The 55,902-nt window shown below is 64.6% G+C and carries 53 protein-coding genes (1 of these 53 only partly in view); 25 read left to right on the forward strand and 28 right to left on the reverse strand.

Annotated features, from left to right (window positions below):
• Positions 1–9: 9 nt before the first annotated feature.
• From AO684_RS03410 to AO684_RS03420, 3 genes are all read right to left on the reverse strand, one after another.
• A complete protein-coding gene (locus AO684_RS03410) occupies positions 10–1,386 on the reverse strand; it encodes a DNA translocase FtsK 4TM domain-containing protein (RefSeq protein ID WP_054301344.1) in 1,377 nt (458 codons plus the stop codon).
• An 8-nt stretch (positions 1,387–1,394) separates the two neighbouring features.
• Positions 1,395–2,573 carry an aminotransferase class I/II-fold pyridoxal phosphate-dependent enzyme gene (locus AO684_RS03415; RefSeq protein ID WP_054301345.1) on the reverse strand — a complete coding sequence of 393 codons (1,179 nt, stop codon included), beginning with the start codon at positions 2,571–2,573 and terminating at the stop codon, positions 1,395–1,397.
• Between the two features lie 128 nt (positions 2,574–2,701).
• Positions 2,702–4,030 carry an amidase gene (locus AO684_RS03420; protein WP_054301441.1) on the reverse strand — a complete coding sequence of 443 codons (1,329 nt, stop codon included), beginning with the start codon at positions 4,028–4,030 and terminating at the stop codon, positions 2,702–2,704.
• An 84-nt stretch (positions 4,031–4,114) separates the two neighbouring features.
• Between AO684_RS03420 and AO684_RS03425 the strand changes: the two genes are divergently transcribed.
• Positions 4,115–5,341, forward strand: coding sequence for a UbiH/UbiF/VisC/COQ6 family ubiquinone biosynthesis hydroxylase (locus AO684_RS03425; protein ID WP_054301346.1), 1,227 nt, complete (start codon positions 4,115–4,117; stop codon positions 5,339–5,341).
• 3 nt (positions 5,342–5,344) lie between these two features.
• On the opposite strand, the gene AO684_RS03430 is transcribed toward AO684_RS03425, so the two are convergent.
• Genes AO684_RS03430 through AO684_RS03440 form a run of 3 tightly spaced genes read right to left on the reverse strand, consistent with a single transcriptional unit; the run spans position 5,345 to position 7,104 of the window.
• Entirely contained in the window at positions 5,345–5,527 is a 183-nt protein-coding gene (locus AO684_RS03430; RefSeq protein WP_054301347.1) for a Trm112 family protein, read from the reverse strand.
• Positions 5,524–6,168: an LON peptidase substrate-binding domain-containing protein gene (locus tag AO684_RS03435; RefSeq protein ID WP_054301442.1), complete on the reverse strand. Its 645-nt coding sequence runs from the start codon at positions 6,166–6,168 to the stop codon at positions 5,524–5,526. The genes AO684_RS03430 and AO684_RS03435 overlap by 4 nt, the downstream gene beginning before the upstream one ends.
• Positions 6,169–6,195: 27 nt before the next feature.
• Complete coding sequence (locus AO684_RS03440) at positions 6,196–7,104, reverse strand: co-chaperone YbbN (RefSeq protein WP_054301348.1); 909 nt, start codon at positions 7,102–7,104, stop codon at positions 6,196–6,198.
• Between the two features lie 113 nt (positions 7,105–7,217).
• On the opposite strand from AO684_RS03440, the gene AO684_RS03445 reads away from it, so the two are divergent.
• From AO684_RS03445 to AO684_RS03455, 3 genes are all read left to right on the forward strand, one after another.
• Positions 7,218–7,856 carry an SGNH/GDSL hydrolase family protein gene (locus AO684_RS03445; protein WP_054301349.1) on the forward strand — a complete coding sequence of 213 codons (639 nt, stop codon included), beginning with the start codon at positions 7,218–7,220 and terminating at the stop codon, positions 7,854–7,856.
• A gap of 98 nt (positions 7,857–7,954) precedes the next feature.
• A complete protein-coding gene (locus tag AO684_RS03450) occupies positions 7,955–8,281 on the forward strand; it encodes a hypothetical protein (protein ID WP_054301350.1) in 327 nt (108 codons plus the stop codon).
• Positions 8,282–8,319: 38 nt separating this feature from the next.
• Positions 8,320–9,783, forward strand: a complete 1,464-nt coding sequence (locus AO684_RS03455) for a multicopper oxidase family protein (RefSeq protein ID WP_054301351.1) — start codon at positions 8,320–8,322, stop codon at positions 9,781–9,783.
• 6 nt (positions 9,784–9,789) lie between these two features.
• Here the strand turns inward: AO684_RS03455 and AO684_RS03460 are convergent, their stop codons facing one another.
• Positions 9,790–10,782, reverse strand: coding sequence for a C45 family peptidase (locus AO684_RS03460; protein WP_200907789.1), 993 nt, complete (start codon positions 10,780–10,782; stop codon positions 9,790–9,792).
• A gap of 100 nt (positions 10,783–10,882) precedes the next feature.
• Between AO684_RS03460 and radC the strand changes: the two genes are divergently transcribed.
• Positions 10,883–11,653: a DNA repair protein RadC gene (gene radC, locus AO684_RS03465; RefSeq protein WP_054301352.1), complete on the forward strand. Its 771-nt coding sequence runs from the start codon at positions 10,883–10,885 to the stop codon at positions 11,651–11,653.
• On the opposite strand, the gene AO684_RS03470 is transcribed toward radC, so the two are convergent.
• The 3 genes from AO684_RS03470 to secA all read right to left on the reverse strand — a co-directional run bounded on the left by AO684_RS03470 (position 11,625) and on the right by secA (position 16,943).
• Positions 11,625–13,148 (reverse strand): phosphate ABC transporter substrate-binding/OmpA family protein, encoded by a 1,524-nt coding sequence (locus AO684_RS03470; RefSeq protein ID WP_054301353.1) that lies wholly within the window; start codon positions 13,146–13,148, stop codon positions 11,625–11,627. The genes radC and AO684_RS03470 overlap by 29 nt on opposite strands.
• 14 nt (positions 13,149–13,162) lie before the next feature.
• Positions 13,163–14,128: a hypothetical protein gene (locus AO684_RS03475; RefSeq protein ID WP_054301354.1), complete on the reverse strand. Its 966-nt coding sequence runs from the start codon at positions 14,126–14,128 to the stop codon at positions 13,163–13,165.
• 103 nt (positions 14,129–14,231) lie between these two features.
• The gene (secA, locus tag AO684_RS03480; protein WP_054301355.1) at positions 14,232–16,943 is read right to left on the reverse strand and encodes a preprotein translocase subunit SecA; all 2,712 of its coding nucleotides are present in this window, start codon (positions 16,941–16,943) and stop codon (positions 14,232–14,234) included.
• A gap of 189 nt (positions 16,944–17,132) precedes the next feature.
• Here secA and AO684_RS03485 point away from each other — a divergent pair, with 189 nt between their 5' ends.
• The 4 genes from AO684_RS03485 to AO684_RS21975 all read left to right on the forward strand — a co-directional run bounded on the left by AO684_RS03485 (position 17,133) and on the right by AO684_RS21975 (position 20,121).
• Entirely contained in the window at positions 17,133–17,978 is an 846-nt protein-coding gene (locus AO684_RS03485) for a peptidylprolyl isomerase (RefSeq protein WP_054301356.1), read from the forward strand.
• A 19-nt stretch (positions 17,979–17,997) separates the two neighbouring features.
• Positions 17,998–19,395: a bifunctional glutamate N-acetyltransferase/amino-acid acetyltransferase ArgJ gene (gene argJ / locus AO684_RS03490; protein ID WP_054301357.1), complete on the forward strand. Its 1,398-nt coding sequence runs from the start codon at positions 17,998–18,000 to the stop codon at positions 19,393–19,395.
• 81 nt (positions 19,396–19,476) lie between these two features.
• Positions 19,477–19,875, forward strand: a complete 399-nt coding sequence (gene mutT, locus AO684_RS03495; protein WP_054301358.1) for an 8-oxo-dGTP diphosphatase MutT — start codon at positions 19,477–19,479, stop codon at positions 19,873–19,875.
• Between the two features lie 108 nt (positions 19,876–19,983).
• On the forward strand, positions 19,984–20,121 hold the full coding sequence (locus AO684_RS21975) for a hypothetical protein (RefSeq protein WP_054301359.1): 138 nt from the start codon (positions 19,984–19,986) through the stop codon (positions 20,119–20,121).
• Positions 20,122–20,187: 66 nt separating this feature from the next.
• Here AO684_RS21975 and infB read toward each other — a convergent pair whose 3' ends face one another.
• From infB to rimP, 4 genes are read right to left on the reverse strand one after another with little or no spacing between them, the layout of a single operon-like run.
• Positions 20,188–22,806: a translation initiation factor IF-2 gene (gene infB / locus AO684_RS03505; protein WP_054301360.1), complete on the reverse strand. Its 2,619-nt coding sequence runs from the start codon at positions 22,804–22,806 to the stop codon at positions 20,188–20,190.
• A complete protein-coding gene (locus tag AO684_RS03510; RefSeq protein WP_054301361.1) occupies positions 22,803–23,450 on the reverse strand; it encodes an RNA-binding protein in 648 nt (215 codons plus the stop codon). Before AO684_RS03510 ends, infB begins: the two co-directional genes overlap by 4 nt.
• Positions 23,451–23,464: 14 nt before the next feature.
• Complete coding sequence (gene nusA / locus AO684_RS03515) at positions 23,465–25,081, reverse strand: transcription termination factor NusA (RefSeq protein WP_054301362.1); 1,617 nt, start codon at positions 25,079–25,081, stop codon at positions 23,465–23,467.
• Between the two features lie 17 nt (positions 25,082–25,098).
• Positions 25,099–25,710: a ribosome maturation factor RimP gene (gene rimP / locus AO684_RS03520; RefSeq protein WP_054301444.1), complete on the reverse strand. Its 612-nt coding sequence runs from the start codon at positions 25,708–25,710 to the stop codon at positions 25,099–25,101.
• Between the two features lie 259 nt (positions 25,711–25,969).
• Here rimP and AO684_RS21750 point away from each other — a divergent pair, with 259 nt between their 5' ends.
• On the forward strand, positions 25,970–27,841 hold the full coding sequence (locus tag AO684_RS21750; RefSeq protein ID WP_054301363.1) for a calcium-binding protein: 1,872 nt from the start codon (positions 25,970–25,972) through the stop codon (positions 27,839–27,841).
• 19 nt (positions 27,842–27,860) lie between these two features.
• Here the strand turns inward: AO684_RS21750 and AO684_RS03530 are convergent, their stop codons facing one another.
• Together AO684_RS03530 and pip are read right to left on the reverse strand one after the other, a co-directional pair.
• A complete protein-coding gene (locus AO684_RS03530) occupies positions 27,861–28,346 on the reverse strand; it encodes a TspO/MBR family protein (protein WP_054301364.1) in 486 nt (161 codons plus the stop codon).
• Positions 28,347–29,330 carry a prolyl aminopeptidase gene (gene pip / locus AO684_RS03535; protein WP_054301365.1) on the reverse strand — a complete coding sequence of 328 codons (984 nt, stop codon included), beginning with the start codon at positions 29,328–29,330 and terminating at the stop codon, positions 28,347–28,349.
• Between the two features lie 50 nt (positions 29,331–29,380).
• Here pip and ubiG point away from each other — a divergent pair, with 50 nt between their 5' ends.
• Both ubiG and AO684_RS03545 read left to right on the forward strand, forming a co-directional pair.
• Entirely contained in the window at positions 29,381–30,115 is a 735-nt protein-coding gene (ubiG, locus tag AO684_RS03540; RefSeq protein WP_054301366.1) for a bifunctional 2-polyprenyl-6-hydroxyphenol methylase/3-demethylubiquinol 3-O-methyltransferase UbiG, read from the forward strand.
• On the forward strand, positions 30,112–31,065 hold the full coding sequence (locus tag AO684_RS03545; protein WP_235451202.1) for a DUF4105 domain-containing protein: 954 nt from the start codon (positions 30,112–30,114) through the stop codon (positions 31,063–31,065). The genes ubiG and AO684_RS03545 overlap by 4 nt, the downstream gene beginning before the upstream one ends.
• A 3-nt stretch (positions 31,066–31,068) precedes the next feature.
• Here AO684_RS03545 and AO684_RS03550 read toward each other — a convergent pair whose 3' ends face one another.
• The 7 genes from AO684_RS03550 to AO684_RS03580 form a co-directional block, all read right to left on the reverse strand.
• Complete coding sequence (locus AO684_RS03550) at positions 31,069–31,911, reverse strand: calcium-binding protein (RefSeq protein WP_054301367.1); 843 nt, start codon at positions 31,909–31,911, stop codon at positions 31,069–31,071.
• A 60-nt stretch (positions 31,912–31,971) separates the two neighbouring features.
• Positions 31,972–33,003 carry an L-glyceraldehyde 3-phosphate reductase gene (mgrA, locus tag AO684_RS03555; RefSeq protein ID WP_054301368.1) on the reverse strand — a complete coding sequence of 344 codons (1,032 nt, stop codon included), beginning with the start codon at positions 33,001–33,003 and terminating at the stop codon, positions 31,972–31,974.
• A 67-nt stretch (positions 33,004–33,070) separates the two neighbouring features.
• Entirely contained in the window at positions 33,071–33,373 is a 303-nt protein-coding gene (locus tag AO684_RS03560) for a DUF4387 family protein (protein ID WP_054301369.1), read from the reverse strand.
• Positions 33,366–34,724, reverse strand: coding sequence for an acyclic terpene utilization AtuA family protein (locus AO684_RS03565; protein WP_054301370.1), 1,359 nt, complete (start codon positions 34,722–34,724; stop codon positions 33,366–33,368). The genes AO684_RS03560 and AO684_RS03565 overlap by 8 nt, the downstream gene beginning before the upstream one ends.
• Positions 34,725–34,727: 3 nt before the next feature.
• Positions 34,728–36,248: a tripartite tricarboxylate transporter permease gene (locus tag AO684_RS03570; RefSeq protein WP_054301371.1), complete on the reverse strand. Its 1,521-nt coding sequence runs from the start codon at positions 36,246–36,248 to the stop codon at positions 34,728–34,730.
• 10 nt (positions 36,249–36,258) lie between these two features.
• The gene (locus tag AO684_RS03575) at positions 36,259–36,699 is read right to left on the reverse strand and encodes a tripartite tricarboxylate transporter TctB family protein (protein WP_054301372.1); all 441 of its coding nucleotides are present in this window, start codon (positions 36,697–36,699) and stop codon (positions 36,259–36,261) included.
• Positions 36,699–37,664 (reverse strand): tripartite tricarboxylate transporter substrate binding protein, encoded by a 966-nt coding sequence (locus AO684_RS03580; protein ID WP_054301373.1) that lies wholly within the window; start codon positions 37,662–37,664, stop codon positions 36,699–36,701. The genes AO684_RS03575 and AO684_RS03580 overlap by 1 nt, the downstream gene beginning before the upstream one ends.
• 117 nt (positions 37,665–37,781) lie before the next feature.
• On the opposite strand from AO684_RS03580, the gene AO684_RS03585 reads away from it, so the two are divergent.
• The 11 genes from AO684_RS03585 (at position 37,782) to AO684_RS03635 (ending at position 48,675) form a co-directional block, all read left to right on the forward strand.
• Entirely contained in the window at positions 37,782–38,447 is a 666-nt protein-coding gene (locus AO684_RS03585; protein WP_054301446.1) for a response regulator transcription factor, read from the forward strand.
• Positions 38,444–39,844, forward strand: a complete 1,401-nt coding sequence (locus tag AO684_RS03590; protein ID WP_054301374.1) for a sensor histidine kinase — start codon at positions 38,444–38,446, stop codon at positions 39,842–39,844. Before AO684_RS03585 ends, AO684_RS03590 begins: the two co-directional genes overlap by 4 nt.
• Positions 39,814–40,836 (forward strand): ABC transporter substrate-binding protein, encoded by a 1,023-nt coding sequence (locus tag AO684_RS03595; protein WP_054301375.1) that lies wholly within the window; start codon positions 39,814–39,816, stop codon positions 40,834–40,836. Before AO684_RS03590 ends, AO684_RS03595 begins: the two co-directional genes overlap by 31 nt.
• A 136-nt stretch (positions 40,837–40,972) precedes the next feature.
• Positions 40,973–41,566, forward strand: a complete 594-nt coding sequence (locus tag AO684_RS03600; protein ID WP_054301376.1) for a hypothetical protein — start codon at positions 40,973–40,975, stop codon at positions 41,564–41,566.
• An 11-nt stretch (positions 41,567–41,577) separates the two neighbouring features.
• The gene (locus AO684_RS03605) at positions 41,578–42,756 is read left to right on the forward strand and encodes an acetate/propionate family kinase (RefSeq protein WP_054301377.1); all 1,179 of its coding nucleotides are present in this window, start codon (positions 41,578–41,580) and stop codon (positions 42,754–42,756) included.
• A gap of 127 nt (positions 42,757–42,883) precedes the next feature.
• Positions 42,884–43,669, forward strand: a complete 786-nt coding sequence (locus AO684_RS03610; RefSeq protein WP_082400704.1) for a glycosyltransferase family 2 protein — start codon at positions 42,884–42,886, stop codon at positions 43,667–43,669.
• Entirely contained in the window at positions 43,666–43,989 is a 324-nt protein-coding gene (locus AO684_RS03615) for a lipid-A-disaccharide synthase N-terminal domain-containing protein (RefSeq protein WP_054301378.1), read from the forward strand. Before AO684_RS03610 ends, AO684_RS03615 begins: the two co-directional genes overlap by 4 nt.
• The gene (locus tag AO684_RS03620) at positions 43,952–45,397 is read left to right on the forward strand and encodes a glycosyltransferase family 39 protein (RefSeq protein WP_082400706.1); all 1,446 of its coding nucleotides are present in this window, start codon (positions 43,952–43,954) and stop codon (positions 45,395–45,397) included. Before AO684_RS03615 ends, AO684_RS03620 begins: the two co-directional genes overlap by 38 nt.
• Positions 45,390–46,205, forward strand: coding sequence for a phosphatase PAP2 family protein (locus tag AO684_RS03625; RefSeq protein ID WP_054301380.1), 816 nt, complete (start codon positions 45,390–45,392; stop codon positions 46,203–46,205). Before AO684_RS03620 ends, AO684_RS03625 begins: the two co-directional genes overlap by 8 nt.
• A gap of 99 nt (positions 46,206–46,304) precedes the next feature.
• The gene (gene nspC, locus AO684_RS03630) at positions 46,305–47,399 is read left to right on the forward strand and encodes a carboxynorspermidine decarboxylase (protein ID WP_054301381.1); all 1,095 of its coding nucleotides are present in this window, start codon (positions 46,305–46,307) and stop codon (positions 47,397–47,399) included.
• A 40-nt stretch (positions 47,400–47,439) separates the two neighbouring features.
• Positions 47,440–48,675 (forward strand): saccharopine dehydrogenase family protein, encoded by a 1,236-nt coding sequence (locus tag AO684_RS03635; RefSeq protein ID WP_054301382.1) that lies wholly within the window; start codon positions 47,440–47,442, stop codon positions 48,673–48,675.
• A 37-nt stretch (positions 48,676–48,712) separates the two neighbouring features.
• On the opposite strand, the gene holA is transcribed toward AO684_RS03635, so the two are convergent.
• The 4 genes from holA to AO684_RS03655 all read right to left on the reverse strand — a co-directional run bounded on the left by holA (position 48,713) and on the right by AO684_RS03655 (position 53,439).
• Positions 48,713–49,714 (reverse strand): DNA polymerase III subunit delta, encoded by a 1,002-nt coding sequence (gene holA, locus AO684_RS03640; protein ID WP_054301383.1) that lies wholly within the window; start codon positions 49,712–49,714, stop codon positions 48,713–48,715.
• Positions 49,711–50,196, reverse strand: coding sequence for an LPS assembly lipoprotein LptE (gene lptE / locus AO684_RS03645; RefSeq protein ID WP_054301384.1), 486 nt, complete (start codon positions 50,194–50,196; stop codon positions 49,711–49,713). The genes holA and lptE overlap by 4 nt, the downstream gene beginning before the upstream one ends.
• Positions 50,183–52,741, reverse strand: a complete 2,559-nt coding sequence (leuS, locus tag AO684_RS03650) for a leucine--tRNA ligase (RefSeq protein WP_054301385.1) — start codon at positions 52,739–52,741, stop codon at positions 50,183–50,185. Before leuS ends, lptE begins: the two co-directional genes overlap by 14 nt.
• 146 nt (positions 52,742–52,887) lie before the next feature.
• Positions 52,888–53,439 carry a DUF3576 domain-containing protein gene (locus AO684_RS03655; protein ID WP_054301386.1) on the reverse strand — a complete coding sequence of 184 codons (552 nt, stop codon included), beginning with the start codon at positions 53,437–53,439 and terminating at the stop codon, positions 52,888–52,890.
• 279 nt (positions 53,440–53,718) lie between these two features.
• Between AO684_RS03655 and AO684_RS03660 the strand changes: the two genes are divergently transcribed.
• Both AO684_RS03660 and AO684_RS03665 read left to right on the forward strand, forming a co-directional pair.
• Positions 53,719–54,615: a porin gene (locus AO684_RS03660; protein WP_054301387.1), complete on the forward strand. Its 897-nt coding sequence runs from the start codon at positions 53,719–53,721 to the stop codon at positions 54,613–54,615.
• Between the two features lie 127 nt (positions 54,616–54,742).
• Positions 54,743–55,396: a YggS family pyridoxal phosphate-dependent enzyme gene (locus tag AO684_RS03665; RefSeq protein ID WP_054301388.1), complete on the forward strand. Its 654-nt coding sequence runs from the start codon at positions 54,743–54,745 to the stop codon at positions 55,394–55,396.
• Positions 55,397–55,399: 3 nt separating this feature from the next.
• Here AO684_RS03665 and ribA read toward each other — a convergent pair whose 3' ends face one another.
• Positions 55,400–55,902, reverse strand: the 3' end of a protein-coding gene (gene ribA / locus AO684_RS03670; protein ID WP_054301389.1) for a GTP cyclohydrolase II. Its footprint extends 601 nt past the window's final position; 503 of the gene's 1,104 nt are visible here — the last part of the coding sequence; its start codon lies beyond the right edge, outside the window — the gene reads right to left on this strand; the stop codon is at positions 55,400–55,402.

Below are 55,902 nucleotides of genomic sequence, written 5' to 3' on the forward strand. Positions count from 1 at the left end.
CACATCGGCTCACACAAGACCGGGACAACCACCCTGCAAAGCGCCCTGAAGGCTGCGGGGTGCGGAAATCGCATTCGCGGGCTCTGCCATCGCCGGTTCGGGTGCGGCCATTGCTGGGGCCATGACCGGCGGCTCGATCCGCAGGCCACGACGGTTCAGCGCCGGTTCACGGCGGGCAATCGCGGCTTGCAGCGGCGTCATATGCGGCTGCGGCGCAGCCACACCCTTGCCATGCCGCACGCGGCTGCGGATCACGTCAGAGATGCGGGCCTTGATCCGGTCTTCCGGGGCCAGATCGGCCTCGGGCATTGCGGCCTGCATCACCGGCAGTTCGGGCATCGGATCAGGCTCTACCACCCGGCGCAGACGGCCCAGCAGCCCTTCCTTCCGGCGCGGCGCGGGCGCCTCCATCTGAGGTGCTGCAAGACGAGCCGGCGCACGGCCTACCCCGCCGCCCAGCTTGGCCGGAGCGCCGAAGTCCGGCACGAAACCATCATCCTCATCGGCTTCCAGCAGATCATTCTCGACCGGCAGATGCATCGGCAGCGTCGGCTGGAGATCGGCGCGGATGACACGATTGCGGCGGGCGGCTCCGCCCGGCATCGACAGGGCCGCAGGGGCCATCATCGCGGGCTGCATCTGCGGCGGAGGTTCGGCAAGCCGTGCCGATTGGGCCTCTGCCCGACGCTGGCGTTGCCGCGCCTGGGCCGCCTGTGCCGCGCGCGCCGCACCAGCGGTTCCGCGGCCCGCCCAGACCATGATCTGCGAATAGGCCATCACGCTGCCCAGGGCGAGGAAATGCCGCAGCACGCGCAGCTCTTCTGCGTCAAAGCCGGTGACGAACAGCAGCATACCCAGCAGCGCCAGCCCGGAGATGAGCGACATGACCTTCAGCCCGAACGTCGCTTTCACCGGCGCGACGCCCAGCATCGCCCCGAGCACGGTATCTCCGAACAGCCCGCCGATGCCAAAGGCATGCGGCCAGTCGGCACCCGGCACATGGGTCGCGGCAAAGACCGAGGCCATGGCCACAGCAATCAGGGCGAAGACCACGCGGCCCACAGCACGTTCGGCACCGCGATGCAGCACGAAGCGCATACCCCAGGCGAACAGGATCAGCGGGATGGCCCAGGCCCCCTTGCCAGTAATGATCATCAGGGTCGAGGCGATAGCCGCGCCGATCCCACCCAGCCAGTTGCGCACAGGCTGATCGGTGGCGACCATCCAGCCCGGATCCTCGGGCGAGTAGCTCAGCAGCATGACGGTGAACAGCAGCGCGGCGGCGATCAGGCCCAGCCCGATCAACTCGCGCGCGCGGCGCTCCAGCGCGGCCTGGGTGTTCGGGTCCACCAGCGGATCACGTTGACGCATCTGATACAAAGCCATCTGCCACCTCAGCCGTAAATGCAGTCGCGCAGCTTCGTCAGGCCGCGTTCCGTTTCGTCTTTTGGCGCCACCAAAGCGACGCGGATATAGGGCTTGCCCGGATTCTGCCCGCCGACATCGCGCGACAGATAGGCGCCCGGCAACACCCGCACGCCCGTCTCGGTCCAGAGCTTCAGCGCCGCCGCCTCGCCATCCTCGACCGGCAGCCAGAGGAAGAACCCGCCTTCGGGCGATTGATAGCCCTGCATGCCGCCGAAGATCCGGTCGGCCAGCGCGAATTTCTCCTGATACAGCGCGCGCGAAGCGGCCACATGCGCCTCGTCACTCCAGGCGGCTTCCGCCACGCGCTGCAAGGGCAGCGGCAGTGGCGCACCGGCAAAGGCCCGCAGCTTGCGCAGACGCTCCATGCTTTGCGGCCCGGCGGCCACGAAACCCGACCGCAGACCGGGCAGGTTTGACCGTTTTGACAGCGAATGAAAGGCCAGCACCCGTTCGGGATCGGCACCCACCTCGGCCGCGACCTCAAGGATGCCGGGCGGCGGGCTGTTGCGCCAGATCTCGGAATAGCATTCATCCGCGAAAATCTGGAAATCATGCTTCTCAGCCAGCGCGAGCAGGGTTTTCCAGTAGTCGCGGCTGGCCACCGCGCCCTGCGGATTGGCGGGCGAGCAGATATAGGCGACTGTCACCCGGTCCAGCAGATCGGCAGAAAGCCCTGCGAAATCCGGCAGATGGCCAGTCGCAGCGGTGGCTGGCACATAGACCGGCTCCGCCCCCACAGTCAGCGCCGCCACGGCATAGACCTGATAGAACGGGTTCGGCATCAGCACCACGGGCTGCTTGCCGTTCTTGGTTTCCGGGCACAGCGCGATACAGGCGTTGAACAGCCCCTCGCGCGTGCCGTTCAGCACCATGAAACGATCCGCCCCCAGCGCCACACCATAGCGCCGCTGCACCCAGCCAGAAATAGCGGCCAGCAGTTCGGGCGTGCCGTCATTCGGCGGATAGACCGAGAAGCCGTCCAGATTCGCCGCCAGAATCGGCCCGACGAAATCGGGCATCGCATGTTTCGGCTCGCCGATCGTCATGGCGACCGGCGCCCCGCCGGGGGGCAAATGATCCAGCAATTTCCGCAGACGCGGAAACGCATAATCCGGCAGGTTCGAGAACCGCTCAGGAAACGCCATTGGTATACTGCCTCATCTCGGGGTCATATCGCCCCGTTTGCGATGAGGATAGCGGGCAAGCCCTGCCCGGTCCAGTAGATCGTGACACAATCGGTTGTATGTGCCGGGCGAATGTGACTTTTGCGCCCTCAGCCCAGCGCGCGTTCCACCGCGGCGCCCAGCCGCAGCAGGCGTTCCTCCTGCATCGCGGGGCCCATCAGCGAAATCCCGCAGGACGGCTGGCCAGTCGGAAGGGTCAGCACGCACAGGCCCAGCACGTTACCGATGCGGGTATTGCGCAGCGCCAGCAGGTTTTCAGAGGTGAAATAGGCGTGATCTTCCATCAGCCGCTTCGCATCTGGCGGCAGGATGGGCGAGGTCGGGATCAGCACGGCATCGAAACCGCCAACCCGGCGCTCCCAGATCTTGCGCAGATCCTCCAGCCGCCGCCAGGCCGCGATATAGGCTGTCGCCGTGACCGCAGCACCGGCCCGGAAACGCTCCAGCACCGGAGGAAACATCTTGTCCGGCGCCGCCTCGATGGTCTTGCCCCAGATTGCATAGGCTTCGGGCGTGAAGAGGTCGGCAGCCAGCCGCATCGCCTCGGCCACTTCCGGGGCATCGAACTCGTCGATGGTGGCGCCTGCATTGGCCATGCGGCGCAATGCCCCGTCAAACCCCTGAGCCGGCGCGTCGCGCAGATCATCCAGCGCCACGGTTTTCAGCACGCCGAAACGGGCGTTGGTGAGACTCGCTCCGTTCAGATCCGCCGCACGACGGGCTGACAGGACAGAAAGGATCAGCGCGCAATCCTCCACCGTCGTCGCCAGCGGGCCGACCGTATCGAAACGGTCGCACAGCGGCACCACCCCCTTGGTCGACAGCCGGCCATGCGTGGTTTTCAGCCCGACCAGATCGTTCCAGGCCGCTGGCACCCGCACCGACCCGCCGGTATCCGAGCCGATGGCAGCAGGCGCCAGCCCGAAGGCCACCGAAGCCGCCGCGCCCGAGGATGACCCGCCCGGCACCGCATCGGGGAAGTTGATGCAGGGCGGCGTTGCCGTCACCGGGTTCAGCCCGAGGCCGGAAAACGCCAGTTCCGTCATATGTGTCTTGCCCAGACAGACCAGACCCTGCGTCGTCGCTCCATGCAGAAGCTCGGCATCCGTATCCGGCACCCGGCCCTTCAGCAGCGCCGATCCGGCCTCGCAAGGCACGCCCGCCGCATCGAAATTGTCTTTCCAGCTCAGCGGCACGCCATCCAGCGGGCCGATGCGGGTTCCGGCGCGCGCACGACCGACTGCGGAAACTGCGGTGGAGCGCGCCCGGTCCGCCGTCGTGCGGGCATAGATGCGCTTCGCATCAGGGTGGCGGGCGATGGCGTCGAGGAAAGCCTCGGTCAGGTCAACCGGGTTGATTTTTCCCGCGTCGATTGCCCGTCCCAGATCCGCCGCACTGCGCCCGAGCCATTTGTCCATCATCGCCGCAAACTCCGCTGTTTGGCGCAGGCTAGCGACGCAACGGCGCATGGACAATCCCGCTTGGCGCGCCATATTGGGCGCATGATGCCGGATACCGATATTCTGATCGCGGGCGGCGGGCTGAACGGCCCCGCGCTGGCCCTTGCACTGGCCCGCGGCGGGCTGCGTGTCACCGTGGTGGACAGTCGCCCCGCCCCCGCGCGGGCCGAAGCCGGGTTCGACGGCCGCGCCTATGCGCTGGCGCTGGCGTCGAAACGCCTGCTGATGGCAACCGGCGTCTGGCCGCGCATCGCGCAAAGCCAGCCGATCCTCAAGATCAGGGCCAGTGATGGCGAGGCGGGGCAAGGCGCCGCGCCCTGGGTGCTGGGATTCGATTCGGCCGAGCTTGAGGAAGGCCCGATGGGCTTCATGGTCGAGGACCGGCATCTTTATGCGGCCTTCCTGGAAGCCATGCGGGACGAACCCCGCATCACGTTGCTGTCGGGTGAAACCGTCACCGCACAGGAGGCGTGGGCACAGGGCATTACTGTCACACTCGCCTCGGGTCAGCGGCTGAGCGCACGGCTGCTGGCAGGTTGCGACGGGCGGCAATCAGGCACCTGCGCCCGCGCCGGTATCCGACGCACAGGCTGGGGCTATGGGCAGACCGCGCTTGTCACCGCGATCCGGCATGAAAAGCCGCATGAAGGGGTGGCGCATCAGTTCTTCATGCCCTCCGGCCCGCTGGCCATCCTGCCCTTGGCGGGCGGCCACCATTCCAGCATCGTCTGGAGCGAGGCCGACGCGACCGCACGCGCCATACAGGCACTGGACGATGAAGGCTATCTGACCGCGCTGCGTCCGCGCTTCGGCGATTTTCTGGGCGAGATCGCACTGGCGGGCGCCCGCTTCACCTATCCGCTGAACCTGACGCTGGCCACCAGCTTCATCGCGCCGCGCGTGGCACTGGTGGGCGATGCCGCGCATGGCGTGCATCCGATTGCCGGTCAGGGGCTGAACCTCGGCCTGCGCGATGTGGCCGCGCTGGCGCAGGTGGTCATCGAGGCGCATCGGCGGGGCGAGGATTTTGGCAGCCTGACGACGCTCGACGCCTATCAACGCTGGCGGCGGTTCGATTCCACGACGCTGGCGCTTGGCATGGATACGGTCAACCGGCTGTTTTCCAACAGCAATCCACTTCTGCGGCTGGGGCGCGATCTGGGGCTTGGCGCGGTGAACGCCCTGCCCGGCCTGCGGCGCGGTTTCATGCGGCAGGCGGCGGGGCTGACAGGCGATCTGCCAAAACTCCTGGACGGGAAGCCGATCTGAGGATCAGTCCAGCGCGCGGGCTTCCGAGACCAGCATGATCGGGATGCCGTCGCGCACAGGAAACGCCAGCCGCGCGGCCTTGGATATCAGTTCCTGCCGCTCGGCATCCCAGGTCAGTTGCGCCTGCGACATCGGGCAGACCAGCGCCTCCAGCATCCGCCGTTCGGGGGTGTTCTGATCGGTCATTGCAGACGCTCTCCTTCCGTGCCGCCGCGCAGGGCGATTTCCATCAACGTCACCAGCGTTTCGCGTCGCGTGGGCAGCGAGGGGGCCTCCAGCAGCGCCTGCTTGTCCGCCGGCTCGAACGGACACAGCATCGACAGCGAATTGACCAGCAATTCGGCCTCGGCCTCCTTCAGGCTGCCCCAGTCGGAAGACAGGCCCTGACTTTGGAAATACCGCGCCAGCAGATCCAGAAAGCCGTCGCGGTCAAAACCCGGATCGGTTTCCGCCGCACCAAGATCGCGGGCGAAGGGCGCCCAGTCCACCGCCCAGCGGCGATAAGGCTGAAAACCCTGCACCTCTTCCCGCAGGCGGAAGCGCGACACCCCCGAAAGGGTGATCATATAGCGTCCGTCCTCGGTTTCGGAAAACCCGGTCAGGCGACCAGCGCAGCCGATGGCATGCAGACGCGGTACCCCGGCCCGCGGCACCTCGCGGGGCTGGACCATCCCGATCAACCGCTGTTCGGTCTTCATGCAATCGGTCAGCATCGCCAGATAACGCGGCTCGAAGATATGCAGCGGCAAACGGGCCCGCGGCAGAAGCAGCGCGCCCGGCAGCGGAAAGACCGGGATCAGGTCGGGCAGGTCGGCAGCTTTGATCATGGCCATCAAACTAGGCCGCGCGGCAGGTCAGGCAAATATCATCGACGAAAGTTTGCGCCGCCCCTTCAGCACGATGGGGTCTTGCGGCTTCAGCGCGTCGAAGATGGTGAAAAGCTGGGCACGCGCGGCACCGTCATTCCATTCGCGGTCCCGGCGGAACAGGTCCAGCAACTCGTCCACCGCCTCGTCCACCTTGCCCGAGGCATTCAGCGCCACCGCCAGATCAAAGCGCGCCTGATGATTGTCGGGATTGGCCTCGACCGCCGCGCGCAGCTCCGCCTCCGGGCCCGCATTGGCAGCCTGCTTGGCAAGCTCGATCTGCGCCCGAGCCGCCTCGACCTCCTTGGCGTGGGCGATCTTCGCGGGCACACCGGCAAGGAATGCCTCGGCCTGTTCGATATTGCCCGCCGCCATATGCGCACGGATCAACCCGCCATAGGCGGCCGCATTCTCCGGCTCCTCGCCCAGAATCGCGGCAAAGATTTCGGCCGCACCGACGGCATCGCCATCGGTCAGCGATTGTTCCGCCATCTCCAGCGCCTCGCCCAGACCGCCGTCACCTGCCATGGCGGCAACGCGCTCGATAAACTTGGTCAGCTCCGACCCCGGCAGCGCGCCCTGAAAGCCATCGACCGGCTGGCCCTGCCAGAAGGCATAGACCGTGGGGATCGACTGGATACGCAATTGCCCCGCGATCATCTGGTTTTCATCAACGTTGATCTTGACCATCCTGACCCGGCCCTTGGCCGCGGTCACAGCCGCCTCAAGCGCGGGGCCAAGCTGTTTGCATGGGCCGCACCACGGCGCCCAGAAATCGACGATCACCGGCACTTCGCGGCTTGTGTCGATCACATCGGCCATGAAGGTGGCTTCCGACGAATCCTTGATCAGATCGGCCCCGGCGGGGGCGGTCTTTTGGGAATCCAGTCCGAACATCGCGTCCTCGTGTCTTGCAGCTTTGCCCCTATATGGGCGCAGTGCCGCAAAAGGCCAAGGGGAATTGCATTTCCTGCGTCCGGCACTAGCCTGCCGGAAAAGCGGAGAGTGCGATGCCCGTTCTGATGACCTTCGGCGACAGCAATACCCACGGTTCGCCCCCGATGACCGACCGCGTGAGCTATCATCGCTTCGGCCCGGATGTCCGCTGGCCGCGCCGGGCGCTGGCGGCACTGGGGCCGGAGTGGGAACTGGTGGAGGAAGGTCTGCCAGGCCGCACCGCGCAATTCGACGACCCATGCATGGACGGGCTGATGAACGGTCATCCGGCGCTGCGGCAGGCGCTGCAAAGCCACGGGCCGCTGGATGTGCTGACCATCATGCTGGGCACCAATGATGTGAAAACCCGCTTCGGCGCCAGCCCCGAAACGGTAATGGGCGGCATCGCCGGGCTGCTGGACCTTGCGCTCGGGGTCGAGATGCAGGCCCGGCATGGTGGCTTCCGCGTGCTGCTGATCTGCCCGCCGCCGGTGCTGGAAACCGGCGTCCTCGCGCCGGATTTCTGGGGTGCCCGCACCAAATCTCTGGCCCTGCCCCCACTCTACCGCGCGCTCGCCACCTCTCGCGGGGCAGCCTTTCTGGACGCAGGGGAGGTGATCAGCGTCAGCCCGGTCGATGGCGTGCATTTCGAGGCAGAGGCCCATGCGGCTCTGGGCGAAGCCGTGGCCGAAAGAGTGGCGGCGCTGGTGTGAGAACTTGCCCGATGCGACGGGCAGGCTCGCGAACGACGCCTTGTCCGGTGCCGGAAATTTCATCTGACAGGCTCGTTCCCCCGCAGTAAGCTGCAATCATGGGTTTCAGGGCTGCCTTGTTTCGACTGTTGGCTGTCACCGTCTTTATGGCGGCTGTCGGCCTGTCGCCCGGCGCGGTGTCCATCGCCAATGCGATGCCACAGCCGCAGAGGGCGCAGGCCATGACCACCCCCGATTGCCACAGCATGACCGCTGACAGGATGAATGAAACCTGTCGCCAGCATTGTCTGGGCCAGACGGTGATGACCGAAGCCTTCGCGCCGCCTGGCCTGGTGCAGCGTGTCGTGCCGTTCGAACCGGCGCCGGTTCTTGCCCTTGCAGCCTCCACCGGCCCCGAACCGGAAGGCAAGCCACCACGCCTTTGACTCCTGTCCCAAAGTCCCACTTTTGACCGGAGATCAAGATGACCCGATTTTCCCGCCGCGGCTTCATGGCCGCCTCTGCGGCTATGGCCGCTTCGCTTGCAGTGCCCGCCCGGCTGCGTGCCGCCACCGCCCCGCTGTCGCTGACCGCCACCACGCGCGTAATCGAGGTTGGCGGTCGCGCGGCCACCGTCATGGGGCTGATGAATGCCCAGGGCGGCCTTGGCCTGACGCTCGACACTGATCAACGCTTTCGCGTCGATCTGACCAACGCGCTGCCGGTCGAGACGATCATCCACTGGCACGGCCAGATCCCCCCGAATGCGCAGGATGGCGTGCCCAACACCAACCCGATGCTGAAACCGGGCGAGACCCGTGGCTATGACTACACGCCCCGCCCCGGCACCTTCTGGATGCACAGCCATCTGCCAGAGCAGGAAATCGGTCTTCTGGCCGCACCGCTGATCCTGCGCAGCGCCGAGGATCTGCGCGCCGACCGGCAAGAGGTGGTGATGTTCCTGCACGACTTCGCTTTCCGTTCGCCGGAAGAAGTGCTGGCAGAGGTAACGGGCGGCATGGCGATGGATCATGGCAGCATGAACCACGGCGCGCCGGCTGGCATGGATCATTCCGCCATGGGGCACGGCAGCATGGGGACCATGGGCGAGATGAGCGGTATGGCTGACATGGCCATGGACCTCAACGATTTCAACTTCGACGCCTATCTGGCCAATGACCGCACGCTGGACGACCCAGAGGTCATCGCCGTCGAACCGGGCGGGCGCATCCGGCTACGGGTCATCAACGGTGCCTCGATGACCGCTTTCTGGGTGGATACCGGCACCCCGGCCCGGCTGGTCGCGGTGGATGGCGAGCCGGTGCAGCCTCTTTCCGGCGACCGCTTTTCCATCGCCCCGGCACAGCGGCTGGATATCGAGATCAACCTGCCCGCCGATGGTGCCGCACTGCCCATACTCGCCCTGCGCGAAGGCGCGCGCGAACGCACCGGCATCGTTCTGGCCCCGAAGGGCGCCGCAATCCCCCGGATGGCCACGCTTTCCGACGAGGCGCATCCGCCGGTTTCCGGCGACATGCGGCAGGAATTGGCCTTGCGTGCCGTAACCTCGCTCCCCGAGCGCCCGGTGCAGAACCGGCAGATGGTCATGCTGGGCGGCGCGATGCAGCCCTATGTCTGGACGATCAATGACCAGACATGGGACAACCGGACCCCGGTCGCCGCGAAAAACGGCGAGAGGGTGGAACTGATGTTCCATAACATGTCGATGATGGCACATCCGATGCATCTGCATGGCCATGTGTTTCAGGTGGTCGAGGTCAACGGCACCCGTTTCGCGGGTGCGCTGCGCGATACGGTGCATGTGCCCGCCATGGGCAGCGTGACCATCGCCTTTGACGCGGGTGAGGTCGCGCCTTGGATGCTGCATTGTCACCACATGGGCCATCTGGCGACCGGAATGATGACGGAACTCGCGGTCTCCGCCTGAGCCGCCTCAGCCGCCGATCCACCCTGCGTGGGTCGGCGGCTGCGCGGGATCGTCATAAACCCGCCAGTCGATCCCGCCACCGTCAAGCCGCATCACCACAGTGGCCAGCGTGTTCTCCTCATCCGGGTCGCGCGGGTCGCTGCGGCGGATCGGCAGGCCCGGCCCGGCGGCATCGGCCAGCACCGCCAGCGGATCGCCAGCCAGCAAAGCCTCAGCCCGCGCCTGCCGGTCTGCGGAAGACCGGGTGATATATTGCGATGCCAGCCCGCCTGGATGGTGCAGCGCGTGATTGGCATGGGCGAAGGGCGCAGTCACCTCCTGCGCGGACAGCGCCCCGCCGCCATATTCCACAGACCAGAGCCGCCCGCTGGCGGCCTCGCCCAGCCCGATGTGAAAGCCGCCAGAGTTCGCGCTTTCCAGAAGCGCCACCGCATCTGCCGCTGTGGCGCAGGCCAGCATCGCCCGGCCCAGAACCATGCGTGGCACCGCAGGCTCCACCCCTTGCAGGCGGATGTTGTTCACCGTCATCCCCAGCCCCGCGTCGGTCATCGCGAAAGTATGGCCTGGAATGGACCCCGGATAGCAGAAGCTGACGAACCGCGGCGCACCCTCTGGCGCCAGATCAGCCAGAAAACACTGGCCGCGCAGGCTGGGGTAGCCGTCTTCGTTATGCGCCATAACCGCCGGGGTGCCGGGGCGCAGGACCGAGGTGCAGCCCTCGGCTTCAGCAAACGGCGGCAGCGCGGCGAGGATGTCCCCCCGGCACTGCCAGGAGAAAACCTCGGCGAAAGACAGGTCCAGCCCTTCGGCCAGCCCCTCGATCTCAGCCCAGATCGCCGGAAAGCAGTTGCGCACGGTTTCCGCCATCCGGGCGCGGCGGCCTGCGTGTACCGGATCGACCACCTCGCGCCAGAAGGGGTTGCCGCGCAGATGGGTCAGCACTGCCGCCCGCCCGATCTCGCGCGGGGTGCCTTGGGCTTTCAGTTGACCGAGTGTCATGCTGCCTCCTGTTTTCTGCCATCGAAGCCGGAGGACTGGCGGATGACAAGCCCTGCTGCGGTTAACCGCCCGTTTACGAGTCGGGGCGCAAGCTGGCGGCATGACCAGATCCCGCGCCTTCGCCGAAGCTCCCCTGCCCCTTTTCGCCCCGTCAGGCGACGAGGATGAGGCGACAGGTGCGGCCCTGCCGGGGCGCTTGCCCTCGTATATTGCCGACCACCGCAAACGCCTGCGCGCACGGTTCATGGAGGGCGGCGCCACCGCCCTGCCGGATTACGAATTGCTGGAACTTCTGCTGTTTCGTGCCATCCCCCGGCAGGATGTGAAGCCGCTGGCCCGGCTGCTGATGGAAACCTTCGGCGATTTCAACCGCGTGATTGCCGCCCCGGTGCCGCGTCTTCTGGCAGTGAAAGGGGTGGGAGAGGCGGTGGTGCAGGAATTGAAGATCGTTGAGGCGGCGGCGCAGCGGATGGCGCGGGCGAAGGTGATGCACCGGCCGGTGCTGTCAAGCTGGGACGCGCTGCTGGATTATTGTCACACCACCATGGCGCATCGGGAAACCGAGCAATTCCGTATCCTGTTTCTGGATCGCAAGAATGTGCTGATCGCGGATGAGGAGCAGGCACGCGGCACGGTGGATCATGTGCCGGTCTACCCCCGCGAAGTGGTGAAACGGGCGCTGGAACTGAATGCCAGCGCACTGATTCTGGTGCACAATCACCCTTCCGGCGACCCGACACCCTCGGATTCAGACATACAAATGACCATGCAGATCCGCGACGCGGCGGAGGTGCTGGGCCTTGTTTTGCACGATCATCTGATCATCGGGAAAGAGCGGGAGCTCAGTTTCCGGTCTCAGGGCTATCTGTGAACACCGGGCGCAACCAGACCTCCACCCGCCGGTTGGCGCGGCGCCCGGCGGCCGTGGTGTCGCAGGCCATGGGCAGCGCCTCGCCAAACGCTTCGACCTCTGGCAGGCGTGCAGGATCGGTGCCGCCCGGCAATGTCGCAGACAGCGCGGTCAGCACACCGATGGCCCGGCTTTCCGACAGCCGCATATTGGCCGCGCCATCGCCCGAACCATCAGAGAATCCCGCGAGGATCAGCCTGTTTCCACGAAAGGCATCAACCTCGATCAAGCGCGCCAGCAGGCGCAGGTTTTCGCGCGAGCGCGCATCCAGCGTCGCGGACCCATCCTCGAACCGGAAGGTCAGCGACGACCGGTTGGCGCCCGCCATGGCATCGGCCAGACGTTTCAGCTCGGCCAGCGGCACATCACCCCCTGCCCCCTTGATCGCGTTCAGCAGGCGCAGCCCGTCCGCAGTCAGCGGCACGCTTTCTGGGGCGCGGTCGATATATCCAGCCCCGGCCACGGCAGTTTCGGCTGCCGGATGGTCGAGGAAATCCAGAAATTCCCGTGCGAACAGCGGCAGGCGGCGGCGCGGCGTCAGGAGGCTGATGGCAAAGGTCAGAGGATAATCCCCGGCCTTCACCAGTGCCCGGTCCGCCAACAGCGGAAAGCCGCAGCTGTCGGTCAGCGGCAATGCCCGTGCGGCGCCGCGCTGCGCCTGCCCGGTGATCGCCAGCGCCCAGGGGTCACGCGCCACTGCCTCGGCCAGTGCCTCGGGCGTGTCATGGATCACGACCGCAGGCACATCACGCCCCAGACGCACCACCAAAGCCTGCTGCACCGACGTATCCTTTGCCAGCGCATGCAGCGCCAGCGGCATGTCAGGCCCGCCCAGCGCCTGCCAGTTGCGAATTTCGCCCGACAGCGCCTGCGCCAGATCGGGGGTCGAGATCCGGGGCAGCCGGTTGTCGCGCGCGACAATCGGGATCAGCGCATCCAGCGCCATGGCCCGTGCGCCGAAACCCTTATCGGCGGTTGCCGAAACCGCAAGCTCTGCCGCGCCGGACAACAGTGCCGCCCGCGCCTCCTCCGGCGAGGACGGGATGAAGGTGATGCGCGCCAGCACCTGATCGGTTCCGGTTTCCGACAAAGCCGCGATGAAACCGGCGTCCTGCGGTTCCAGCTTCAGAGCCAGCCCGCGCGTTTTCGCATAAGCGGCCAGCAGCGGCGGCAAAAGCGCCTTGCCCGGCGCCTCGGCCCCGGTGATGCGCAGAACAGCAAGTGTTGCGGTCAGGTCGGGGCAGCCCGGTCCGTCACAGATCACGCCTTCGCCATCCACCGTCAGCATGCCGAACCGGGTTTCGACCCGGTAAAACTCACCGTCGAAGCCCATCAGCGTGCCGTCGATCGACAAAGACCCGTCGCGCGCGGTCAGGGTGACATCCTGCGCCTGTGCCGCCTGTCCGCAAAACGAGAGCGCGGCGAAAACCGCCGCGCACCAAAGCATCAAACGCATATCGGGCCTTCAAGTTACCTTGTGGCGAGTTTCGTCCCGGACACGAGGTTTTTCAATACCAGAATATCGCCCTTCGCTGCGCAGTCCGGCATGGCCAGTGTCAGTTCAGAGCTGTCGCTTTTTCCGCCGACCGACGCCACAGTTTCGCCCAGCAGTTCGCGTCCGCAGGTCGCATCGGTAACAGCGGCCTCAACCACCACATCCGGCATGCCGTTGGCCGGGAAGGTGTAAACCTCGGCCAGCATCGGCAGATCGACCGAATCGTCCCCCAGAAGGGACAGGAACCCGCCGGTCAGCGGTTTGCCCGGCACCGGCGTGTGCGGCGCATTGGCCGAAACATGGCCGGGCTGGCCATAATCGGCCCCGTTTTCAAACGCCTGCAACTGGAACGCATCGGCATCGAGCCATTGCACCGCGAACCGGCGCAGCCCCGCGACCTCGGGCATCGGGCGGGTTGCCTCGACCCGGGTGCCATCCGCCAGCTTGACTGTCACGGTGCCATCCGTCGTCATCGCGGGCAGATCAAGAAACAGCGCCCCGGTGGCTGATGTCTTTCCGGTGACGGCCAGCCCGCCCTGTTTGATGACAACGCGCGCGTCCGGCTGGCAGGGGGCCAGCAGGGTCAGGCCCAGCATGGCATGGTCCTTGGCCGCGAGATCCAGCGTCACGGGGCAGGCCTCGGCCTGTGTCGGGGCAGTATCCTGCGGCATGGCGGGTGGCGCAATCTTCGCGGGGGTGCTGTCCGGCTGTGGCGTCAGCATTGGCGCAGCGGGCACCTCGGCAGCGGGCCGCGTCAGGATGATCGGGGCCGGGTCGGATTCGGCAGCCAGCGGCACCACGCTGGTCGATTTCACCTTCACGGCGGCCTCCCGTTGCGCGGCCAGTTTCTCTTCCGCAGCACGGTTCTGCACGAAATGACCAGCGCCCAGCCCGACAGCCAGCAGCGCGGCGGCAAGTGCGATTCGACGTTTCATGTCCATCGGAAGGCTCCCGAGTTTTTGTCCCGGTCAGGACTAGTCAGGAAACCGGGCCATTCCGTGGCGAAAGCGGGGAATGTTTCCAGCAGCGCGCCGGTGGGCCGCCTCAGACGAGGCGACCGTGGCAATGCTTGAACTTCTCACCCGAACCGCAGGGGCATGGGTCATTGCGCGACGGGTTGCCCCAGGTCGAGGGGTCGGCCTCGTCAAAGCCAGCCGCTGCGATATGTTCCACCGCCTCATGGCTACCCGAAGCCGCCGCCGCGTCGGCGGCGTCCTGCGCGGCCTGCTGCTGCGCCAGATATTGCGCCATCATCTGCTGCTGTTCTTCCTGCGTCACCGGCCGGATCAGAGCGAGCTTCTGAGTCACATCCTGACGCAGCCCGTCCAGCATGGTTTCAAACAGGGCAAAAGCCTCGGTCTTGTATTCCGACAGCGGGTCACGCTGGGCATAGCCACGGAAGCCCACGACCGAGCGCAGATGTTCCAGCCGCAGCAGGTGTTCACGCCACTTGCCGTCGATGGTTTGCAACAGAAGCTGCTTTTCGATGTTGCGCATGGTTTCCGGCCCGAAGCTTTCCAGCTTCTCGGCCATCATGGCATCCGAGGCTTTCTCCAGCCGTTCGCGGATCACATCCTGGTCGACGCCCTCTTCCTTCGCCCAGTCGATCACCTGAACGTCCAGCGCCATCTTTTCCAGCAGCGCCGCATAAAGGCCGGTCGTGTTCCACTGTTCAGGATAGGTCTTCGCCGGCATGAACTGTTCGACCAGATCGTCGATGACCTGATAGCGCATGTCCTGCGCGATTTCCGACAGATCCTCGGCCTGCATGATCTCCAGCCGCTGACCGAAGATCACCTTGCGCTGGTCGTTCATCACGTCGTCGAACTTCAGCAGCTGCTTGCGGACATCGAAGTTGCGGCCCTCGACCTTTGCCTGCGCGCGTTCCAACGACTTGTTGACCCAGGGGTGAACGATGGCCTCGCCTTCCTTCATCCCCAGTTTCGACAGCACGCTGTCCAGCCGTTCCGAGCCGAAAATCCGCATCAGATCGTCTTCCAGTGACAAGAAGAAGACCGAGCGGCCGGGGTCGCCCTGACGGCCCGAACGGCCGCGCAACTGGTTGTCGATGCGGCGGCTTTCATGGCGTTCGGTGCCCAGAACGAACAGGCCGCCCGCCTCGATCACCTTCTGCTTTTCTGCGGCATGTTCCGCCTCGACCTTGGCGCGCACTTCGTCCGGGTGCAGATGCGGGTCGGCGGTGATGGCCTGCATCACCTTCATTTCGACATTGCCACCCAGCTGGATATCAGTACCGCGCCCGGCCATGTTGGTGGCGATGGTCACCGCGCCGAAGCGCCCTGCATCCGCCACGATCTGCGCTTCCTGTTCGTGCTGCCGCGCGTTCAGCACATTATGCGGCACACCGGCCTGTTTCAGCAGGTCGGACAGGAATTCCGATTTCTCAATCGAAGTAGTGCCAACAAGGATCGGCTGGCCCTTTTCATGCGCCTCGCCGATGGCCTTGACCACACCTTCGTATTTCTCGCGCGCGGTGCGATAGACCTGATCGTGTTCGTCCTTCCGCGCGACCGGACGGTTCGTCGGCACTTCGACCACACCAAGCTTGTAGATTTCCATGAATTCTTCCGCCTCGGTCTGGGCGGTGCCGGTCATTCCCGACAGCTTGTTGTAGAGACGGAAGTAATTCTGGAAGGTCACGGAAGCGAGCGTCACGTTCTCGGGCTGGATCTGCACCGCTTCTTTGGCTTCGATGGCCTGATGCAGCCCGTCCGACAGGCGGCGGCCCCGCATCATCCGGCCGGTAAATTCGTCGATCAGCACCACCTCGCCGTCGCGCACGATGTAATTCTGATCACGGTGGAACAGCTTGTGGGCGCGCAGGGCCTGGTTGATGTGATGCACCAGAGACGTGCTTTCGGGGTCGTAAAGCGTCTGGCCTTCGGGCAGCAAACCGGACTGGCGCAGACGGCTTTCGATGAACTCGTTACCCTCTTCGGTATAGGTCGCGTTGCGGCCTTTTTCGTCCAGCTTGAAATGCGCCTCAGTCAGTTCGGGCATCAGCGCATCGACGCGGGTGTAAAGGTCGCTGCGGTCCTGGCTCGGGCCTGAAATGATCAGCGGCGTGCGCGCTTCGTCGATGAGGATCGAGTCGACCTCGTCCACGATGGCGAAGAAATGGCCGCGCTGCATCATCTCATCGATGCTGCCCTTCATGTTGTCACGAAGGTAATCAAAGCCCAGCTCGTTGTTCGTCGCATAGGTGATGTCGGCGCGATAGGCCGCGTGTTTCTCGGCCTCGGGCTGATAGGGGTAGACCACGCCGCAGGTCAGGCCAAGCTGGGCAAAGACCTTGCCCATCCATTCAGAGTCGCGCTTGGCCAGATAGTCGTTCACCGTGACGACATGCACGCCCTTGCCCGCCAGCGCGTTCAGATAGGCCGGGAAAGTCGCCATCAGCGTCTTGCCCTCGCCGGTCTTCATCTCGGCGATATTGCCCTGATGCAGGAAGATCCCTGCCTTCAGCTGCACGTCGAAGGCCCGGAGGCCCAGCGCGCGGCGCGCGCCTTCACGGCAGTTGGCGAAGGCTTCGGGCAGGATGCTGTCAAGGCTTTCGCCCTTGTTCTGCACGCGGTCCTGAAGGGCGCGGGTGCGCGCGATCAGATCCTCGTCGCTCAGCGCCTGAAACTCCGGCTCCAGCGCGTTGATCCTGGCGACCATCGGGCGAACCGATTTGACCTTGCGGTCATTGGGCGTGCCAAAAACCTTCCGCGCGAGCGTTCCGAGACCAAGCATGTTTTCTCCGGTGTCCGGTTGCTGACAGAAACGTGCGAGACGGGGGCCTTGCCCGCCTCACCCAGCTTTCATAGAAGAACCCGGAAAGGCGCGGAAGGTGCCCCGTCTCGCGCGACCTTCGCGGATGTAAGGGGGCGGAAGCGCCAAGTCAACGTGGCGCGGCACGCGCCCCGATCAGGAGACGGTGATATGGCGAAAATAACAACGATCCTTGGGGCGTTTGCGCTGACGGTGGCCCTCGCCGCCCCGGCACTCGCTGCCGACCCCACGGCCGAAACCGTTGTGGCCGATGTGAACGGTACCCCGGTGACGCTGGGGCAGATGATCGCCATGCGCGCCTCGCTGCCGCCGCAATATCAGGCGCTGCCCGATGACGTCCTGTTCAAGGGGATCCTGGATCAGCTTGTGCAACAGACACTTCTGGCACAATCGGTGGAAAAGAACCTGTCGAAGCGCGACCAGATCACGCTGGAAAATGAACGCCGTGGCCAGATCTCGGCCATCGCGCTGCAACAGGTGGTGACAGCGGCCGTGACCGATGCCGCACTGCAAGCCGCCTATGACGCCAAATACAAGGACTTCAAGCCCGGCACCGAATATCACGCCGCGCATATCCTCGTGGACAGCGAGGAGAAGGCCAATGAAATCAAGGCACAGATCGAGGGCGGCGTCGATTTCGCCGATGCGGCCAAGACCCACGGCACCGACGGCACCGCCGCCAATGGCGGGGATCTGGGCTGGTTCGGCCCCGGTATGATGGTCAAACCCTTCGAGGATGCAGTTGTGGCGATGAAGCCGGGTGAATTGGTCGGTCCGGTGAAAACCGATTTCGGCTGGCACCTGATCAAGCTGGTCGAAACGCGTCCTTCCGCCGCGCCCGCGCTGGACGATGTGCGCGACGAGCTTGCAGCCGAGATCGAGAAAACCGCGATCACCGATCACCTCGCCGCGCTGGAGAAGGATGCGAAGGTCGAGAAACCGGGCGAAGGGATTGACCCGGCCGTCCTGAAAGACGAGAGCTTGTTGGACAAGTAATCTCTGCCGGAGTTGCGCCATGAGCAAGACCGACTGGAAGGCCGAAGCCAAGGCCCTCAAGAAGAAGCTGAAGAAGAAGGTCGCCACCCTCACGGCGCAACTGGAAGAGGCGGCAGAAACCGCCAAAGACCGCGCCGAGGATTTGGCCGAAGCTGCGGTCGCTGCGGTGAAGAAGGCTGCCAAGCCGGTGTCGCCGCTGGCCCCTGCGGCCTTCCCGGTGCTGCCGGTCATCAAGGGTGCGGCCTTTTCCGCAGTCGGCGCCGGGATCAAGTATCAGAACCGCCGCGACGTGATGCTGGTCAGCCTGTGCCCAGGCACCACCGTGGCCGGGGTGTTCACCCGCTCCTCCACCCGCTCGGGCTGCGTGCGTGACTGCCAGGAGAAACTGGCGATGAAGGTGCCGGCCGATGCCGGCGCCGCCATCGTGGTGAACTCGGGCAATTCCAATGCCTTCACCGGCAAGATCGGGGACAAGGCGGTGGCCGAGGTCACCGGCAGCGCCGCCGCGGCACTGGGGCTGCCCGCCAGCCGGGTGTTTTCCTCCTCCACCGGCGTGATCGGTGAACCCCTGCCCTTCGAGAAAATCACCGCCGTCATGCCCGCGCTGGTCGAGGGCCTGACGGAAGAGGCGATCCAGTCGGCTGCCGAAGCCATCATGACCACTGACACCTTCCCCAAGGGGGCCAGCGCCGTGATCGAAGGCGAAGGTGGTCCGATTCATATCTCGGGCATCGCCAAGGGGTCGGGCATGATCGCGCCGGATATGGCGACGATGCTGGTCTATATCTTCACCGATGCGAAGATCAGTGCCGCCAACCTGCAAAAGATGCTGTCGCGGAATGTGGACGAGACCTTCAACTCGATCACCGTCGACAGCGACACCTCCACTTCGGACACGCTGCTCCTCTGCGCCACCGGCCAGAGCGCAGCGGCAGAGGTCAAGGCCACCGGACCCGTCGCCAAGGCCTTCGAGGCCGCGCTGCGCAGTGTGATGATGGATCTGGCGCATCAGGTTGTGAAGGATGGTGAAGGCGCCACGAAGTTCGTGGAAATCCAGATCACCGGCGCCGCATCGGCGGAGGACGCGCTGCGCGTCGGCAAAGCCATCGCCGACAGCCCGCTGGTCAAGACCGCGCTGGCCGGGCAAGATCCGAACTGGGGCCGCATCATTGCCGCTATCGGCAAATCCGGCGCGGCGGCAGAGCGTGACAAGCTGCGTATCACCTTCGGCGATCTGATCGTCGCCGAAAAAGGCTGGCGCAACCCCGACTACCGTGAGGAAGACGGCGCCGCCTATTTCCGCCGTTCGGAACTGGTGATCGGTGTCGATCTGGGGATGGGCCGGGCCAAACGCTCGATCTGGACCTGCGACCTGACCAGCCGTTACATCGAGATCAACGCGGATTACCGCTCCTGATTTCATCTGTTCATAAATATCCCACAGGGGGTCCGGGGGACGCGAAGTCCCCCGGCACCTGCCAGAAGCGGAACATCTGCCATGAAGATTCTTCTCGTCGCCGCCGTGGCGCTGATCGACGCTGACGGTCGCGTGCTGCTGGCGCAACGCCCCGAGGGCAAATCTCTGGCCGGGCTGTGGGAGTTTCCGGGCGGCAAAGTTGAATCCGGCGAATCACCCGAGGCCTGCCTGATCCGCGAGTTGAAGGAAGAGCTGGGCATCGACACCTGGAAAAGCTGCCTCGCGCCGCTGACCTTCGCCAGCCACGCCTATGAGGATTTCCACCTGCTGATGCCGCTTTTCGCCTGCCGGCGCTGGGAAGGCATTCCCACCGGCCGCGAAGGGCAGCGAATCGCCTGGGTGCGGGCACAGGCACTGAAGGATTACCCGATGCCGCCCGCCGATATTCCACTCATCCCGATCTTGCGCGACTGGCTTTAATTTTTTGCAGGCAACGAGAATTTTGCCTCTTTTGTGAAATTTTCTTAGTAGCGGGTTAACCACTTCCCCCGTATTCTTTACCCGTTCTGGCTGAATTTGGGGGGAGAGATGCTGAGAACGATCGCCTTGGGTTCGTGTGTATCCGTGCAGGGAATTGTGGTCGGCTCGACGCAGGACGGAAAGCTGATGGTGCGGGTCGATGACAAGACCTTCGTTGGCTATCCGGTGTCCGGTGCGCGCAACTGAGACAACCGATGAAAAAGCAAAAGGCCGGGCAGTTTGCCCGGCCTTTTGCTTTGCGCGCCACTGACCTCAGGCCAGCGAGCGCTGCACTTCCTCGCGTTCGAAGATCTCGATGACATCGCCCGCCCGGATATCCTCGTAGCGTTCGAAGGCCATGCCACATTCCTGACCGGACTGCACTTCCTTGACCTCGTCCTTGAAGCGCTTGAGCGTTTTGAGCGTGCCTTCGTGGATGACCACGTTGTCGCGCAGCAGGCGCACACCAGCCGAACGGCGCGCAACGCCCTCGGTGACGATACAACCCGCCACATTGCCCGCGCCGGTGATGCGGAAGACTTCCTTGATCTGCGCGTAACCAATGAAGTTTTCGCGCACTTCGGCCTTCAGCAGCCCCGAGGCCGCCGACTTGATGTCGTCGATCAGGTCATAGATGATCGAGTAGTAGCGGATTTCCACACCCTTCTGCTGCGCCGCGTTGCGCGCGGTCGCATTCGCCCGGACGTTGAAGCCGATGATCGGCGCGTTCGAGGCTTCGGCCAGACCCACATCGGTATCGGTGATCGCACCCACACCATAGTGCAGCACGCGCACGCGCACCTCGTCGTTGCCGATCTTTTCCAGCGCCTGAACGATGGCCTCGGCTGAACCTTGCACATCGGCCTTCACCAGCACCGGCAGTTCCGCCACATCGGCATCGGCCTTCGCCTTCGCCATGAGCTGTTCCAGCGTGGTCGCGGCACCGGCAGCGGCGCGTTTGTCCTTGGCGGCCTGTTCGCGGTAATCCGCGATCTCGCGCGCCTGCGCCTCGGTCGACACCACGTTCAGCACGTCACCGGCTTCGGGCGTGCCGTTCAGGCCCAGCACCTCGACCGGAACCGACGGTCCGGCTTCGGTGACGGTTTCACCCTTGTCGTTGATCAGCGCGCGAACCTTGCCCCACTTCTCGCCCACGACGAAGATGTCGCCGCGTTTCAGCGTGCCGTTCTGCACCAGAACGGTGGCAACCGGGCCGCGACCGACATCCAGCTTTGCCTCGATCACCGCGCCCATGGCGGGGCGATTCGGGTTGGCCTTCAGTTCAAGGATCTCCGCCTGCAGAGCGATGGCTTCCAGCAGGTCATTCAGGCCCTTGCCGGTCTTGGCAGAAACCTCGACATCCTGCACGTCGCCCGACATCGCCTCGACCACCACTTCATGCTGAAGCAGGTCGGTGCGCACCTTCTGCGGGTTGGCATCCGGCTTGTCGCATTTGTTGATCGCGACGATCATCGGCACCTTCGCCGCCTTGGCGTGGGCGATAGCTTCAATCGTCTGCGGCATCACGGCGTCATCGGCCGCGACCACCAGGATCACGATATCCGTCACCTGCGCGCCACGGGCACGCATCGAGGTGAAGGCCGCGTGACCGGGCGTATCGAGGAATGAGACCAGCGAACCATTCGGCGTTTTCACCTGATAGGCACCGATGTGCTGGGTGATGCCACCGGCCTCGCCCGACACGACGTTGGCCTTGCGGATCGCATCCAGCAGCGAGGTTTTGCCGTGGTCGACGTGACCCATGATGGTCACGATCGGCGGACGCGATTCCAGATCCTCGGCCTTGTCTTCGACGGTGTCGATGACCTGTTCCACATCGGAATCCGACACGCGCACGGCGCGATGACCGAAATCCTCGATGATGATTTCGGCGGTATCGGCGTCGATGGTCTGGTTCATGTTGACCATCATGCCCATCTTCATCAGCGCCTTGACCACGTCGGCGGCGCGTTCCGCCATCCGGTTGGCCAGTTCGCTGACAACGATGGTTTCAGGCAGCTGCACGTCGCGGGCCTGCTTTTCGGCCTTCTGACCGAATCCCATGGCCTTGTTGCGGGCCTTTTCCTGCTTGCGCTTCATCGCGGCGAGCGAGCGGGTGCGCCCGCCCTCGCCATCCAGCGCGGCAGTCAGGGTCAGCTTGCCGGAACGGCGGCCATCATCGCCCTTGCCCTTGGCACCACGGTCCCGGTCACGATCTTCGCGCTCGCGGTCAGTCTTGCGCGGGCTGACAGTCGTTGCGGGCTGTTTGGCAGCGCCGCGTGCTTCTTCCTCGGTCGCAGGGGCAGCCGGGGCGGCCTCACGCGATTTCGCGGCAGGCTTGGCGGCTTCGGCAGCGGCACGCGCCTCTTCCTGCTCGCGCTGGATCTGCGCACGCGATTTGGTGCCAAGAATATCCGCCTTGCGCTGCGCGGCAGCGGCCGCCTTGGCCTCCGCCTCGGCACGCGCCTGACGCTCTTCTTCTTCCTGACGGGCCTTGATGGCCGCTTCGCGCTCGCGCTCTTCGCGCTCCTTCGCCTCGATTTCCTCGCGGCGGCGCTGACGATCTTCCTCGCGCTGACGCTCTTCCTCGGCGCGGCGCGCGGTATCCTCGGCCTCACGGGCCTTGGCGGCGCGCAGCGCAGCCAGGCGCCGTTCCATCTCGGCGTCGGAGATCCCGGCGGGGCGCTTCGACGGATCGCCCAGATGCGAGGCCGAGCCGCCACCTGCGGCACCGCCTGCGGTGCCGGGCTTCGGCACCACCACGCGCTTGCGCTTGGTCTCCACCACCACGGTGTTGGTCCGGCCGTGGCTGAAGCTCTGCTTCACCTGACCTGGGCGCTTGCCAGCGCCGCCACCAAGCCCGAGGGGTTTTTTACCGTCCGTATCGCTCATACCGTCTTCGTATCCTCTCCGGCGGTCTCGCCGCCGTCATGCTGGCCTGCGACTCCACCCCGGAGCCCTGCCAGCCTTGCCGCTTCCTCTACAACACGGTCGCTGAGTCCACCAGCCGCAAGCGCGCCGTGTATGGCACTTTCGCGGCCAAAAGCCAAACCGATTTCCTGTCCGGTCAGGCAGCCGATGAACAGCCCCGTCTTCGCAGGCGGGCGGAGCTTCGATTTGCCCCGTTCCGACCCGTCACTGGCCTGGATCAGCACGGTCGCCGTGCCATCCACAAGCCAGCCCTTCACCTTCTCGTACCCCGTCACCGCCAGCCCCGCCTTGCGGGCGAGGCTCAACAGTTCGACCACGCGCTTCGCCAGCATCGCCTCGATGAGGTCCGCCAGCGCCGGGGGCGGCGTAACCCTGGTCCGCGCCGCACGCGAGAACAGGCCCTTTGCCGCCGCACGGTCCAGCGCCTCGCGGGTGGAAGTCACCCAGAAGCCCCGGCCCGGCAGCTTGCCCAGCAGATCGGGCACCACGTCGCCATCCGGCCCCGCGACGAAACGGATCAACCCGGCCGTCGGCCCGGAGTCACCCGAAACGATGCATCGCCGTTCCGGGCTGTCCCTGTCGTCCTTGCGGCCGCCGCGCGTCATGGGAAACCCGAGGCTCAGGCCTCGGCCTCCTCGGCGTCGCCCTCTTCGTCTTCAGCCTCGGCCGCTGCCAGTTCGGTCGGGTCGACCCAGCCCAGCATGACGCGCGCCGTCATGATCAGGGTCTGCGCTTCTTCCAGCGAGACCTCGAACTTCTCAAGCACGCCGTCATCTTTCTTGCGCTGGCCGTTTTCGGTCGTCCAGCCGCCAGCCAGTTCCCAGTCGGCGCAGGTGGCGAAATCTTCCAGCGTCTTGATGCCGTCCTTCGCCAGCGCCTCGATCATCTGGGGTGTCAGCCCCTCGAAGTTGAACAGGCTGTCATCGACGCCCAGTGCGCGGGCATTCTCGATGGCCTTGCGATTCTGTTCCTCGATGTAGTCGCGGGCGCGGGCTTGCAGTTCCTCGGCGGTGCCTTCATCGAAACCGTCGATGGACAGAAGCTCGTCCTGATCGACATAGGCCACTTCTTCCAGATTGGTGAAGCCTTCCGCCACCAGAAGCTGGGCCATCATCTCGTCGATATCAAGGGTATCCATGAAGAGTTTCGTACGCTCGGCGAATTCGGCCTGACGACGCGCCGATTCCTCGGCCTCAGTCATGATGTCGATGTCCAGCCCGGTCAGCTGCGAAGCCAGACGCACGTTCTGACCGCGGCGACCGATGGCCAGCGAAAGCTGTTCGTCCGGCACCACGACCTCGATCTTGCCTGCCTCTTCGTCGAACACGACCTTGCTGACCTCGGCGGGTTGCAGGGCGTTCACGAGGAAGGTGGCGGTATCGCCGTTCCAGGGAATGATGTCGATCTTTTCGCCCTGAAGCTCGTTCACCACGGCCTGCACACGGCTGCCGCGCATACCGACGCAGGCACCCACGGGGTCAATGGAGTTGTCATAGCTGATCACGGCGATCTTGGCGCGCGAACCCGGGTCACGGGCGACGGCCTTGATCTCGATGATGCCATCATAGATTTCCGGCACTTCCATCTTGAACAGTTCCGCCATGAACTGCGGATCGGTGCGCGACAGGAAGACCTGCGGGCCACGAGTCTCGCGGCGCACATCCTTGACGTAGCAGCGGATACGGTCATTCGGGCGATAGCTTTCGCGACCGATCTTCTCGTTCCGGCGCAGGATGCCCTCGCCCCGCCCAATGTCGACGATCAGGTTGCCGTATTCCTCACGCTTCACCACACCGTTGATGATGGTGCCCTTGCGATCCTTGAATTCGTCATACTGACGGTCACGCTCGGCCTCGCGCACCTTTTGCAGGATAACCTGCTTGGCACTTTGCGCGGCGATACGGCCCAGATCCACGGGCGGAACCTCGTCGATCACCTCGTCCCCGACCTGCGGGTCTTTCAGATAGGTTTTGGCCTGCTTGACGGTCAGCTGGGCGTGGTGATTCTCGTATTCCTCGTCCGGCACCACGGTGCGGATGCGGGCAAAGGTGGCGCGGCCCGTCTTGCGGTCGATCTTGACGCGGATGTCCAGTTCGGCGCCGTAACGCGATTTGGCGGCACGGGCGAGGGATTCCTCCATCGCCTGAATCACCAGATCCGGGTCGATCATCTTTTCGCGCGCCACCGCCTCGGCGGTTTGCAGAAGCTCCAGCTGGTTCGCAGACGTAATCGCCATGATGTCCTCTTGGCCTGTCAGTGTTTCGTCGCGGGGGTTTCGAGGTCGTCGTCCTCATCCCCTTCGGTTTCTTCGATCTCGTCGAACTTCGATTCGTCGATGACGCCGGCTTCCTTGCGCTGGCGCAGAACCTCGGCGATCAGTTCGTCGGTCAGCAGAAGCTTGGCATCCGACAACCAGTCGAATTGCAGCCCGATGGTTAGCGTCTCGCCGCCTTCCTCGATCTCGATCAGTACCTCGTCGCCTTCAGTGCCTTGCAGCACACCCTTGAAGCGACGACGGCCATCAATCAACTCGGTCGTTTCCAGCCGCGCCTCGTAATCGACCCACATGTCGAAGTCCTTCAGGCGGGTCAGCGGGCGGTCGATGCCGGGGGACGAGACCTCAAGCACATAATTGTCCTCGATCGGGTCTTCCACGTCCAGCAGGGCCGAAACGGCGGTGGAGACGGCGGCACATTCGTCCACCTCGATCCCGCCATCCGGGCGGTCCACCATGATTTGCAGGGTCCGCGTCTTGCCGCCCATCAGGCGGATGCGCACCAGTTCGAATCCCAGCCCTTCGATGACCGGGCCGACAATGTCGGCCAGTCGGCGGTCGATGGCGGTCTTGGCGATGAGATCGGTCATCCGGGTTCCAAAAAGCAAAAAACGGGCTCGAGCGGCCCGTTTACATCTTTCGATGGGCCGACGGTTTGGACCCGTCAGCGCCGCTGTTGAGAGCCATATAGGCCGTTCCGCCCCGGAAAGCAAGGCGGAATGCCAGAGGCCCCCTCAAGCCGATTGTGGGCCGGGCACGGCACTGATAGCCTGATGCCGCTGCGGCGCCGTATTTCTGCCGCCTGCAAGACCCCAAGCCTCTGGTTCCATTTTCTTTACGGAGTTTCCCATGTCCAAGCGCATGATCACCCTCAACGGGGCAACTGCGTTCTCTGCCTTCGGCTTCAGTTTCAACTGGGATGAGCGCCAGATCAGCTCCGTCTACATCAACAACGAATCGACCGGCACATCCGACAGCCTGTCGCTGAAACTGTCCGGCCAGCCCTGGACCATCCGGCGTCTTTCCTTTGACAGTTCCGCGCCGGCCACCCCTTTGTCGCTGACGATCACCGATGCGAATGACGGTGTTGTCGGGCGGCGGCTGGATCTTGTGCAGCTGCCCTCGGACGGAAATGTGAACATCACACTGCACGACACCCGCATCCGTTACCTGAGCGGTGGCGCGGATTCGAATGTCACCCTGTCGCTGGGGTCGCAGCAGACCAAGCATGTCGAGCTTTATGACGCGCGACAAAGCAAAGTGACGCTGGGCGACGGCGCGGTTCAGACGCTGATGCTGAGCCAGGGGAATGACACCGTGACCGGCGGCAGCGGCTATGTCGGATTCATCGACTTCGACGAGGGCAACAACACCTTCATCGGTGGCTCGGGCTATGTCGGCTCCATCCGTTCCAACGGCAACAACACCTTCGAACTGAAGGGCGGGGCCGACAGCGTCAGCCTGGGATCGGGCACCAGCAAGGTTGTCGTCAGCGGCGGGTTTGTCGGCGCGATCACCAGCTTCTCCGGCACAAATACAGTCACCATCGGCGCAGGCGGCGAAGTGCGCAGCATTGGCTTCTCCGGCGGCATCGACAAGGTGAGCGTCGCGGGCAGGGTCGAGCAGGTTTCGCTCGGCTCCAACAAGGACACTTTGACGATCACCGGAAACGGTCGTGTCAACCAGGCCGATCTCGGCGACGGCAACAACAGCTTCCGCATGAGCGGGGAGCAGGTGAACTCGGTCATCGCCTATGACGGCAACGACAGTTTCACCGTGACCTCGGGCAACATCAACCAGATCGCGGCGGGAGGCGGCAACAACAAGTTCATCCTCAAGGGCGGCTGGATCGGCGCGATCCAGAGCTATGAGGGCAACGATACCGTCACCTTGTCCGGCACTGCGCAGGTGAACACGCTTTCTCTGGGTAACGGCATCAACAAGGTGAAAACCGCAGCCGGTTGGGTGGATCATATCGCCACCGGCGACGGCGCCGACACCATCAGCCTCGGCGCGGGCGGAGCCGGGTCGGTAACGAACGGCGGCGGCAATGATGTGGTGCGCACCGGCGCGGGCTGGGTGGACAGCCTCAGCACCGGCGAAGGCAATGACACCGTGACGCTGGCCAAGGGCGGCGTCGGTACGCTGCGGCTGGGCGGGGGTGACGACAGGGTGATCGTGCAGGCGCAAGACCCGGCCAACGGGTTGCTGCTGTCCGGTGGTCAGGGTGTCGACACCCTGGATCTGAGCCAGTTCTCAAAAGGCGTGGTGATCACGCTGAACAACCTCGGCGCCTGGCAGAATCCCGCCGCGAAGAACGGCAACATCGACGGCGCGGGCAAGGGCTATCTGGCCGTGACCGGGTTCGAGAATGTGCAGGGTTCCGCAGGCGCGGACCGGATTGAGGGGAACGAGCTGGCAAACCGGCTGACCGGCGGTCTGGGGAATGACACGCTCATCGGCGGGGCGGGCAATGACACGCTGCTGGGCGGTGGCGGCAATGATGTCTTCGTATTCGGTGCCGGCAGCGGCACCGACCGGATCGAAGGCTTCACAGCCGGGGCGGACCGCATCCAGATCGCGGGGGCGGATTCCCTGACGGACCTTACCTTCACCAGCCTCGGCGCCACCGAAACCCGCATCGACATGGGGGCAATCCATATCGTCGTGACCGGCCTTTCACTGGGCCAGTTGCAGGATGCGGGAAACTTCATGTTCTGAGGAATCCGCGTGCGGGCGGTCAGACGCCCGCACCGCCCGCCGGATTGTCACGCCAGACGCGCCAGTTCAACGGCGCCGCCAGACAGAGCCACGCGGCATAGGGCAGGATCAGAACGAAGGCCAGGCCATCAAGACCCCAGAAGGTCCACAGCATCCCCAGTACGGCAAAACACAGCGCCAGCATCACCAGCACCGACATGCCCATGCGGCGCGCACCGAAGAAGGTCGGCGTCCACAGCGTATTCAGCGCGATCTGCAAGGCCCAGAAGCCCATGGCAAAAGCGTTGCCGGGTTGCCCCGCAACCCGCGTGGCCGCAAGGCTGGACAGGACGTAGATCGTGGTCCAGGCAACCGGAAACATCCAGTTCTTCGGTCGCCAGTCGGGTTTCACCAGCCCTTCGTACCAGTCCCCCGGCTTGAACATCCAGCCGGTCAGCCCGGCGGCCAGGCTCGCCCCCAGGAACAAAGCGAAAAGCCCCCAGTCAAAGGGAAGTGTGCCATCCATCTACAGATCTTTCATCAGCGGCCGAAGCCCGTTCATCACGGATACAAGCCCGGCAGAGATCCCCGGTTCCGAAAGAGCGTGCCCGGCCATGCCCACCATGCGCAAATCACAGCGCCGCCAGCCCTGCGCAAGACGCCATGCGGCGGCGGGCGGACAGATCATGTCATAGCGGCCCTGCACGATGGTGGCACCGATCTGCTCGATCCGGCCCCGGTTCTGCAAGATCCAGCCATCGCTTTCCAGAAAACAGCCATTGACGAAATAATGATTCTCCAGCCGCGCGAAGGCACGGGCGTAGTCTGACGGGCTTTCGTGCCAGGCCCCCTCGGTGCTGACCGAGGCGAGCGCGTTTTCCCACTGCGCCCAGATACGGGCAAAGCGCATCTCTTCCAGCAGGTTGCCGGAAAACAGGCGACGGTGGTAAGCGCCAATCATATCCCCCCGCTCTGCCTCGGGGATCGGTTCGACAAACCGCGCCCAGAGATCGGGGAAGAACGCCCCCGCCCCGCCGCCATAGAACCAGTCCAGTTCCGACCGCGTGCCCAGAAACACGCCGCGCAGCACCATGTGGCGCACGCGGTCCGGGTGGGTGATCGCATAGATCAGCGCCAGCGTCGCTCCCCAGCTGCCGCCGAACAGCACGAAACGGTCGATCCCCAGCAATTCGCGGATCGTCTCGATGTCTGACACCAGATGCCAGGTGCTGTTCGCCGCCACCGCCGCCGTCGGGCGCGAGCGGCCGCATCCGCGCTGGTCAAACAGGATCACCCGGTAAACCTCGGGGTCGAAATAGCGCCGCATCGCCGGGCTGCACCCGCCGCCCGGCCCGCCGTGCAGCACCAGAACCGGCACCCCATCCGGGCGGCCGCATTGTTCCACATAGATGCGATGCCCGTCGCCCATGTCGATCTGGCGCTGGTCGAAAGGCTCGACCGGCGGATAAAGATACTCGACTGCGCGCTTTTGGCCTGATCTGTGATCCATGATCGTATTATATAACCGCCCGGAACCATTCCGCCACGGGAGAGAATGCCATGATCACCACCATCGACCCCGGTGAAGTCGCGAAATTCGAGGCGATGGCCGCCGAATGGTGGGACCCGGCAGGAAAATTCAAGCCGCTGCACCAGATGAACCCCTGTCGGCTGCATTACATCACCAGCCAGATTTCGGCCGAGTTCGACCGCAATCTGACCCATCCGCAGCCGTTCGCGGGGCTGCGGATCCTCGATATCGGCTGTGGCGGCGGGCTTCTGTCGGAACCGATGGCGCGACTCGGTGCCGATGTGGTGGGCGCCGATGCGGCGCCGCGCAATATTCCTGTGGCACAGCTTCATGCCGAACAGTCGGGTCTGACGATCGACTATCGCAACACCACGGCAGAGGCGCTGGCCGAGGCGGGCGAACAGTTCGACGTGGTGCTGAACATGGAGGTGGTAGAACATGTGGCCGATCCGCTGGCCTATCTGACAGCCTGTCAGACCCTGCTGAAACCCGGCGGGCTGATGATCTGTTCCACGCTGAACCGCAACGCCAAAAGCTTTGCCATGGCGATTGTCGGTGCCGAATGGGTGATGCGCTGGCTGCCGAAAGGCACGCATGACTGGGCCAAGTTCATCACCCCGGACGAGCTTTACGACCTGATCCGCCGCGCCGGTCTCGACCCGGTGGATCGCAAAGGTATGGTGTTCAACCCCGTCAGCTGGAACTGGAGCCTGTCGGCCCGCGACCTTTCGGTGAACTATGTCACCGCGAGCGTGAAGCGGTGAAAGCCGTGCTGTTCTGGGCGCTGCTGCTTCTGGGGTCGGCCTGGGCGGGCACCGCGCTCTGGGTGCAGTTTCCGCAGGCCCGTCCCGTCGCGATGGCGGCTTTCGCGCTGCTGGTCGCCGGGGTGGTCTGGGCCAGGCTTGGCCCCGGCTGGGGGTGGAGCGCACTTGCGCTGTCCGCGCTGGTGATCGGTGGCTGGTATCTGAGCCTGCGCCCACAGCAGAACCGCGACTGGGCGCCTGATGTCGCCCATATCGTGCAAGGCGATATCGAGGGGGACAAGGTGACGCTGCACAACGTCCGCGCCTTCCGCTGGACCGATGCCGCCCATGCCACCGAGCTCTGGGAAACCCGCAGCTACGATCTGTCGCAACTGACCGGGGCCGACATGATCACTTCGGTCTGGGACAGTCCGAAAATCGCGCATCTCCTGGTCAGCTTCGGCTTTGCCGATGGCCGCCATGTGGTATTCTCGGTCGAGATCCGCCGCGAGAAAGGCGAGGCCTTCAGCAGCATCGGCGGCTTCTTCCGCCAGTTCGAACTGTCACTGATCGCAGCCGACGAGGCGGATGTGGTCAAACTGCGCACCAACTTTCGCGGCGAGGAAGTGAGACTGTATCCCCTGCGCCTGACGCCAGAGCAGTTGCGCGCTGTGTTCCTGCGATATGTCGAACTGGGCAGTGCACTGAACGAAAAGCCGCGCTGGTATAATACGGTCACTGCCAATTGCACCACCGTTGTCTGGCAACTGACGCGCGTGCTGAACCCCGATCTGCCGCTGGACCGCAGCCTGCTGCTGTCAGGCTATCTGCCCGACTGGCTTTACCGCATGGGCGTTCTGGCCGACGAGGGTACGCTGGAAGATATCCGTGCCCGCGCGGTGATTTCGGACCGCGCGAAGGCCCTGCCCGAAGGGGCGGATTATTCCGTTGGTATCCGCGCGGGGCGCTAAGGCTTACAGGAGGTCCCCGGCTCCGATCTGGTCAAGCGTCAGGCCCTTCAGCAAGACGGTGCCATCGCCATGCTCCACCAGAACGCCCGCGGCCTTCTGGGTCAGATCGTAACCACCACGCACCGAAAGATGGTCGATGCCGTCCTGAAAGTCGGTGATCGTATCGGCACCGCTGCGCGCGCCAAACACGAACAGATCGGCCCCGCGCCCGCCGGTCAGCACATCGCGCCCCACCCCGCCCTCCAGCCGGTCGGCACCGTCGTCACCTGACAGCGCGTCATTGCCCGCGCCACCTTGCAACATGTCACCGCCCCGCCCGCCGGAAAGCACATCGCGGCCAGCGCCGCCCAACAGAGTATCGGAACCATTCGCGCCAGACAGGATGTCATTGCCCCCCAGCCCGTCCAGCCGGTCATTGCCGCGCAGCAGGAACAGGCTGCCGGGGGCAAGAGTGTCGTCACCGGCCGAACCCGTCACCTCGTAGCTTTGCGCGTTGACAGCGCGCACCAGTGCCGACCGGCCATAGGTCACATAGACCCCGCCTGCATCGCGATGGTGCAGCGGAAACACGCTGTCGGCATCGACACGGAAACCGTCGATCTTCAGCAGAGTTTTGAAACCGCCAGAGAAATGTGTAAGCGCCGCATAGTCGAAACTGCCGCTTAGCGCAGTGTCGCCGCTTTGCTGGATCACCGCGCCATCGCCGGAAAGACCCGCATAGTAGAAATCGCCGATATGGACGGAAATCGCCCGGCCATAGCCCAGATAGACCGTCGAATTGCCGTATCCAGACAGAAGCTTGTCGCTCAACCCGGCCAGATCGCCGGTCACTGATACCGTTGCCATGTCACCCCTCACGAATCGCTGCACGCAATCTGCCAGAACCGCGTGCAGCGTCAATTCGGGTTACACGGCCTCGGACGATCTCGCCCAGAGGTTGATGTCCTCATCCGAGGCGATGCGGTCGATCTCGGCCAGTTCCTCGGGCGTGAAGGTCAGGTTGCCGATGGCGCCCGCGCAATCGACAACCTGTTCTGGTTTCGACGCCCCGATCAGCGCAGTGGTAATACCACCGTCGCGCAGAACCCAGGCAATCGCCATCTGCGCCAGCGTCTGCCCGCGCTTTTGCGCCAGCGCATCCAGCGCCCGCACGCTGTCCAGCGCGCGCGGCGTGATGGTTTCGGGCGCAAGGCTCTTGCCCTGCGCGGCGCGGCTGCCCGCCGGGATTCCGCCCAGATATTTCTTGGTCAGGATGCCCTGCGCCAGCGGCGTGAAAGCAATGGAGCCGACGCCCAGATCGGCCAGCGTGTCCTTCAGCCCGTCGCGTTCCACCCAGCGGTTCAGCAGGTTGTAGCTGGGTTGATGGATCAGCAGCGGCGTGCCCAGATCCTTCAGGATCGCCACTGCCTCGCGGGTGCGTTGACTGTTGTAGCTGGAAATCCCGACGTAAAGCGCGCGCCCCGAGCGGACGATGTGATCCAGTGCCATCATCGTTTCTTCCAGCGGCGTTTCCGGGTCGAAACGGTGGGAATAGAAGATATCGACGTAATCTAGACCCATCCGCTTCAGCGACTGATCACACGAGGCAATCAGATACTTGCGGCTGCCCCATTCGCCATAGGGCCCGGCCCACATATCATAGCCCGCCTTGGACGAGATGATCAGCTCGTCCCGGTAGCCCGCGAAATCGGTGCGAAGAATTTCTCCGAATGCCTCTTCGGCGCTGCCGGGCGGCGGGCCATAGTTGTTGGCCAGATCGAAATGGGTAATCCCAAGGTCAAACGCAGTGCGGCAGATGTCACGCTTGACCTGATGCGGGGTATCGTGGCCGAAGTTGTGCCAAAGGCCAAGGCTGACCGCCGGAAGCTTCAGCCCCGAGTGGCCGCAACGGCGATAGATCATGCGGGAATAGCGGTCATCCGCCGGGCGATAGGTCATGGCATCCTCCGTGTTCGGCAGGATGATAGCGCTACCGCCCGGCATGTGAAAGATCGTGGAGGAAAGATCAGGCGATCTCCATTTCCTCGACCAGCACGGCCCAGCCCGCGCCGTGCATGTCACGGTCGGCACGGGTGCCCTGCACCACCGGGCGCGGCACCGACAGTTTCACCACGTTCAGATCAGGGATATCGAAGCGTTTCATCGCCTGCGGTTCAACCCCGAACAGATGCGCGACGCGGGTTGTATCCAGCCCCGTCGTGACGCGGGCGAAAGCCTCGGCACTGCCGCAGAAGATATCCACCGTCAGCCAGAACGGCCCGGCGTTCTTGGACCGGACCTTTTCGACCAGCGTTCCCAGTTCAGCCATGGCCCACCTCGTGCACATCCAGACGGAAGGCCAACATCGGATCGTCCAGCCGCATTACATGGTTCAGACAGAATTCATACAGCGCCCCGCGCTGCATTTCCGCCGGCGAGAAGGGGAAGGCGAAGGTCGGCATCGGCTCATCCTCGGTCAGCGCGTGATGCAGCAGATAGGGATTGAGCATCTTGCCCGCCTCAGCCGCCTGCGCCTCGGTCGGGCAGGTGACGATGCCCAGAACCCCCACCTCGACCGGGGGGGTCGTGCGGTTTTCCAGCGGGCCAAGCGTTGCGTCCATGCCGATCAGCCGCAGTTCCAGCGTGAAGTCATCAGGCGAAAGGCCCATCCGCTCCACGATCTGCGCCGCGACGCGGGCCTGCACATCCGCCGCCCATTCGCGGGCATGGCGCACATAGCGGCGGTCCCGCAGCAGGGCCAGCGCGACGGTCTGGTAGCCCGCGACGCGGGCCCCCTCCAGCTTCACCGTATAGGCGCCCCTGATCCATTCCGAGCCTTCGACGCGCACGCGCCGCGCATCCAGCGCAGTATAGCTGGCGCCGGTGACATCCAGATGCCCGCCCGGCTCATACAGCACGAAGGGATCGGAGTTTTCGTAAAGCATATGCGCCGACACCGTGTAGGGCGTGGCGGCGGCGGTCAGGGCCATCGGCTCCATAGTGAAGCCGGTCGCGTCAAAGTCGATCTGGATGACGCCAGTGGCAGGCTGGGTGGTGGCGATGGCACCGCATTCGCCGATCTTGGCGCCGTGCCAGCAGCCCCCCGGATGATCGCCGTTCACCAGCGGCAGCGCCGCGATGATGGCCGTATCGGTGGTCCGCCCGGCAATCACGATATCGGCGCCGGTCGCCAGCGCCGCCGCGATCTGCTCAGCCCCCGCCAGCGCCACGATATTGCTGCAAGCGTCGATCAGCGCATCCGAGATTTCGGGCGCCGGGAACAGCGGCGCGATGCGCCCTTCGGCCAGCGCGGCTTTCACCGCGGCGGGGGATTGCCCGCTTTTCAGCGTGGCCACGCGCAGGGTTTGTCCGGTTTCGGCCGCGATCTCGCGGGTGATTTCCAGCAGCCAGTCCACTGCGCTGTCGGCGCCGCAGGTGCCCGCCGTGCCGATGACCAGCGGCACGCCCGCCTCGGCCCGCGCCTGCATCAGCCCGCGCCACTCCGCCTTGGTCGAGGCGCGCGAATATTTGGACACACCACGCCCAAGGTAAGAGGGCCCACTGTCCGTGGACCCCCCGTCAACCGCGATGATATCCGGCCTGTTGGCGATACCGCGCGACAAAGCCGCGCGGTCATAGCCAAGGCCCAAAGCCCCGGTGGGGATCAGAACCCGTGTCATACCTCAGTCCTCGTTTGCTTCCATGGCAGGCACCGGCGGCTTCTTCAGCACGGTGCGCAGGAACAGCGGCGCAATGAAGCCGGCGATCGCCGCGATCCACAAGCCGATGGAGATGGGGGTCGAGAACAGGAAGGTCCAGTCCCCGTCCGAAATCACCATGGCCCGGCGCAGGCTGTCTTCCATGTTCGAGCCCAGCAGGATGCCAAGGATCACCGGCACCGTCGGCACGTCCAGCTTGCGCAGGAAGTAGCCCAGCACACCAAAGACCACCATCAACAGCAGATCGAAGGTGCTGCCCGACAGAGAATAGATGCCGACAAAGCTGATCATCGTGACCATGGGCAGCAGGACCCAGGCCGGGATCATCAGAACGCGGACGAACAGCTTCACCATCGGCACGTTCATCACCAGCAACACGATATTGGCGATGAACAGGCTGGCGATCAGACCCCAGACCACTTCGGGCTGGTCACGGAACAGCGTCGGCCCCGGCGTGATGTTCAGCGTCAGAAGCAGTGCCAGCATCACCGCCGTGGTGCCCGAACCCGGCACACCCAGCGTCAGCATCGGCACCATCGCACCACCGGCCGCGGCATTGTTGCCCGCCTCGGGCGCGGCCACGCCGCGCGGATCGCCCTGGCCAAAGCGGCCCCGCGAACCGAGGATGCTCTTTTCGGCCATGTAGGCCATGAACGAACCCAGCGACGCCCCCGCCCCCGGCAGAACTCCGGCCACAAAGCCGATGCCGGTGCCGCGCAGCATGGTCCCGGTGGAGGCTTTCAGATCCTGCCACGGGATTGTCAGCTTGCCGAGAGTCACGCCGATGGCGCTGTTGCGGCCATGGCTTTCAATGAAGATGAAGATTTCCGAGATGGCGAACAGACCGACGATTGCGACAAGGAAATCCACCCCGTCCATCAGGTGCATGTTGCCGCCGGTATAGCGCGGCAGGCCGGTCGAATTGTCCAGACCGATCATCGCGATGCCAAGCCCCAGACAGGCCGCCGCTGCAGCTTTCGCCTGGTTCTTCGAGGCGACGCCGCCCAGCGTGCAGAAGGCCAGCAGGTACAGGGCGAAATATTCGGCCGGGCCGAACAGATAGGCGATGCTGGCCAGCACCGGCGCCATCACGACAAGGCCGATGGTCGCAAGGAAAGAACCGACAAAAGAGGCGACACCCGAAATCACCAGCGCGTCCCCTGCCCGGCCCTGCCGGGCCATCGGGAAGCCGTCCAGCGTGGTCATCATCGCAGGTTCGTCACCCGGAATGTTCAGCAGGATCGAGCTGATCCGCCCGCCATACATGGTGCCGTAGTAGACCGAGGTCAGCAGCACCAGCGACTGTGTCGCATCCAGACCCATGGTGAAGGCGACCGGAATGAGGATCGCCACGCCATTGGCCGGGCCAAGGCCGGGCAGCGCGCCGAACATCGTGCCAAGGAAACAGCCGACCACGGCCAGCAGCAGCGTGAAGGGGGTCAGCGCAACGCCGAACCCCATGACGAGGTTGGAAATCGTATCCATCAATGCCCCCTCAACCCATCAGTGCTCTTGGCAGGGCGACAAGCCCGAGGCCGAGGGCGTATTTGAACAGCACGAACAGGCCGACCGACAGGCAGATGCCCGTGATCGCCGCCTTCGCGGGCTGCGGCGCGATCATGTAGCTGACACCGGCCGCGACCAGCGCGGTGGGGATCAGGAAGCCCAGCGGCGCAAGCATGTAGGCATAAAGGGTCAGGATAACGACCGTCAGCGCCATCTTCATCCAGACCGGCAGGGGCGGCCATTCCGGTTCGGCATCGGGCTTCCACAGCATCGCGAGCCCGCACAGCAGGCCGACGACGGCGATCATCATGGGAAACACCCGCGGGCCCACCGGGTCCGACAGAAAGCTGGTCTGGATCTGGAAGGCGCCCGCGAGATACGCGAGCGCCAAGATCGCCACGACCAGACCGAAGATCCGGTCGCTGGCCATTACTGGATCACCCCGATTTCTTTCGAAAGCTCGGTGGTTTCGGCAACGACGCCATCCACCCAGCTCTGGAAGTCAGCACCGACCTTGGTGAAGGGGGCGAGGCCGTTCGACGCCATGACCGCTTTCCACTCATCACTGTCCGCCACTTTTTGCAGCTTCTCGGCCCAGGCGTTGAAGGCGTCGTCGCTGATGCCCTTGGGCACATACAGGCCGCGCCAGTTGACGACCTCGACATTGAGGCCCTGCTCCTTGGCGGTCGGAATATCCTCGAAGCCCGGCACGCGCTCGGAGGTCAGCACGGCCAGCGGACGCACGTCGCCCGATTTGATGAAGCCCACGATTTCCGACATGTCGCCGGTCATCGCCTGGGTGAAGCCGCCGATGGTCTGGGTGATCGCCTCTGCACCGCCGTCCATGCCGATGTACTTGACCTTGGCCACATCGGTGAAGCCTGCGGCTTTCAGTACCATCAGCGGCTTCAGGTGGTCAAAGCCGCCCGCAGCCGACCCACCGGCAAAAGCCACCGAGCCGGGATCTGCCTTGATCGCCTCGACCAGATCGGTCAGCGTCTGATAGGGGCTGTCTTTGGCAACCACGATCACACCGGGGTCGCCACCGATGGCACCGACGAAACGCACCTGATCGGCGGTCGCGCCACCATAGGCATTCTGCGCCAGACGGGTGGTGGTGGCCGACGAGGCCGCGACGATCAGATCGGCGTCCTTGCCGCGCTCGGCGACAACATGGCTGAAGGCAAGGCCGCCACCGGCGCCCGCCATATTGGTCACCTGAACCGGCTGGTCGACCAGTTTAAGATCATAAAGGATCTTGCCGATCTGACGGCAGGTGAAGTCCCAGCCGCCACCGGCATCCGCCGGGGCGATGCATTCGGTCGCGAAGGCCGAGGTGGCGCCAAGGCCAAGGGCAGCACTGGCCAGCAGCGCGCGGAACAGGGTCGATTTCATGCGTGTCCTCCCGAGACATCTTTTTCAAAGCCGGGCCAGCCTCCACCGGCCCTTGCGGGGAACACGATTCGCTGAAAAGCTGACATGAACCTGTCACCAGCGATGAAAACTGCGGCAATGCGCTTTCTTCTTGTCGAGGATAACGACGATCTGGCCCATTCGGTCGCCACACGGCTGGCGCTGGACGGGCATGCGGTGGACCGTGCGGCGAGAATCGCCGACGCCGAGGATTGCCTCGCTGCCGCCAGCTATGATCTGATCCTGCTGGATATCGCCCTGCCCGATGGCGATGGCCGCGACTTTCTGGTGGCCCAGCGCCGCGCCCGCCGGGATACGCCGATCATCATGATGACCGCCCGCGCCGCCGTTTCGGACCGGGTGGATGTGCTGGACCTTGGCGCTGACGACTACATCACCAAACCCTTCGACTTTGCCGAGCTGGAGGCCCGCTGCCGCGCCGTGCTGCGGCGCCGGGGTGGCGCCTTGCAGACGGTGCGCGACTATGCGGGCGTCACCTTCAACCCGTTGACCGCCACGGTCAGTATCGCGGGCGAAACACGGGAACTGCGGTCACGCGAATTGCGGCTGCTGGAAATCCTGCTGTCCGCGCCCGAGCGGATCTTCTCGAAGGCGCAGCTTTGCGACCGGCTGTTTTCCTATTCCGAAGCCGTGTCAGAGAACGCGATCGAGGTCTATGTCGCCCGCCTGCGGAAAAAACTGGAAGGCTCTGCCGCCCGGATCGAGACGCTGCGCGGCGTCGGTTACCGGCTGACCGGCGAATGACCGGGCGCATACGCTGGCGCATGCCAAGGGCGCCTCTGTCGCTCCGGCAGCGGCTGCTGTTACAGCTTCTGGGCATCGCCGCGATGCTGGCGGTGTTTCTGTATTTCACGGTCCGCACCGTGGCCGGACAGGCCGCCGAAACGACACAGGATGGCATTCTGGGCGCCGCCACCACGGCCATCGCCGAACAGTTGCGCGCGGGCACCGAACAGGTGGAAATTGACCTGCCCTACGATGCCTTCTCGGTGCTGGGCTCGATTTCCGAAGACAGGGTGTTCTACCGCATCGACGTGGGCGGCGAGACAGTGACCGGCTATGACGACCTGCCGCTGCCGCCCGAGGCTTCGGGCAAGGTCGGCCCGCAGTTCTATACCCGCCCCTTCCGCGACACCGAGGTGCGCATCGCAGCCGTCACCCGTCAGGTGGTGGTTGCAGGTCAGGCCCTGCCGGTTCTGGTGCTGGTCGCCCAGACCCGGCTGGGGCAGGACGCGATTGCCGAACGCATCGCCAATCGCGCGGCGGGGCTGGGGCTGGGGTTCTTCACCCTGGCGCTTCTGCTGTCGCTGATCGCGGCAGGATCGGTTCTGGCCCCCATCGACCGGCTGGCCGAGGCGGTGGCCCGGCGCGGGCCGGAGGATCTGCGCGCCGTCGATGCCAGCACCCCGCGCGAACTGGTGCCACTGGTCGGTGCGCTGAACGGCTTCATCGCCCGGCTGCGCGCCGCTCTGGGCCGGACAGAAACCTTCATCACAGAAGCCGCGCATCACATCCGTACTCCACTGGCCACTGTCCGGGCACAGGCGGAAATCGCGCTGCGGCAATCCGATAACGAGGCGACGCGCCAGACTCTGCGTGGCGTGATCCGCGCGGTCGAGGAAAGCGCGCGGTCCGCCACGCAGTTGCTGGATCACGCCATCGTCGTCTATCGGTCCGACAGGATGACCTCGGACGCGCTGGATTTCGGCGCGCTGGTCGCGGGGGTGGTGGCCTCCATCGAACCCGCCGCCTCGCTGAAGGATGTCGACCTGCGGCTGTCACCCGCACCGCAGCCCCTGCCGGTGACGGGCGACCGGGCGCTGCTGGAAAGTGCGGTGCGCAATATTCTGGACAATGCAGTGAAATATTCGCCCGAGGACAGCGTTGTCCGTCTGTCGCTGGCGGCTGAGGACAACCGCGCGGTGCTGCGGGTCGAGGATCGCGGGCGCGGCCTGTCGGGCCTTGACCCCGCCAGCCTTTCGGGCCGCTTTCGCCGGGGTGGCAATGTCGCCGATGTGGTGGGTTCGGGCCTTGGCCTGACCATCGTGACCGAAGTCGCCGCAGCCCATGACGGGCGGTTCAGCCTGATGGAACGTGAAGGAGGGGGCGTATGCGCCGAATTCTCTGTGCCCTTGCAGTAATCCTTTCGCCTCTCTGCGCCGCCGCCTTCCCGGTGGAGGAGGAACACGTCTTCCCCGGCACCGGCGCAGGGTCCGAGTTGTGGATTCTGTCCACCACCGACACTGAATATTTCGCCCCGCTGCTGACCGCCTTTCAGGCGCGCCATTCGTCGGTGACGATCCGCTATACCGTGACCGGCAGCGCCAGTGTCTACACTGCGGTGGCCGATGAGGGCGTGGCCTGCGATCTGGCGATTTCCAGCGCGATGGACCTGCAGATGAAGCTGGCAAATGACGGCTTCGCCCTGCCGCATGCCAGTGCCGCACAACTGCCGGACTGGGCGCAATGGCAGGATCGTATCTTCGGCTTCGCGCAGGAGCCGGTGGTGCTGGTCGCCTCGCGCAAGGCGCTGGAAGGGCTGGCCCTGCCCCGCACCCGCCGTGATCTGATCGACCTCCTGCGCGATCATCCCGGCCGGTTCGAGGGCCGGATCGGCACCTATGACCCGCTGCAATCCGGCGCGGGCTATCTGTTTGCAACGCAGGAGGCGCGGCAATCCGACAGTTTCTGGCGACTGGCCGAGGTGATGGGTGCCAACCGCCCCCGGCTTTACGCCAGCACCAAGCCCATGCTGGACGATCTGGAAACCGGCACACTGGCGCTGGCCTATAATGTGCTGGGCAGCTACGCCGCCACCCGCGCCGCGCATGACCCGGATGTGGCGCTGATCGAGTTCGAGGATTTCACTCTGACGCTTTTGCGCACCGCGCTGATCCCGAAAGACGCGCGCAACCCCGAGCTTGCAGGCATGTTCATCGACTTCCTGCTGTCACCCGAAGGCCGCCGCCTGTCCGGCCAACAGGGGGGTCTGCCGCCGGTCAACGAGGCCGCACTCGTGCAGACCCCGCGCCTGCGCCCGATCCGGCTGGACCCCGGCCTGCTGGTCTATCTGGACCGCGTCAAGCGCCGCGCCTTTCTGGAGGAGTGGGCCGCGGCAGTGAAGCAGCCGTGAAAGCCCGCCGGATGATCCTTGCCTTGTCCGGAGCGGTTTGAAACAGTTTGGCGGTCCGGCGGGCGTTCATCGCGCCGTCACGTCACCGAAGCAGCCTGCCCGCGCCGGGTGCATGTCTCGGATCGGAGCTTTTGCCATGAACCGTCTTTGCCGCCGGAGTGCGGCCTGTCTTGCCTTGCTTCTGTCAGCCCAGCCACTGATTGCACAAACCACCGATGCCCTGCTGACACCCGAACAGATCACGACACTGGAGGGGGCGGAGGCCGATCTGCGCGCGCGGCTGGCCCCGCACGCCGACGGTCAGGACGCCGCCGCCGTGGCCGATTTTCTGGCGGTGATCGACGGGAATCGCCTGCCGATGCCCGACCGGCTGAGCCTTGCCAATACCCCCTGCAGGGTGCGCAGCCTTCAGGTCACCGCCGATATCGCGCTTGGGTATCCGTTCTTTCCATGCAGCTTCCGGCAGGAGGGTCCGGCCGGGCTGGTGTTTCAGAAAGATGCAGGCTCCCAGCGCCGGCTGGGGCTGGTTCTGCCCGGCGCGACCGGAACGAACTTTGCCTTCCGGGGTGGCAGCTATTTCACCGGCGAGGCCCCGCGCGGCTACACTGGCGACCCCGAAGCCGGAACAGACAGTCTGGGCCTGATGTACCGGGGCGGGCCGGATCTGTATTACATCATCTTCGCGCCGGTCGACGGGCGCGGAGAGGTTTATGAAATCCTGACGCAGTAAAGGGCAATGACATGACCACCGGCTTTCTGGCACTTAACGCCGGGTCTTCCTCGCTGAAGGTGGCCCTGTTTCCGGCAGAGGGGGACACGGCCCTGCTGACCGGCCAGGCCGAGCGGATCGGGCCGGAAGGCCGTATGGTTCTGAAGGATGCCACCGGCGCGGAACTGACATTGCCGCCCGGTGATCTGTCCAGCCATGAAGGCGCGCTGTCCATGGTGATCGGCACGGTGAAACAGCACTTCCCCGGCCTGCGCATGGCCGCCGTGGGCCACCGGGTCGTGCATGGCGGGCTGGATTACGTCCAGCCGGTTGTCGTGACCGATGCCGTGCTGGCAAAGCTGCGGATGCTGGAGCCTTTCGCCCCGCTGCATCAGCCCCACAACATCGCGGGTATCCGAGCCGCCATGGCCGCCTTCCCCGATGTGCCGCAGATCGCCTGTTTCGACACGGCCTTCCATCGTGGCCAGCCCTTCGTGAACGACACTTTCGCCATTCCGCACCGTTATTACGAGGCGGGCGTGCGGCGCTACGGCTTTCACGGCCTCAGCTATGAATATGTCACCGGAGAATTGCGCCGTCTCGCGCCGCATCTGATGGAAGGGCGCGTCGTTGTCGCGCATCTGGGCAATGGGGCCTCGATGTGCGCCATCCATCGCGGGCGCTCTGTTGCCTCCTCGATGGGGTTTTCCGCGCTGGACGGATTGCCGATGGGCACCCGCTGCGGCCAGATCGACCCCGGCGTCCTGCTGTACATGCTGGATCGCGAAGGGTTGAATACCGCTCAGATCCGCCAGATCCTGTACAACGAATCCGGTCTTCTGGGCCTGTCGGGCGGGCTGTCGAACGACATGCGCACGCTTGAAGCCGCCGACAGCCCCGAAGCCCATCGCGCCATCGACTACTTCGTATTCCGCGTACAGCGCGAACTGGGCGCCATGGCCGCCGTCATGGGGGGAATCGACGCACTGGTCTTCTGCGGCGGCATCGGGGAAAACTCGCGCAGCGTCCGCCGCCGGATCTGCGAGCGTCTGGGCTGGATGGGGGTCGAGATCGACCATGGCAGGAACGCAGAAAGCGCCACGGTCCTGTCATCCGAGTTTTCGCGCACCACGGTCATGATCATCAACACGCATGAGGAACTGGTGATCGCCCGTGCCGCCCGCGCTGCCGTGGGGATTTCGGCGTCCTAGTGCCGCTTCGGCAGCCGACACCAATTCGTCATCTGGCAGTCACCGCACCCTTACAACGCGGGTGTTAGCTGCGGCGCAGGATTTCCGCGCCGCACCAGCCTGCGGCGCCTGCCGGAGGGTACATGCCATGAATGCTGTCCATCCCGTCCGTCGTGCCCGACAGATTGAAGAGATCGTGCCGGTCATCTCGGTCGTGGTGCCGCTGCATGACGAGGCGGCCAGCATCGCGCCACTTACCGCGCAGATTCTGGAAATCCTCGCCGGGCAGGCGTTCGAACTGATCCTTGTCGATGACGGTTCGGAAGATGAAACACGGGCCGAACTGTTGCGGCTGGCCCGGCACGAGCCGCGCATCCGCGTGCTGGGGCATGACCGGGCGGCAGGGCAATCGGCGGCGATCCATTCTGGCGCGCGGGCGGCGCGCGGCCGTATCGTGGCGACGCTGGACGGGGACGGGCAGAACCCGCCGGTCAACCTTCCGGCGCTGATCGCGCCCCTGATGGACCCGCGCCGCGACCCGGCGCTGGCGCTGGTTGCCGGTCAGCGCATCGGGCGCCGCGATACGCCGGGCCGTCGGCTGGCATCGCGCTTTGCCAACGGGTTGCGCGGCTGGCTGCTGGGCGACAGGACGCGCGACACCGGCTGCGGGCTGAAGGCGTTTGACCGCGCCGCCTATCTGGCACTGCCCTATTTCAACCACCAGCACCGCTTTCTGCCCGCGCTGTTCCTGCGCGATGGCTGGAAGATCGCACATGTCGATGTGACCCATGCACCGCGTCTGGCCGGGCGGTCGAAATACACCAATCTCGGGCGGGCGCTGGTCGGGATCACCGATCTGGCGGGCGTTGCCTGGCTGATCCGCCGCCGCAAACGGGTAACCCCGCACGAAATCGCCGCCGGGGCCGGAGCATGAGCCGCGAGGCGGTCTGGGCCGCCCTGCACGTCACCGACTGGACCGAGTTCACCTGGGTGATGATCGGCCTTGGCGGGCAGCTGATGTTCACCATGCGCTTTCTGGTGCAATGGATCGTGTCGGAACGCACGCGCCGGTCGGTCATCCCGGTGGCCTTCTGGTATTTCTCGATGGCCGGGGGTGTGGTGCTGCTGAGCTATGCGCTGTGGCGGCGCGACCCCGTGTTCGTGTTCGGGCAGGCGACGGGGCTTGTCATCTATTCCCGCAATCTTTGGCTTATCCATGCTGAAAAGCACCAGCCTGCCCAAAGCCGCGCCTGACTGCCTGCAGGCGGCGTTGCTGGCCATTGCCGCGCTGACACTATGGCGGCTGGGCATGCTGGCCGCGATGCGGACCGAACTTTGGACGGATGAATCGCAATACTGGCTATGGGGGCAGTCGCTGTCCTTCGGCGCCTATTCCAAACCACCGCTGATCGGCTGGCTGATCCGTGCCACGACCGAAGTTGCGGGCAACACGCCCTTCGGGGTGCGTCTTGCGGCGCCTGTGCTGCATGGGGTGACGGCGATGCTGGTCATGGCGCTTGCAGCGCGGCTGACCAATGCGCGCGTGGCGGCACTGGCCGGACTGACCTATGCGACCATGCCCGCAGCCACGCTGGGCGCGATGATGATGACGACCGACACACCGCTGCTGTGTGCCATCGCGGCGGCGCTGCTGATGCAGCACCGGCTGGCCGCGCGCGCTTCGACCGGCGATGCGGTGTTGCTGGGGCTGGCGCTGGGGCTGGGGTTCCTGTCGAAACATGCGATGCTGTTTGCCATGGCCGGGATGGCTATGGCCGCGCTGGTATCCCCGGCATGGCGGATCACCCGCCGCGATGCGACAATAGCCGGGGCGGTTGCCCTGTTGCTGGCGCTGCCGAATCTGCTGTGGATCGCCAGCCACGGTTTTGTGACCCTGCATCATCTGGCCGAAGATGGCGCGGCGCAGGGTTTTGGCCTGCATCTGTCTGGTGCTGTCCGCTTTTTGGCCGAACAACTCGCGGTGATGGGGCCGCTGGCCTTTCCGGCCTTCCTGCTGGGTCTGCACGCGCCCCGCCCGCCACTGCGCGGCGCCGTGACGGTGGCGCTGGTGATCCTTGGCATCGTCACGCTTCAGGCGCTGACCAGCCGGGCGCTTGCAAACTGGGGCGTGGGCTTTACGGTCACGGGCAGCATCATCGCCGCGCACTGGCTGGAGCGGCACCGGGCAGTGGCCCTTGCCTCGCTGGCGCTGGGTGCGGCGGTGGCGATTGCCCTGCCGCTCATCGCCACTTTCGGCACCGGCTGGCGGATCGGGGACGGGCCGCTGATCCTGTCGCGCTATCTGGGCCGGGCCGAGGTCAGCCGGCGCGCAATGGATTTCGCAACGCGCAATGGCGCCGCCGTGATCGTGGCCTCGGATCGTGGCCTGCTGGCTGATCTGAGCTGGCAGAGCCATGGCTCCGGGCTGGAAATCGCCGCCATCCCGCATGACGGACCACCCCGACACCACTGGGACCTGGCGCTGCCGCTGACTGCTGCTCCGGGCACACTGGTTGTGCTGTTGATGCAAGGGGCGGAGCCACCCGCCTGCGCCACCGGCCCGTCTGGCCACTGGATCGCCGGGCCAGGCTTTGCCGAGGGGCGACAGATGTCGCTGGTCCTGACCACCCCCGAATGCCTGACGGAGGCCAAGGATGACTGACCCCACCCTCGCCCGCCTGCATCATGCCGCGCTGATTGCAACGCTGGTTGTGCTCTGCCTGTTCAGCGCCGAACCGGCACTGGATATCGCCCTTTCAAGCCGGTTTCTTGATCCGCAAGGCGTTTTCGCCCTGCGCGGAAACCCCGCCATCACCACACTCAACGACAGCCTGCGCTGGGGGTTGACCGCTTTTGCCCTTCTGGCGGTGGCTCTGCCAGTGCTGGCACGCACGCGCGGCTTCACACCGCGATCCGGGCTGGCCGGCTGGCATTTCCTTGCGACCGTGTTCGTCATCGGCCCCGGCCTGATCGTGAACGGCATCCTGAAAGCCTATGCGGGACGTGCCCGTCCCGCTGACATCATAGAGTTCGGCGGGACGCGACAGTTCACCCCCGTCCTGCAAATCAGCGACCAGTGCAGCCAGAACTGTTCCTTCTCCTCGGGTGAGGTCGCGATGACGGCGACTTTCGCCTTTGCCCTGTTGGCCCTGACATGGCCGCATCTGCCGAAACCGCGCCGGTGGCTGGCCGTCGTCGCTGCTGCCGCGCTGATCGGGGCAAGCCTGCTGCTGCGCGTCGGCATGGGGCGGCATTTCACCTCGGACGCGCTGGCCTCGGTCGCCATTTCGGCCTTCGTGGTGATGGGCGGCTACCGGCTGTTCAACCTTGGCACCGCGCGGCACCAGATGACGTGGCAGGCGATCCACAGTGATGGGCTGGCACTTTCCGGGCATCTGCAACGCCGGTTTCAGCGCCTCGCCGCGCAGATGCGCCGCCTTTTGCCACTGGTGACGGCTGAAAGGCGCTGATGCGCGGAACCGCAAGAAAGTGTCACACGACTTGCACCCAGGGGGGTTAGGCCCTATGTGGACCGCTCTTGTCCCTTTTGGCCCCGGGGGGGATTCTTGATGATCCAGACGCCTTACTACCTGATTGATCGGGCGAAGCTTTCGCGCAACATGGAAATCATCGACCGGCTGCGCGCGCAGTCCGGCGCCAAGGCCCTGCTTGCGCTGAAATGTTTCGCTACCTGGCCGGTGTTCGACCAGATGCGCGAGCATATGGACGGCACGACCTCCTCCAGCCTTTACGAACTGCGGCTGGGACGCGAGAAGTTCGGCAAGGAAACCCACGCCTATTCCGTTGGCTGGTCCGACCACGAAATCGCCGAGGCGGTAGGCTATGCCGACAAGATCATCTTCAACTCCATCGGTCAGCTTGAACGCTTCGACAATCAGTCGGCAGAGATCGAACGCGGGCTGCGGCTGAACCCGCGGTTCAGCACTTCGGGCTTTGATCTTGCCGATCCGGCCCGCCCCTTCAGCCGTCTGGGCGAATGGGACCAGAAGAAGATCGAAACCGTGATGGACCGTATCTCGGGCTTCATGATCCATTACAACTGCGAGAATGCGGATTTCGACCTGTTCGACACGCAGCTTGCCCGCATCGAGGATGAGTTCGGCGACCTGCTGAAACGCCTGAAATGGGTCAGCCTCGGCGGCGGCATCCACTTCACCGGCGAGGGCTATCCCGTGGACAAGCTCGCCGCCCGGCTCCGCGCCTTTCAGGATCGGTTCGGGGTGCAGGTCTATCTGGAACCGGGCGAGGCCGCGATCACCAATTCCGCCAGCCTTGAAGTGACGGTGATCGACACGCTGAACAACGGCAAGGATCTGGCCATCGTGGATTCCTCGGTCGAGGCGCACATGCTCGACCTGCTGATCTATCGCCAGTCTGCGAAGATGGAGGTCGCGGGCGATCATCCCTGGATGATCTGCGGCAAATCCTGCCTTGCGGGCGATATTTTCGGCGAGTTCAACTTCCCCACACCGCTGTCGGTGGGCGACCGGCTGTCGATCGCCGATGCCGCAGGCTATACGATGGTGAAGAAGAACTGGTTCAACGGCGTGAAGATGCCCAGCATCGTCGTGCGCGAACTGGATGGCTCGCTGAGCCTGAAACGAGAATTCGGCTATGCCGACTACGAGAGCAGCCTGGGCTGAGACTCTCCCTTCCCTCTGTCCTTAAAGGAGACGGTTCGAAGTGAAACGGAACGTGTTGATCATCGGCGCCGGTGGCGTGGCTCAGGTCGTGGCGCATAAATGTGCGCAACACAATGACCGGCTGGGCGATCTGCATATCGCCAGCCGTACGCGGGCGAAATGCGAGGCGATCATCGCCAGCGTCCATGAAAAGAACGCGATGAAGGTGCCGGGCACTTTCGCGGCCCATGCGGTCGATGCGATGGACAGTGCCGCCGTCGCCGCGCTGATCCGCGAGACCGGCGCGCAGATCGTGATCAACGTGGGTTCGGCCTTCGTGAACATGACGGTGCTGGAAGCCTGCATCGAGACCGGCGCCGCCTATCTGGACACCGCGATCCACGAAGACCCGGAAAAGATCTGCGAAACGCCGCCGTGGTATGGCAACTACGAATGGCAACGCCGCGACCGCTGCAAGGCGGCCGGTGTGACCGCGATCCTTGGCATCGGCTTTGACCCCGGCGTGGTGAACGCCTATGCCCGCGTGGCTGAGGGGATGCTGGACAAGATCACCTCCATCGACATCGTGGACATCAATGCCGGGTCGCATGGCAAATGGTTCGCCACCAATTTCGACCCCGAGATCAACTTCCGCGAATTCACCGGCACGGTCTATTCGTGGCAGAACGGCGGCTGGCAGTCGAACAAGATGTTCGAGGTTGGCCAGACCTGGGATCTGCCGGTTGTGGGCGAACAGAAAGCCTATCTGACCGGCCATGACGAGGTGCATTCGCTGTCGGCGCGCTACAAGGATGCCGATGTGCGGTTCTGGATGGGCTTTGGCGACCATTACATCAACGTGTTCATCGTGCTGAAGAACCTTGGCCTGCTGTCGGAACAGCCGGTAAAGACCGCCGAGGGGCAGGAGGTCATTCCGCTGAAGGTGGTGAAGGCTGTGCTGCCCGATCCGGCCAGCCTCGCGCCGAACTATACCGGCAAGACCTGCATCGGGGACGTGGTGAAGGGCGTGAAGGATGGCCAGCCGGCCGAGTTGTTCATCTACAACGTCGCGGATCACAAAGAGGCGTTCGAGGAGGTCGGCTCGCAGGGCATCAGCTATACCGCCGGTGTGCCGCCGGTCACCGCCGCGCTGCTGATTGCCGATGGCACCTGGGATGTGGGCACGATGGTCAATGTCGAGGAACTGGACCCCAAACCCTTCATCAACCTGCTGAACACCATGGGCCTGCCGAGCCGCATCAAGGATGCGCAGGGCGACCGCCCGCTGGAGTTCTGAAATCCGAAAGGCCCGGTCTGAACGCCGGGCCTTTTGCTTATCGCCGCATCATCGCCAGCCGGATTAGCGCGCGTTCCATCAGTGCCATGGCAGGTGCGCGCGAGGCGGACCGCAGCGTCAGGTCGGTTTCCACCAGCAGCGCCAGCGCATCCTCCAGCCGCCGCGCGCCCCAGCTTTCGGCCTGACGCATCGCCCGATCCTTGCGCGGACCGCGCAGCCGGAACGAGGCCGGGCCGCGCGGATCAACCGCCAGCGCGTGCAGATTGCGGAAATGGCGCATGGCAAAGATGCATAGCGTGACGGGCTGCACCCCCTGCCCCTCCAGCCGCCGCATCAGCTGCCCCACGGCAGCGCCCCGCCCTTCGGCCACAGCCTCCACCACATCATCTACCTCGGCATCCACCGTCGCCGGGGCCATGGCGATCACATCGGCGGGCGTCAGCGGCGTGCCGTCGCCCCATTTATACAGCGCGATCTTCTCGACTGTCTGGCGGAAGTCACCTGGATCAAGCTCTTTTGCCAGCGACAGAAGATCGGTCATCGCCTCGGGCGCGATGTCGCGCAGGCCGCTTTTGCCCAGCGTGCTCTCGATTTCCTCGCGTGAGGGGGGGTCGTCATAGATGCCAAGGCAGCGCGCCGTCGGATGCGATTCGAACAGCTTCACCAGCGCCGATTTCGCAGTCAGCCCGCCCGCGGTCACCACGATCTGCGCGTCACCGGGACGCCAGTCGCGAAAAGCCTCGGTCACCGCCGGGGCGATGGTGTCGGTCGCTTCCTCCACGAAGACCACGCGCGGACCAGGAAAGAAGCCCTGCGCCTTCATCGCATCCATCAGAAGCGCCGGTTCCTTGCGCACATCACCGCCCGAGAGGCGCGCGAGCCGCATCTCAGCCTCGCCCTCCGGTCCGATCAGCGCGGCAATCGCCTCCTGCCGCCGCAGCGATACGCGCATGGCGTCCTGCCCGTACAGCAGCAGCCCCGCCGCCGCCGGATCGGGCTTGGCACAATAGGCCGCCCCCGCCGCGCCGGTCAGCTTCACAGGAAGCTTCCTGCCGTCGCCAGAAGCCGCGTAACGATCTGGTCAGCCAAAATCCGCATCAGGCGATAGGCCGCATCCTCCTCCGCCGCCAAACCGGCGACGGTGGATCCGGTCGCCGACCAGGAGGTGAAGCTGGCTGCCGTGCCTTCGGCCAGCGGTGTGCCCGCAGCATTTTTCACCACCCAGTCCACCGTGCCGCGCAAATTATAGCGCGTCGTCGCGTTCTCTGGTGTAACGCCGACACCGATGCTTTCGGTGCGGATGGTGTAGGACAGCCGATAGCGGTCGCCCTGCGGGCGTCCCAGCCGTTCCTCCAGCCGCTCGACCAGATCGAAGCCGTTCTTGTCGGACGGCGCATCGACGCGGATCGCGCCTTGCAGCGCGGCGGCAGGTCCGCCCGGCGCATAAGCCGGGGTGAAGGTGCAGCCCGTCAGGGCCGCACCGGCGAGCGTGATGAACTGGCGGCGTTTATACCACGACATTGATGATGCGCCCCGGTACGACGATGATCTTCTTCACCGGCTGACCGGCCAAGAACTTAACCACATCCTCGTTCGCCAGCGCGATCTTTTCAACCTCTGCCGCCGCCATATCCTTCGGCACGCTGATTTCCGCCCGCCGCTTGCCGTTGATCTGGATCGGCAGCGTCACGGTATCATCCACCAGCAGCGCCGGATCGGCCTTGGGCCATGCGGCCTGCGCGCAGAGGCCTTCGCCCCCCTGATATGACCAGATGGATTCCGCGATATGCGGGGTCATCGGCGACATCAGCTGCGCCAGCGTGCGGATCGCCTGTTTCATCACCGGAGTCGAGGCATCGGCCTTCGCCAGCACATTGGTAAAAGCGTAAAGCCCGGCGATGGCCTTGTTGAAGGCAAAGCCGTCAATGCCCTTCGTCACCTCATCCACAGCCTTCGCCGTGGCTTTCAGCAGCGCCGCATCGTCCTTGCCCTGATGATCCGCAGGCAGTTCGCCGATGCGGGAACACAGGTTCCACACACGGGTCAGATGCTTGAAGGCCGCCTCCGCGCCCGAGGCCGTCCATTCCACGTCACGCTCCGGCGGGCTGTCCGACATGACAAACCACCGCGCGGTATCGGCACCGTAAGAGGCGATGATGTTCATCGGATCGACGACATTCTTCTTGGATTTCGACATTTTGGCCGAGGGGATGACCTCGACCGCAGTCCCGTCCTTCAGCGTGGCGCCGGCCTCGCTGCGGATGATGTCCTCGGGCAGGTGATAGACCGGGCGGCCCTTGTCATCGGTGGTCTTGTAGATCTCATGCGTCACCATGCCCTGCGTGAACAGCGCATTGAACGGCTCGCGTGCCTTGGCGGGCAGGTGGCCGGTCTCGTTCATCGCGCGGGCGAAGAAGCGGCTGTAAAGCAGGTGCAGAATCGCGTGCTCGATGCCGCCGATATACTGATCGACGTTCATCCAGTAGTCGGCGTCCTCGGCCACGGTCGGGGTGGTGGCGCGGGGCGCGGTAAAGCGGGCGTAATACCAGGACGAATCGACGAACGTATCCATCGTATCCGTTTCGCGCCGGGCCGCCGCACCGCATTTCGGGCAGGTCGTCGTGGCCCAGGTCGGGTGGCGATCGAGCGGGTTGCCAGGCTTGTCGAAGCTCACGTCATAGGGCAGCTCGACCGGCAGGTTTTCCTTTTTCTCAGGCACCACGCCACAGGTCGCGCAATGCACGACCGGAATCGGGCAGCCCCAATAGCGTTGCCTGGACACGCCCCAGTCGCGCAGACGGAACTTGGTGACGCCCTGGCCAAAGCCCTTGGCCTCGGCCAGCGCGATGGCCTCGGCCACACCCTCGTCGCCGGTCATCGGCTTGTTGCCCGCGATACCGCGAACATATTGAACCCGCTCGGATTTCATCGGCACAAAGGCTTCGGTCAGCGGCGCGTCCTCCGCCCCTTCCGCCACATAGACCGCCTTGATCGGCAGCCCGTATTTGGTGGCGAATTCGAAATCGCGCTGGTCATGCGCCGGGCAGCCGAAAATCGCGCCGGTGCCGTAATCCATCAGGATGAAATTGGCGATCCAGACCGGCAGTTCCCAGTTCGGGTCCAGCGGATGCTTCACGCGGATTCCGGTATCCATGCCCAGCTTCTCGGCGGTTTGCAGGGCTTCCTCGCTGGTGCCGATGCGGCGGCATTCGGCGACAAAGGCCGCGATCTGCGGATTGGTCTTTTCCAGTTCCTTCGCCAGCGGGTGATCCGGGCTGATCCCGGCGAAAGAGGCGCCCATCAGCGTGTCGGGGCGGGTGGTATAGACCTCCAGCCGGTCAAAGCCCGCCGGCGCCGCCACGGTTTCAAAGCCGAACTGCAGCCCGCGCGACTTGCCAATCCAGTTGGCCTGCATCAGCCGCACCTTCTCGGGCCAGTCCTTCAGGCCATCCAGCGAATCCAGCAGATCGCCCGCCATGTCGGAGATCTTGAAGAACCACTGGGTCAGCTCGCGCCGCTCCACCACGGCGCCCGACCGCCAGCCCTTGCCGTCGATCACCTGTTCGTTGGCCAGCACGGTCATATCGACCGGATCCCAGTTCACCACCGCCGCCTTGCGATAGACCAGACCCTTTTCCATCATGTCGATGAACATGGCCTGCTGCTGGCCGTAATATTCCGGGTCGCAGGTGGCGAATTCGCGGCTCCAGTCGATCGACAGGCCCAAGGGCTTCATCTGTCCGCGCATGTCGGCGATATTGCCGTAGGTCCAGTCCTTGGGATGGCCGCCACGCTCCATCGCGGCGTTCTCGGCGGGCATCCCGAAGGCATCCCAGCCCATCGGATGCAGCACCGAAAACCCGCAGGAAGATTTGTAGCGCGCCACCACATCGCCCATCGTGTAGTTGCGCACATGGCCCATGTGGATGCGCCCCGAAGGATAGGGGAACATCTCAAGCACATAATATTTCGGCTTGGCCGCATCGCGCCGGGCGGTGAACACCCCGGTCTTATCCCAGGTTTCCTGCCATTTCGGCTCGATCTGGCTCGGTTCATAGCGCGACATGCTGGCCTCATCTCATCGGTTCGACGCGCGCGAATTAAACCGACCGGGCCGGAACAGTCCAGCCCGCGCAGCTTTCACCCTGATTCAAATATCCCGGGGGAGTCGCGCCAAAGGCGCGGCGGGGGCAGCGCCCCCACCCTGCGGCGTCACAGACGGCTGTCGCGAACGCGGATTTCCCGCGCGCGTGTCAGAATCGCATCCTCGACCGCGCGCTGGGTCTGCGGCGAGACGGCGGCACCACCGCGCCCCTGCAACGAGACGCGCAGCGAACGCGCATCCAGCGCAGGGTCGCTGATATAGATCGTCGCACGATAGGCGCGACCGCCGCCGGGCGGCGTGCCATAGCCGGTCACGATGACGCCGGTGAAGGGGTCGACCGATTCGATAGGCAGGAAATTCAGCACATCCAGCGAGGCCTGCCACAGATAACGGTTCACCTCGACCGTGGTATTCGGATCGGCACCGCCGCCGAACAGATCCCAGATCTTCCGCTGACGGGTCTCGTCCGAAATCTCACGGGTTGCCACGGTGCTGCGCTGCTTTGCCTTGGGCACCACGGCTTCGGTCTGCGAATGATCCACCGACCTGGCCTTGCCACTGAACAGGCCGGAACCGCCGCTGCCGATCCCGCCACAGGCCGCAAGGGCAAGGACCAGACTGCCGGACAGCGTAAGACGCGCAAGGCTGGGCAAGGACATTCGCTACTCCCGTCGATATAAAGGCTGTCTAGCCGAGCGCCCCGGACCGGACAAGGCTTTTCCCGCCTTCGGCTTTCTCGTGCGGGCTCGCGCGTTCGCGCGAGGGCATCTTGCCCTTCCCGTGGCAGGACTGTGACATTGGTGCACCATACACCGCCGTGTTTCCCGACGGGCCGCCACAGCCGATTGCAATTCGAGGCCCAACGGCAGAAATAGAGGCCATACCCAATTCGGATTCCCCTGAGTTGGGCCGCACCTTTGAGTCAACGAGGGAAAACGATGAAAAAGATCCTTCTCGCCACCACGCTGCTGGCTTCGACCGCCACCGTGGCTTCGGCTGAAACCGGCGTGACCCTGTCGGGCTACGGCCGCTTCGGTCTGACCTACCTCGACACCCGCGCTGTCGAGACCCAAGTGACGACCCGTCTGCGTTTCAACATCGACGGCAAAACCGAGACCGACTCGGGCGTGACCTTCGGTGGCCGTATCCGCATCCAGCACACCAACGGCGCGACCGCTGCGACCGCCAACGCTGCGATGCTCTACGCTTCGTTCGAAGGCTTCCGCGTTGAAGTCGGCAACGTCAACACCGCGTTTGACTCGGCTGGCCTGATCTATAACGCCGAAATGGGCTTCGTGGACTCGTCGTACGGCGACCCGCAAGGTGCGTTCTTCGCCTACGCTTCGGGCGCTACCCCGGCCAACTACACCGGCGTGTTCGCTTCGTACTCGATGGGTGACTTCACCGGTCGTATCTCGTACGTGAACCCGGACCAGACCGTTTCGGGCTCGACCGAAGAGCTCTCGGTGTCGTTCGACTACGCTTCGGGTCCGTTCGCCGTGTCGCTCGCCGCCTACCAGGACGGCGCTGGCCTTGCCAATAACGACGGCTTCTTCCTGGGTGCTGCGTACACCATCAATGACGCTGCCACCGTTGGCCTGAACTACATCGACGAAGACTCGGCCGGTGGCCGCGTTGTGACCCTGTACGGCAACTACACCATGGGCGCCACCACCCTGCGCGCCTACGTTGCTGACCTGGACGTCGCCGGTGCTGACACCGCTTACGGCCTCGGCGCTGACTACGACCTCGGCGGCGCTCGTCTGTCGGGCTCGATCCAGTCGGGTTACGCTGGCGAGACCTGGGCTGACGTCGGCGTTCGCTTCGACTTCTGATCCCACGATCAGTCAGTTAGGAAAGGGCGGGGTAAACCCCGCCCTTTTCCTTTTTGGCTCCGGTCATGCCGGGGCCTTTTCTTTTTTCCCCTGCTGTGGCCATCTGCGGCCAAAGACGGAGGCGGCGATGGGTCTGACGGAAATCAAGTCACGGGTAGCAGTGGCAGAAACAGCGGCAGGGCGCCCGCAGGGTGCGGTGACGCTGATCGCCGTGTCGAAAGTGCAGCCGCTGGAACGGGTGATTGCCACGCTGGAGCAGGGGCAGCGTATTTTCGGCGAGAATTATGTTCAGGAAGCTGCCGGGAAGTGGCCAGATCTGCGCAGCCGCTTTCCCGGCACCACGGTCCATATGATCGGCCCCTTGCAGACCAACAAGGCCAGGCTGGCGTTCGATCTGTTCGATGCGATCCACACGCTTGACCGGCCGTCGCTGGCGGACAAGCTTTCCCGGCTCGCACAGGCGCAGGGGCGCTGCCCCATGCTTTTCGTGCAGGTGAATACCGGGGCAGAGCCGCAGAAGGCGGGCATTCTGCCCGATGACGCCGATGCCTTTATCGCGGATTGTCGCGCGAAGGATCTGCCGGTCGCGGGCCTCATGTGCATTCCGCCCGAAGATACGGACAGCACGCCGCATTTCGTGCACCTGGCCGAAATCGCGGCCCGAAATGGGCTCTCGCAGCTTTCCATGGGAATGAGCGGCGATTTCGAGGCTGCGATTGCCCATGGTGCCACTCATGTGCGTGTCGGCAGCGCGATCTTCGGCGCTCGCAGTTACGCCTGACGCCTAAAGCAGATGTCCCGATTTCGCGGCTTTCGTCGCCAGATAGCCGCGATTTTCAGGCGTTTCCCCGACGCGAAGCTGCACACGTTCGGTCACACGAAGACCCTGCCCCTCCATCATGGTGATCTTGCGGGGATTGTTGGTCAGCAGCCGCACCGCTGAAAACCCCATGGTCTTCAGGATGCCCGCGCCCAACCGGAAATCACGTTCATCATCTTCGAATCCCAGCCGGTGATTGGCTTCGACCGTATCGAAACCCTGATCCTGCAAGGAATAGGCCCGCATCTTGTTGGCAAGACCGATCCCCCGGCCTTCCTGATTGAGGTAAAGCAACACCCCTGCGCCCTCGGCCCCCATCTGCGCCAGCGCGGCGCGCAGTTGCGGGCCGCAATCGCATTTCAGGCTGCCGAGTACGTCGCCGGTGAAACAGGCCGAATGCAGGCGGGCCAAAACCGGCGCCTTGCGGTCCGGCTGCCCGATCTCGATGGCATAATGTTCCTCGCCGC

The organism is Gemmobacter sp. LW-1 (assembly GCF_001303875.1).
GTDB classification, from domain to species: Bacteria; Pseudomonadota; Alphaproteobacteria; order Rhodobacterales; family Rhodobacteraceae; genus Gemmobacter; species Gemmobacter caeni.

Bases quoted from the DNA above. Each gene is read 5' to 3' on its own strand.
- AO684_RS03445 (WP_054301349.1), top strand. From the start codon at position 7,218: ATGCCCGTTCTGATGACCTTCGGCGACAGCAATACCCACGGTTCGCCC.
- AO684_RS03595 (WP_054301375.1), top strand. From the start codon at position 39,814: ATGCGCCGAATTCTCTGTGCCCTTGCAGTAATCCTTTCGCCTCTCTGC.
- AO684_RS03580 (WP_054301373.1), bottom strand. From the start codon at position 37,664: ATGAAATCGACCCTGTTCCGCGCGCTGCTGGCCAGTGCTGCCCTTGGC.
- AO684_RS03425 (WP_054301346.1), top strand. From the start codon at position 4,115: ATGATGCCGGATACCGATATTCTGATCGCGGGCGGCGGGCTGAACGGC.
- AO684_RS03610 (WP_082400704.1), top strand. From the start codon at position 42,884: ATGAATGCTGTCCATCCCGTCCGTCGTGCCCGACAGATTGAAGAGATC.
- rimP (WP_054301444.1), bottom strand. From the start codon at position 25,710: ATGACCGATCTCATCGCCAAGACCGCCATCGACCGCCGACTGGCCGAC.
- mgrA (WP_054301368.1), bottom strand. From the start codon at position 33,003: ATGACCTATCGCCCGGCGGATGACCGCTATTCCCGCATGATCTATCGC.
- AO684_RS03565 (WP_054301370.1), bottom strand. From the start codon at position 34,724: ATGACACGGGTTCTGATCCCCACCGGGGCTTTGGGCCTTGGCTATGAC.
- AO684_RS03475 (WP_054301354.1), bottom strand. From the start codon at position 14,128: ATGGACATGAAACGTCGAATCGCACTTGCCGCCGCGCTGCTGGCTGTC.
- AO684_RS03660 (WP_054301387.1), top strand. From the start codon at position 53,719: ATGAAAAAGATCCTTCTCGCCACCACGCTGCTGGCTTCGACCGCCACC.
- AO684_RS03440 (WP_054301348.1), bottom strand. From the start codon at position 7,104: ATGTTCGGACTGGATTCCCAAAAGACCGCCCCCGCCGGGGCCGATCTG.
- AO684_RS03600 (WP_054301376.1), top strand. From the start codon at position 40,973: ATGAACCGTCTTTGCCGCCGGAGTGCGGCCTGTCTTGCCTTGCTTCTG.
- nspC (WP_054301381.1), top strand. From the start codon at position 46,305: ATGATCCAGACGCCTTACTACCTGATTGATCGGGCGAAGCTTTCGCGC.
- radC (WP_054301352.1), top strand. From the start codon at position 10,883: ATGACCAGATCCCGCGCCTTCGCCGAAGCTCCCCTGCCCCTTTTCGCC.
- AO684_RS03410 (WP_054301344.1), bottom strand. From the start codon at position 1,386: ATGGCTTTGTATCAGATGCGTCAACGTGATCCGCTGGTGGACCCGAAC.
- AO684_RS21750 (WP_054301363.1), top strand. From the start codon at position 25,970: ATGTCCAAGCGCATGATCACCCTCAACGGGGCAACTGCGTTCTCTGCC.
- AO684_RS03455 (WP_054301351.1), top strand. From the start codon at position 8,320: ATGACCCGATTTTCCCGCCGCGGCTTCATGGCCGCCTCTGCGGCTATG.
- argJ (WP_054301357.1), top strand. From the start codon at position 17,998: ATGAGCAAGACCGACTGGAAGGCCGAAGCCAAGGCCCTCAAGAAGAAG.
- AO684_RS03415 (WP_054301345.1), bottom strand. From the start codon at position 2,573: ATGGCGTTTCCTGAGCGGTTCTCGAACCTGCCGGATTATGCGTTTCCG.
- AO684_RS03560 (WP_054301369.1), bottom strand. From the start codon at position 33,373: ATGGCTGAACTGGGAACGCTGGTCGAAAAGGTCCGGTCCAAGAACGCC.
- AO684_RS03485 (WP_054301356.1), top strand. From the start codon at position 17,133: ATGGCGAAAATAACAACGATCCTTGGGGCGTTTGCGCTGACGGTGGCC.
- AO684_RS03585 (WP_054301446.1), top strand. From the start codon at position 37,782: ATGCGCTTTCTTCTTGTCGAGGATAACGACGATCTGGCCCATTCGGTC.
- pip (WP_054301365.1), bottom strand. From the start codon at position 29,330: ATGGATCACAGATCAGGCCAAAAGCGCGCAGTCGAGTATCTTTATCCG.
- AO684_RS03530 (WP_054301364.1), bottom strand. From the start codon at position 28,346: ATGGATGGCACACTTCCCTTTGACTGGGGGCTTTTCGCTTTGTTCCTG.
- mutT (WP_054301358.1), top strand. From the start codon at position 19,477: ATGAAGATTCTTCTCGTCGCCGCCGTGGCGCTGATCGACGCTGACGGT.
- AO684_RS03470 (WP_054301353.1), bottom strand. From the start codon at position 13,148: ATGCGTTTGATGCTTTGGTGCGCGGCGGTTTTCGCCGCGCTCTCGTTT.
- AO684_RS03550 (WP_054301367.1), bottom strand. From the start codon at position 31,911: ATGGCAACGGTATCAGTGACCGGCGATCTGGCCGGGTTGAGCGACAAG.
- AO684_RS03460 (WP_200907789.1), bottom strand. From the start codon at position 10,782: ATGACACTCGGTCAACTGAAAGCCCAAGGCACCCCGCGCGAGATCGGG.
- AO684_RS03420 (WP_054301441.1), bottom strand. From the start codon at position 4,030: ATGGACAAATGGCTCGGGCGCAGTGCGGCGGATCTGGGACGGGCAATC.
- AO684_RS03590 (WP_054301374.1), top strand. From the start codon at position 38,444: ATGACCGGGCGCATACGCTGGCGCATGCCAAGGGCGCCTCTGTCGCTC.
- AO684_RS03570 (WP_054301371.1), bottom strand. From the start codon at position 36,248: ATGGATACGATTTCCAACCTCGTCATGGGGTTCGGCGTTGCGCTGACC.
- leuS (WP_054301385.1), bottom strand. From the start codon at position 52,741: ATGTCGCGCTATGAACCGAGCCAGATCGAGCCGAAATGGCAGGAAACC.
- AO684_RS03430 (WP_054301347.1), bottom strand. From the start codon at position 5,527: ATGACCGATCAGAACACCCCCGAACGGCGGATGCTGGAGGCGCTGGTC.
- ubiG (WP_054301366.1), top strand. From the start codon at position 29,381: ATGATCACCACCATCGACCCCGGTGAAGTCGCGAAATTCGAGGCGATG.
- AO684_RS03510 (WP_054301361.1), bottom strand. From the start codon at position 23,450: ATGACGCGCGGCGGCCGCAAGGACGACAGGGACAGCCCGGAACGGCGA.
- AO684_RS03655 (WP_054301386.1), bottom strand. From the start codon at position 53,439: ATGTCCTTGCCCAGCCTTGCGCGTCTTACGCTGTCCGGCAGTCTGGTC.
- AO684_RS03615 (WP_054301378.1), top strand. From the start codon at position 43,666: ATGAGCCGCGAGGCGGTCTGGGCCGCCCTGCACGTCACCGACTGGACC.
- lptE (WP_054301384.1), bottom strand. From the start codon at position 50,196: ATGTCGTGGTATAAACGCCGCCAGTTCATCACGCTCGCCGGTGCGGCC.
- nusA (WP_054301362.1), bottom strand. From the start codon at position 25,081: ATGGCGATTACGTCTGCGAACCAGCTGGAGCTTCTGCAAACCGCCGAG.
- AO684_RS03620 (WP_082400706.1), top strand. From the start codon at position 43,952: ATGCTGAAAAGCACCAGCCTGCCCAAAGCCGCGCCTGACTGCCTGCAG.
- infB (WP_054301360.1), bottom strand. From the start codon at position 22,806: ATGAGCGATACGGACGGTAAAAAACCCCTCGGGCTTGGTGGCGGCGCT.
- AO684_RS03435 (WP_054301442.1), bottom strand. From the start codon at position 6,168: ATGATCAAAGCTGCCGACCTGCCCGACCTGATCCCGGTCTTTCCGCTG.
- AO684_RS03450 (WP_054301350.1), top strand. From the start codon at position 7,955: ATGGGTTTCAGGGCTGCCTTGTTTCGACTGTTGGCTGTCACCGTCTTT.
- AO684_RS03625 (WP_054301380.1), top strand. From the start codon at position 45,390: ATGACTGACCCCACCCTCGCCCGCCTGCATCATGCCGCGCTGATTGCA.
- AO684_RS03575 (WP_054301372.1), bottom strand. From the start codon at position 36,699: ATGGCCAGCGACCGGATCTTCGGTCTGGTCGTGGCGATCTTGGCGCTC.
- secA (WP_054301355.1), bottom strand. From the start codon at position 16,943: ATGCTTGGTCTCGGAACGCTCGCGCGGAAGGTTTTTGGCACGCCCAAT.
- AO684_RS03605 (WP_054301377.1), top strand. From the start codon at position 41,578: ATGACCACCGGCTTTCTGGCACTTAACGCCGGGTCTTCCTCGCTGAAG.
- AO684_RS03665 (WP_054301388.1), top strand. From the start codon at position 54,743: ATGGGTCTGACGGAAATCAAGTCACGGGTAGCAGTGGCAGAAACAGCG.
- AO684_RS21975 (WP_054301359.1), top strand. From the start codon at position 19,984: ATGCTGAGAACGATCGCCTTGGGTTCGTGTGTATCCGTGCAGGGAATT.